This window comes from Candidatus Omnitrophota bacterium (assembly GCA_026387175.1).
Lineage (GTDB): Bacteria > Omnitrophota > Gorgyraeia > 2-01-FULL-45-10 > 2-01-FULL-45-10 > CAIMPC01.
Genome location: JAPLME010000008.1, coordinates 173,015 through 230,685 on the forward strand (window position 1 = coordinate 173,015; position 57,671 = coordinate 230,685).

The following is a 57,671-nucleotide window of genomic DNA, read 5'->3' on the forward strand; positions in this document are numbered from 1 at the left end:
CGTCTATCCGGGCCACGGCGGGCCTTCGACGATAGGTGAAGAGAAGAAGTCCAACCCATTTTTTTCATGAAGACATTAGTGGATGAATTTTTAAATTATCTTACGGTCGAAAGGGGCCTTAGCAAGAATACTATATCCGCTTACGGGACGGATCTCAATCATTTTACGGAGCATCTCGGGGCGCATGGTATCAGCGATCCCGATCATGTGAAGAGGCAGGATATCATGGATTATATGCTGAAGCTCAAAGACAACAAGATATCGAGCAATTCCATATCCAGGGCGCTTGTGGCGATAAAGATGTTCTATAAATTCCTGGTGAGGGAACGATTGGCAAAAGACGATGTCGCCGGAGTCCTGGAATCGCCAAAACTTGTACGGCCCTTACCCAATGTCATGGGAATGCAGGAGGTTGAAAAACTGTTGGCCGCCCCCGACGTGCGGGGATGGATGGGTATAAGGGACAGGGCGGCGCTTGAACTCATGTACGCGACCGGGATGAGAGTTTCGGAGCTTGTCGATCTCACTATGGATGGCCTGAATTTAGACGTGGGATTTATAAAATGCCGGGGGAAAGGTGATAAGGAACGCATTGTGCCTATCGGCAAAAGCGCGAAGGAAGCGATCGAGAGGTATCTCGATAAAGTACGTCCGAAACTCCAGAAGAAGGACGCCCAGGACCAGCACCTCTTTTTGTCAAGGCTCGGCAAGAAGGTCTCGAGGGTATCGTTCTGGAAGATGATAAAAACAAATGTGAAGCTTGCCCGCATAAAGAAAGATGTGACGCCGCATACTCTCAGGCACTCATTTGCTACGCACTTATTGGAGCGCGGGGCGGATCTGCGCGTCGTCCAGGAGATGCTTGGACATGCGGATATATCGACGACTCAGGTATATACGCATATAAATAAAGAGCGGCTGAAGTTAATACACAGGCAATTTCATCCGCGGGCGTAAATTTTTCGGATTCTATAGTTTGTCCCTTGCGTGTGGGTGCTTCGCGGGGACGCGAAATTTCCCCTGCGAGGAAATTTCGCTCGGAAAGATCGCTCGCTCTTTTTGGCAAGTAAGCGTACCAGGGCCAAAAATCCATGCCCGCTCGCGACTTTCGACGCCCCGCTCAACACCCACACGCAAGGGACTGCTGAGTAGTCCGAAAAATTTACTGACAGGGTGAGTAGAGAGTGAGATTGGGATGGTGAGCGGAGGCGAAAATATCGCATGATGGATGGCGCCCCAGGTGATATCCTCAGGCAGCGGAACTTCTGCGGGAAGCCTGGAGCGACTTTCGTAAAATCTTGATACCTATAGGCGATATACCAGGACAATGAAACTGCGCGACAGTTTTTTACGTATAGGCAGGTTCATTGGCCATCAAGATTTTACAACAGCGAATTTACATGCCTAATGTAAATCTGCGACAAGCGGAAGGCTTACCGCAGAAGTTTCGATGCTGTAGGAGAAATGAAGGGGGCGAGCCCCTGAGGATATTTTCGCCGTAGTGAGGATAGACGTAACTTCGGAAAAAGATAACAAGGAGGTGCGTGATGTGGTATTTAATAGGCGTCATAGCGATAGCCCTGGTTGGCTTCTTTTTGTATGCGAACGCGAAGAAGAATAAGCGGGATGCGGAAAAAGCCAAGGCGGGAGATAAGCCGCCTTTCCGTACGGAGGAAAAGCTGAGCTCATACAACAAGCCGATGGATAATCAGCACTCGCATGTAGACTTTGATGACGCGGAGTAGGGACTTCACTATAACCTCACAGCCATAAGCATATGGATCTTATAACCACACACATCAATGCGGACTTTGACGCGCTGGGATCGCTCGTAGCGGCGAAGAAGCTCTATCCGAACTCGCGGTTGTTAATGCCCGGCTCTCAGGAAGAGGCTGTGCGGGAGTTTCTGGCGCTGGCCAAGGAGCAGGTGATCGTAGAGACTGAAAAGGAGTGCAGGACCGATGATATCGACAGGCTCATAATTGTAGACACCAGGCAAAGGTCGAGGATCGGCATGGCGTCAGAGCTTGTAGATAAAGGCGTTGAAGTTCATGCCTATGATCACCACCCAAGAATGAAGGGCGATGTCGCCTGCGATCTGGATGTCTATGAAGAGGTTGGCGCGACGGTCACGATACTTGCCGATATCATACGAAAGAAGAGAATAAAACTGTCGTATTTAGAAGCGACGATAATGCTGCTCGGCATATACGAAGAGACCGGGTCGCTGACATACCGCGCTACAACCAAGCTCGACGTCGATATGGTGAGCTTTCTCCTGTCGCACGGCGCGAGCCTCGCCGTCGTATCGAGTTATCTGAACAGGGAGCTGAGCGAAGGAGAACTTTCGTTCCTTACGCGGCTTATAAATTCCACCGAACGTTTCATTGTAAAGGGGATCAGCATTTCATTCGTTGAAGTGGATAGCGCGACATATGTGGGCGAGCTGGGCGTGCTTCTCCATAAGCTCATCGAGATCGAGAATATACCGGTGCTGTTCGCGTTTATCAGGACGCCTCAAAAGAGAATAGATATCATCGCGCGTTCAAGTATAGCGTTAGTCGATGTGAATAAAGTGCTTTCGCGTCTTGGAGGGGGAGGACACCCCGGAGCCGCTGTAGCAAAGATACATAAGGATGATCTGCCCTGGGTCAAGAAGCGGCTGATGGAAGCATTGAAAGATACTATTAAGATTACAGTTAATGCGGAAGACATAATGGCAAGGGGCCTTAAGACCGTTTCGGCTAATGATACGGTGATGAGGGTTAAGAAGATATTATTGAAAGAAAATCTGGGCGGCATGGCGGTCGTTGATAAAGGCAAACTCGCCGGGATAATTACGCTCGTCGGGCTCAACAAGGCGCTGAAGCACGGATACGGACATTCGCGTATCAAAGGGTATATGTCATACAGGCCCGTTACCGTTAGGCCTGAAACGCCGCTTTACGCTATCCATAAAATAATTTCAGAGAAAGATTCCGGCGTTATCCCTGTGGTCGATAAAGGCGCGATGATAGGCGTGATTAACAGGACGGACGTTTTAAGGAGCGTGCATGACAGCCTCTTCTTGAAGCCCAGGGAACTGAAAAAGCGTGTTGTGTTAAACTTCGCCAAAAAGATGTCATCAGTGCTGCCGAAGGAGATAATCGCCCTGATGAAGAGGATAGGTGAGCTCTCCAACTCGGCTGGCTTCGCGGCATTTGCCGTGGGAGGGCTTGTAAGGGACCTGATGCTGGGCATCAAGAACCTGGATCTGGATATAGTGGTGGAGGGCGCGGCGATAAAGCTTGGGCATCTGCTCGCAACGGAGCTGAAGGCGGCAATAGTGGTGCATAAGAAATTCGGAACATGTTCGATAATAACGAAAGATAAATTTAAGATAGACCTTGCGACGGCCCGTAAGGAAACTTATGAGAAGCCGGCAGCGTTGCCAACGGTAGAATTCAGTCCGCTTAAAGACGATCTCGTCAGACGGGATTTTACGATAAACGCGATGGCTATAAGCATAAACCGTTCGAGTTTCGGGCAGCTTATCGATTTCTTTAACGGTAAGCCCGACCTGGCGCATGGAAGGATAAAGGTCCTGCATGACGGCTCGTTTATAGACGATCCGACCAGGATATTTCGCGCAGTGCGTTTCGAATCGCGGTTCGGGCTCGTCATCGATCATCACACGGAAGAGCTCATAAAGAACGCGATAGAACAGTCTATGTTCGATAAGGTCGAGCCGCAGAGGATACGCGACGAGCTCATCCTGATACTTCAGGAGCCGGAGCCCTTAAAGGCGCTTAAGAGAATGGCCGAACTCGAGGAGCTCAGGTTTATCCACCCCGCCATTAAACTCGATAGCGATATGATAAGACTGTATAATTCGATCGACGGAGTTTGTTCCATATATGAACGTTCTCAATATAAGAAGCGGGCCATCGACAAATGGCTTATGTATCTTATGGCGCTGTTTGAATACTTGACTTATAGCCAGGTTTCGGCTATATGTAGTAAGTTCGTCTTCAGGGGCTCCGACAGCCTCAGATTGCTTTCATATAAGAGTAAAGCTGACGCCGTAACAAAGCTATTGAGTTCCAGAAAAGATCTCGCTCCCAGTAAGATATATAAACTACTTGAGCCCCTCTCGCTTGAGGTTATATTGCTTATCATGGCCAGGACAGCCTTGCTGGGTTCAGGAGTGAAGGCCGCGCGTATAAGTTCGCGGATAAAGGTCTTCCTTGCGAAATATAATGGAACGAGATTGCGTATCCGGGGCGACGATCTTAAAGCTATGGGTCTCAAGAGCGGCCCGGCTTTTAAGGTGATACTTGACAAAGTCCTTTATCATAAGATAGACGGAACACTGAAGACAAAAAGAGACGAATTAGAATACGCGCGCATTTTAACGCTCAAGAAGAACGGATAGGAAGCGGAGATACGGATGAGTTCGCAAAGGATGGGAAGAGTGCAGGAGGCTATACGGCAGGAGGTCAGCAAAATCCTGCATGATGAGATAAGGGACCCGAGGCTTGGGTTCTTGACGATAACTGGAGTCGAGCTCACGAAGGATCTCAGGTATGCGCGTATATATTTCAGCGTCCTGGGTGAGGATAAGGACAAGAAGCTCGCCCTTAAAGGCCTGAATAGCGCTAAGGGGTATATTAAGGGGCTGCTCGGCGACAGGGTGAAGTTGAGATATATGCCTGAAATAGAATTTAAGATAGACGAGACGCTCGAGAGAACGCAGCGCATATATGAACTCTTCGATAAGATAAAGAAGGAGAAAAAAGATGATGCAGGAAGTGATAGAGGCGATAAAGAAACATAAGAAATTTCTCATCAGCGCCCATATAAACCCGGAAGGCGATTCCCTCTGCAGTCAGCTCGCTATGAAGGAGCTCCTGATAGCCATAGGCAAGGAAGCCGCGATAGTTAATAATGATCCTGTGCCGGAGCACTACAAATTTCTGCCGGGAATAGACAAACTTTCGACGGATTTGACTAAAAAGGTGGATTTCGACGCGGTCCTGATCCTGGATTGTCCGACCCTGAAAAGGGTGGGCAGCGTAGCCGGCATTATAGGTAAGGGCAAAACCATAATAAACATAGATCATCATATTTCGAGTGAGAGATTCGGCGATGTAAACTGGGTCGATGCCAATGCCAGCTCCACGGGTGAGATGGTATATAAGCTCTTTAAAGAGATGAGCGTGCCTCTAACTAAAGGTATCGCGCTCTCGATATATATAGCTATTCTGACGGATACAGGTTCATTTAACTACGATAACACATCCGCCATAACACATGAGATAGCGGGCGATCTTTTAGGATATGGCCTTGAGCCCGGGTCAGTTTCTGAAAGCGTCTATGAGCGCAGGACCCTGACCGATATAAAACTCCTCGGCCTTGTTCTGTCGACTCTGAAGGTCAATGAAACCGGTGAGGTAGCGTACCTCGAGATAACGCGAAAGATGGTTTCTGAAACGGGCGCCGATGTAACCAAGAGCGAAGGGTTTATCAACTATGCCCGTTCCATAGAGGGCATTAAAGTGGCGGTGCTATTTAAAGAGGACTTAAAGGATAAGAATAAGATAAATATCAGCTTTCGCTCCAAAGGAAGGGCCGATGTCAACAGGATCGCGTCATCTTTCGGCGGCGGAGGACATGTGAAAGCTTCCGGTTGTATCCTCGAAGGCACCCTCGCCGATATCGAAGCCAAAGTCATCGCTAAGGTCGAAGAATCGCTAAAGCGCAGATAAATTTTTTAATATGGAGAATATAGACGGGATATTGATTGTAGACAAGCCGCAGGGCATGACGAGCCATGACGTTGTCGATGTCGTCCGCAGGCTCTATGGAACGAGGAAGGTGGGGCATGCGGGTACGCTCGACCCTATGGCGACCGGTGTCCTGATAATGCTTATTGGCAAGGCCACCAAAGTCTCGCAGGATCTCAGCGCCGAAGAGAAAGAGTATGATGCGACGCTTGTCTTAGGCGCGCGATCCGCTACGGGAGACGCCTGGGGTAAACTGGACCGTTCCGAAGGGCCGGTCGATTTTACCGATGACGAGATCAGGGCTGTCTTCAAACAATTTGAAGGTGAAATCGAGCAGACCCCTCCGGCCTATTCCGCAAAAAAGATCAACGGCGTAAAGATGTATCATCTCGCGCGGAAAGGCAAAAGTATTGAGGCCAGGCCGCAGAAGATATCGATAAAAAAGATATCCATATCGAAGATCGCTCTCCCCGAAGTCTCATTTGAACTCACCTGTTCAAAGGGTACTTATGTAAGGCAGCTCTGTATTGATATAGGAGAGCTTTTAGGCTGCGGCGGATATCTCTCGGCCCTGGAGCGCAGGCGCTCCGGGCGATTTACGATGAGCCAGGCGAATTCGCTGGAAGAACTGAAGAAGATGAACCCCGCGCAGTTGGCGGAGAGGGTGCTGCCCGTATGAGAGTGATTTACGGTTTACGCGGCTTCAAAAAATTCGCTAAAGCAGCGGTGCTTGCCATAGGCGTCTTCGATGGCCTCCATATAGGCCATATAAAGATAATAAAGAAAGCCGTGCGCGACGCGAAGAGGCTTAAGATAAAAAGCGTGGTCCTGACATTCGATCCGCACCCTATAAAAATCCTGTGCCCGAAAAACTCGGGGGTTCCCAGCCTCATTTCGGTGAATCATAGAATAAAGCTTATAGAAAAACTCGGCGTGGATATTCTGGTGGTCATGAACTTCAACCGCGCGCTGGCAGTCCTCGCGCCTGGAGATTTTGTAAAAAAATTGCTGGTAAGAAAGCTTGGCGTAAGGGAAGTATGCGTCGGGGAAAATTTTTACTTTGGCAAAGGGGGCGCTGCCGGCGTTAAGGACCTGGATAAGCTCGGCAGATCATTCGGTTTCAAGGTCAGCGTTGTAAAGCCGGTAAGAATAGGCCGCGCTATCGTGAGCTCAAGCCTTATAAGAAAGTTGATAACTTCGGGCGAGCTTCGCAAGGCATCAAAATTATTAGGCAGGAGAGTCTCCGCGCTGGGCACGGTCATCAGCGGCGCGCGCCTTGCCAGAGAGCTGGGATATCCTACAGCTAATCTTAATCCGCATCACGAGGTCATTCCGCCTGGAGGCGTTTATGCCGTATTTGTGAGATTTAAAGGGAAGACGTATAAAGGCGTGCTCAATATCGGCCTTAGACCCACATTCTATTCACCAAGAGACCGGGAGAGCGCGGTAGAGGTTCATATATTTGATTTTAAGGAGAAGATCTACGGGCATGACCTGGAGGTGTTCTTTGTCAAAAAATTAAGAGATGAGGTGGCTTTTGCCGGTAAGAATGGGCTGGTGAAACAGATTAAAAAGGATGAAAAGGCGGCAAGAAACGCATTGAAAAGGGCAAGTATAGATTGTTCTTGACATTATTACCATAATATAGTATAAATACTTAAACTTTCGTAAGGGAGAGAGTGGGTTTAATACATAAACCCACTTTTTTTTCATCATACGTTTTGCCGATAAAATGCTTAATAGAGGCTATGATGGACTCGACAAACATAATTGAGCGGACAAAAGAACTGATTGGGCCGTATTTAAAGGAAAACGGCATCGAACCGGTCGATATAACATACAGGCGCGAGTCAGGCGGCATGATCCTGAGGCTTTTGGTGGATACGCCTGAGGGCATACGCATAGATGAATGCGAGGCCGTGAATAACGCCTTGAGCGAACTGCTCGATAAAGAAGATTTTATCGGTGAACATTATGTCATAGAGGTATCCTCACCCGGCCTCGATAGACCTATCAAGACCAATAGGGATTTTGAGCGTTCGATGGGCAAGGAGTTAGAAGTGGCAACATTTTATCCTATAGACGGGCGCAAACTGCATATAGGTTGTCTGGCTGGTATGAATCAGGGAGAGATTGTTTTGGAGGCTAATGGTATCAGCACTATGATACCGCGTGACAAGATAGCTATAGCTAAGCTGCATATAGAATTCTAAATGGGGTGAATGAAATGAATAATGCGGAGTTATTGAGCGTACTGGAGAATATAGAGCGTGAGAAGGGGATATCGAAGGAGTTCCTCTTTAAGGCGATAGAGTCCGCAATGTCAAGCGCGGCAAAGAAGATCATTGGCTCTAAAGAAGCCGAAGTCACGGCGGTTATAGACCGGTCTACCGGCGAGCTGAAGATAATCAGCGAGGGCAAAGAGATAAAAAGCGCCGAATTGGGCAGGATCTCCGCTCAAACAGCGAAACAGGTTATAATGCAGAAGATCCGCGAGGCCGAACGCGATATAATATTCGATGACTACCAGAAGAGGGCTGGCAGTATAACCAATGGCACCGTCCATAGGTTCGAGAAGGGTGATATCATTGTAGATCTTGGAAAGACTGAGGCGGTCCTTCCTAAGTCACAGCAGTCGCCAAAGGACCGCTATAAACAGGGCGACAGGGTCCGCGCCTACATCTTAGAGGTCAATAAAACCTCGCATGGTCCGCAGATAGTCTTATCGAGATCGGACGCGGCCTTCGTAAAAAAATTGTTCGAAATAGAGGTGCCTGAGATAGCTGACGGAATAGTAGAGGTAAAGGCGGTGGCCAGGGAAGCGGGCGAAAGGACTAAGTTTGCGGTCTGGTCGAAGGACGATAAGGTAGACGCTGTGGGCGCCTGTGTGGGAATGAGAGGACAGCGCGTTAAAGACATCGTAAGAGAACTGCAGGGCGAGAGAGTCGATATTATACGCTGGAGCGATGATCTGAAGGAGTATGTGAAAGCCGCAGTCTCCCCCGCTGAGATATCCGAGATAAAGATAGATAAGGAGCACAAGAAGGTAGAGGTTATAGTAGCCGATGACCAGCTTTCTATCGGAATAGGAAAACATGGCCAGAACATAAGGCTTGCCTCAAAGCTTGTGGGATGGGAGATGGATATCAGAGGTAAGGGAGAGAGCGCAAAAGCGATATTCGGCGATAAGAAGTCAAAGGCGGAGGCGGCACTCGAATCCCCCGGCGCCGAAGGCGGCGGAGAAGAGGCGAAACCCCAGACCAAACTTACGGACATAGACGGCATAGGTCCCAGGATCCAGAGGACCTTGATCGCGGCCGGATATGACACGATTGAGAAGATAAAATGCCTTACCATCGAGGATCTTACACAAGTCGAGGGTATAGGCAAAAAAACAGCTGAGAAGATAATAAAGTCAGCGAAAGAGATATAATGGTAAAAAAGAGCGCGGAAAAAGATACTAAGGGGACGAAGGAAAAGGTTAAGAAGCCCGCCACGAAGAAGAAGCTTGCAGCTAAAGCCAAGGCGTCCGCAGCCGCATCCATCGAGAAAAAGAAGCCCGTGGCTAAGACGCCTGCGGTCGTGCCTGCCGCGAAGAAGAGGGTTGTCCATCCAAAAACGGCGATTAAAAACGACAATGTGATAGCGAAAGAGGCCGAAGCCGCAGTAGCGGTAAGCGTGAAACCAAAACCCATTTCGAAGCCGGAGATAAAGAAAGAAGAGAAGGCTTATGTTAAAACGGAAATAAGCGCGGCACCGCCTCAGGCCCAAAAGCCTGAAGCCCTCAAGGTAGCTGAGAAATCGCAGGAGATCAAGGCCGGCCCATCTTCAGTTAAGGAGACGGTTGTTGAAAAAACGGCAGCTGTGGTGCCCGAAGTCCGTGAAGCGAAAGTATTGGAATTCGACCTGCCTATACCGCTAAAAGATTTTGCCGTAAAATTGGGCGTGAAACCTAATGAGATAATACTGGATCTGATGGGCAAAAATATATTTGCTACGATAAATCAGAGTTTAGGCGAAGAGCTTGTTGTAAACCTGTTAAAGGCGAGAGGCATAGAGTTCAGGAAACCCCCTAAGATAGAAGAGCAGGTTTCAAAAGAACATACCGAAATGGAGTCAAAGCAGGACGTGCGCCATATTACCGCAAGGCCTCCGGTCGTTACATTCATGGGGCACGTTGACCATGGAAAGACAAGCCTTCTAGATTTCATCCGGAAGACCCGTGTTGCGGACAAGGAGAAGGGCGGCATTACGCAGCATATAGGCGCATATGAAGTGCGGTTGAAGAACGGCTCGGTCACATTCCTGGACACTCCCGGCCACGAGGCTTTTACGGCGATGAGAGCGCGGGGGGCCAATGCGACTGATATCGTAGTCCTTGTGGTTGCCGCTGACGATGGTGTTATGCCTCAGACCAAAGAGGCCCTGGACCACGCCAGGGCGGCCAGTGTCACGATAGTGGTCGCGCTTAATAAGTGTGATCTTCCTTCGGCAAATATCGATAAAGTCAAAGGTCAGCTAAGCCAGATCGGGCTTAGCCCGGAGGATTGGGGCGGGAAGACTATAGTGCTGCCGGTATCGGCCAAGACCGGGGAGGGAGTGGACGAACTGCTCGAGATGCTGCTCTTAGAAGCGGAGCTTCTGGAATTGAAAGCTAATCCCGAGCTCAGGGCAAGAGGCGTTGTTATAGAAGGGAAACTCTCCAGCGCTCAAGGGCCGGTCGCGACGGTGCTTGTGAAGAACGGAACTCTCCGGCTAGGGGACATGATACTCACAGGTATGCATTACGGCCGCGTTAAGGCGATGATGGACCATACGGGAACCCGTGTAAAAGCGGCTCCGCCGTCAAAGCCCGTTACGATACTTGGATTATCCGGCGTTCCGATGGCCGGAGATGAGTTCTTCGTAGTGAGGGACGAAAAGAAGGCGAGGATCCTTTCGACTCTGAAGCAGGATGAGGCCAGGAGCCATAAACTGAAGATGTCGCATCGTGTTACGCTCGAGGACTTTTATTCGAAGATGAAAGAGGGAGTGGCAAAAGAACTGGATATACTTCTTAAGGGTGATGTGCAGGGGTCCGTCGAGGCGCTGAAGGCTTCGCTCTTAGAGTTAAACACCAAAGATGTTAAAGTCACGATCATCCATGCTGACGTCGGGAATGTCACCGAGTCGGACGTGATGCTTGCTGTGGCGTCAAACGCTATCATCATGGGATTCAACGTGAAGATCGATGAAGGCGCGGCGGATCTGGCGGTGAAAGAAGATATAGAGATAAAGAGCTACAATATAATATACGAAGCGATAGAGGACGTAAGGGCCGCTATGGAAGGGCTGCTTGCGCCTGTAGAGAAAGAGATATTTGTAGGAAGAGCTATTGTTAAACAGCCCTTCAGGGTAACGAAGGTCGGCACCATAGCGGGCAGCCAGGTCGTGAGAGGTAAGATCGTCCGCGCAGGCATTGCCAAGCTCATCCGCGATAAACAGGTTGTGTATGAGGGCAAGATCTCCTCTCTTAAGAGGTTTAAGGATGACGTGCGCGAAGTCAACGAAGGCGTTGAGTGCGGAATAGGGCTGTCCGGACATGACGATATAAGAACCGGCGACCTTATAGAGATCTACCAGATCGAGAAGATCGCCCGCAGACTAGACGCTAGAAGGTAAAATGACAGCTAAGAAGCGGATATTAAGCGGAATGAGGCCTACGGGCAAGCTCCATCTTGGGCATCTGGTGGGCGCGCTCAATAACTGGGTAAAGCTGCAGGAGTCCTACCATTGTTTTTATATGATAGCCGACTGGCATGCGTTAATGAGCGAGTACGAAGACCCGAAGGATATACGCGAAAACTCATATGCGATAGTTAAGGACTTTATCGCTTCGGGCCTCGATCCCGAGAAGAGCGTTATATTCATCCAGTCGCATGTGCCGGAGCACCTGGAATTATATATGGTATTCTCGGACCTTACACCGCTTGGATGGGTCGAGAGGTGCCCTACGTATAAAGAGCAGCTTCGAGAGATAAAAGGGAGAGACCTTACGACCTATGGTTTTCTCGGTTATCCTGTTTTGCAGGCGGCGGATATTGCGCTATATAAGGCCGATGCGGTTCCTGTAGGGGTCGACCAGATGCCGCATCTGGAGTTAACGCGCGAGATCGTGCGCCGTTTTAATACGATTTACGGCAAGAATGTATTCCCCGAGCCGGAAGGATTGTTAACGAAGATACCGAAGCTTCTGGGGCTGGATAACAGGAAGATGTCTAAAAGCTACGATAACTTTATTTCGCTTTCCGATGAGCCCGCCGATATATCGAGGAAGGTGGCTTCCATGATTACGGATCCGTCCAGAATAAAGCTGGAAGACCCCGGGCACCCGGATGTGTGCAATGTATTCAGTTATTATTCGATATTCGCGGATCCGGACTCACTTGCGTCCGTCAAGGATTGGTGCGAGGGCGCTTCGAAAGGCTGCACAGAATGCAAGAAGAGCCTTGCGAAGATATTAATAGAGCGCCTTGAGCCGATGAGGTCGAAGAGAGCGAAGCTGTCGAACGATGATGTTAAGGATATTCTGAAGACCGGAGCGAAGAGGGCCAGGGATGCCGCGGGTCAGACGATGGCCGTGGTCAGATCGCTCATACATTTTGCGCAGGAATAATGACCTATAAGGTAAAGCTCGAAGTCTTTGAAGGGCCGCTCGACCTTCTTTTATACCTGATAAAGAAGGAAGAGGTCGATATATATGATATCCCGATAGCGAAGATCACAGATCAGTATCTGGAATATATGGAGCTGATGCAGCTATTGGACCTTACGATCGCGGGCGAATTCCTGGTAATGGCCGCAACGCTGATGCATATAAAGTCGAAGCTCCTGCTCCCGCCGGACGAAACCGAATCGGAGAGCGAGGAAGAGCAGGATCCGAGGGCGGAGCTCGTAAAGAGGCTCTTGGAATATAAGAAGTTCAAAGAAGCCGCGGCAGAGCTCGCGCAGAAAGAATCGCACCAGAAACATTTTTACGCGCGGGTCGGTTCCGGAATCAATATGGACGAGCTTCCCGCCTCAAAGGACGAATTTCTCGAGGCAAGCTTATTCGATCTTATAACCGCGTTCACGAAAGTGCTGAGAGACATCCCGAAAGAGATGTTTCACCGTATCATAAAAGACGAGTTCACCGTATCGGAAAAGATACATGACATACTGCATATGCTCGTCGATCATAAGAAGGTGATCTTCACAGATCTCTTCAAGGCCGCTAAGAACAAAACCGAGATAATAACGATTTTTTTAGCGATACTGGAGCTTATAAAGATAAGGGAGGTCAGCATAATTCAGCATGCGCCTTTCGGCGAGATAGAGATAGTGAAGAGTATGGAAAACATTAAACCCTCGGGTGGTGGAAATGGATAGAGAAGAGGCAAAAAGGATAGTGGAGGCGCTCTTATTTGTGAGCGACAAACCGGTATCGATAGATACACTGAAAGATGTCCTGAAGGATATAGAACCCGTGCAGATACGGGATGTCCTGACGGAGCTGAATAATGAATATATCGCTTCAGGCAGAAGTTTCAGCATAAAGGAGATAGCGGGCGGCTTCCAGATGCTTACGGACCCGATCTATAGTCGCTGGATCGCGGCGCTTTACAAGAAAGGCTCTGACAGATTGACCGGGCCGTCGCTTGAAACTCTGGCGATAATAGCTTATAAGCAACCGATAACGAGAACCGATATAGAGATAATCAGGGGCGTTAATGTAGATGGAGTCTTAAGGACTCTCGAGGAGCGGAATCTTGTAAAGACAAAAGGCAGGCTCGACGCGCCGGGCAGGCCCATACTGTATGTCACGACGAATGAGTTCCTGCAGCATTTCGGGCTGAGATCGCTTGAAGAGCTTCCGAACTTAAAAGAATTCCAGGAGAGTGATCTGGATTTTGTGAAAGAGGCCCAGAAGTCAGGGGTCATAAACAAAGAGACCGGAAAACTGGAGACGATAAATACTTCAAACGCCGATACGGAGCAAGGCAGAAGCCAGGAGGAGGCGGTAAATGAACCTTAAAAGGTTGCGGAAGAAGATCGACACGATAGATTCCGAGATGCTGAAACTTCTTAACAGGAGGGCGGAGATCATCCTCGATGTAGGCAGGATAAAACGCAAATCAAAATCAGCTGCCTATGTCCCTGAGCGCGAGAAGGACATATATGACAGGCTTCTCGCGAAGAACAGCGGACCGATGTCTAACGATGCCCTGAGGGCCATATTGAGAGAGATCATGTCGAGCTCGCTTTCGCTGGAGCACCCTGTAAGGATAGCTTACCTTGGGCCGGAGTTCACTTTTACGCATCTGGCAAGCATCAAGAAGTTTGGCGCAAGCGTCAGTTACACCGGGTGTGAAACGATAACAGATGTATTCGCGGAGGTTGAAAAGCTCAGAGCCGATTATGGAGTGGTACCGATAGAGAACTCCATCGATGGCGCCGTCACTCATACTCAGGATATGTTCATCGATTCCGAGTTAAAAATTTGCTCAGAAGTCTATCTTGAGGTGTCCCATAATCTTCTCTCGAACGAATCCGACAAGAGAAAGATAAGGAAGGTATACTCAAAATCTCAGGTTTTTGGCCAGTGCAGGCTATGGATCGAGGCTAATCTTCCGGGGGTAGAACTCGTTGAGGTTTCTAGCACCGCGAAAGCCGCTGAGATCGTCTCAAAGGAGCGCTTCTCCGCATGCATAGCCGGAGAGCTTGCGGCAAAAAAATATAAGCTAAAGACACTCTGCGGCTCCATAGAGGATAGCTTTCATAATGTAACCCGATTTCTTGTAATAGGAAAGATCGAGGCCAGGCCGACAAAAAAAGATAAGACCTCTATCATGTTCTCGGTAAAGGACCGCGCGGGCGCTCTTCACGATATCCTGGTTCCTTTCAAGCGGCACGGAATCAGCATGACGAAGATAGAGTCGCGGCCGTCCAAGGTCAGGGCGTGGGAATATTATTTCTTTGTAGATATAAAGGGTCATCATCACGAGCCTAAAGTGGCCAAAGCTTTGCGGGAGCTGGGAAGATCGGCCACATATATGAAGATCCTTGGATCATATCCGATCGGAGATAACGTTTAATAATGAGAAATAAGGTCAGACAGAATATATTGAATGTGAAGCAGTATGTGCCGGGCAAGCCTATAGAGGAAGTCCAGAGAGAGCTTGGGTTAAAAGAGGTTATAAAGCTGGCCTCGAACGAGAATTGCATGGGGCCGTCCCCTAAAGCTATAGCCGCGATCCGCGGCAGCGTCATGGACATAAACCGTTATCCGGACTCTTCCAGTTTTTATCTTCGGAAGAAAGTGGCGAAGCTCCTCGGGGTGGAGGATCGGGGCCTCATATTCGGCAACGGTTCCGATGAGATCATAGGTATGGCGGTGAGGACTTTTGTCGGAGACGGTGACGAAGTGATCATAGCGAAGCCGACATTTCTTATATACGAGATCGTCTCGCAGCTCCAGAACGCGAAGATAAAGTACGTTCCGCTTCGTGAAGATCTCAGGCATGACTTAAAAGCCATGAAGGATGCTATATCGGATAAGACGAAGGTGGTCTTCATAGCAAACCCTGATAACCCGACGGGGACTTATGTTTCAGGAAAAGAACTGGACGAATTCTTTAATGGCCTGCCCGAAAAAGTGATAGTCTTCCTTGATGAGGCTTACTTCGAATTCGCGGATTATACATTTAAGGATTATCCGAATGGCATAGATTATCTAGATAGGCCCGGAGTTATAATAGCGAGGTCATTCTCTAAAGCGTACGGGCTTGCGGGACTAAGAATAGGATACGGCATATCGAGCCCTGAGATTATAAGCTATATGGAGAGGACCAGAGAACCGTTCAATGTAAATTTACTGGCGCAGGCTGCCGCCCGTGCAGCGATAGATGACAAGGTATTCTTGAGAAAGACCCTTTCTCATGTTAAAAAAGAGAAAGAATACTTATACGCCGCGTTTAGCGATATGGGCCTGAGTTACGTCGAGAGCGCTACGAATTTCGTTCTGGTGGATGTCAAAAGAGATTGTAAGGATGTATTTAACACCCTTCTTAAAAAAGGCGTTATCGTTCGGGATATGAAGGCGTGGGGCCTGGATACATATATACGTGTTACAATAGGAACGAAACCTGAAAATAAGAAATTTGTGAATGCGCTTGAAGGCGTGCTTAAATCTAATATCTGGAGATAAGAGATGATAATAGTCCTCCGTCCGGACGCGACAAAAAAGCAGCTTGACCATCTTGTCAGCAAGATAAAAGGCCTGGGACTGCGGCCATGGATCTCGAAAGGGATCGAGAGGACCATAGTCGGCGTGATAGGCGAAGAAGATGTAATGAGGACCCAGCCGCTCGAGGTATTTCCGGGCGTTGAGAAGGTCATGCAGATATTGACGCCTTATAAGCTGGCCTCGCGCGATTTCAAAAAAGATAACAGCGTGATAGATATCGGGTCAGGCGTGAAAGTTGGCGGTAAGAAGCTGGTTGTCATGGCTGGGCCGTGCTCCGTCGAGAACCAGAAGCTTTTGATAAGTATTGCCAAAAAAGTGAAGAGCGCAGGTGCTACGGTACTGCGGGGCGGAGCTTTTAAACCCAGGACGTCTCCGTACGCTTTTCAGGGGCTGGGGGAGAAGGGCCTGAAATTCCTTGCGGAAGCCAGAAAGGAGACCGGACTTAAAATAGTCACGGAACTGATGGATATACGCGATATAGACCTGGTCTCTAAATACACAGATATAATCCAGATAGGCGCCCGCAATATGCAGAATTTCAATCTGCTGAGAGAGGTCGGCAGGACCAAGAAGCCCATCCTTTTAAAACGGGGCATGTCCAATACGATAAAAGAATTTCTGATGTCGGCGGAGTATATACTGGCGGAGGGCAATTTCAAAGTCATCCTGTGCGAAAGGGGAATAAGGACGTTCGAGGACGCGACCAGATTCACTCTCGATATAAACGCGGTGAGCGTAGTGAAGCATCTCAGCCACCTTCCGATAATAATAGATCCGTCCCATGCCGCGGGTAAGTGGAGTTACGTCGGTCCGGCCGCTAAAGCTGGAGTTGCCGCAGGCGCGGACGGTCTCATAATAGAGGTCCACTCGAAGCCTGAAGAGGCGATGTCGGACGGAGAGCAGTCTCTCCATCCTGAGACTTTCGCGAAATTGATGGTCCAGATCAAAAAAGTTGCGCGAGCAGTGGGGAGAGAGGTTTAAGACGAGATGGTGCGATTTAATAAAATAGCGATAATCGGGGTAGGGTTGATCGGTGGATCGATAGGCCTTGCCATAAAGAAGAACAGGCTTGCAAGAGAAGTCATCGGTGTATTCAGGCGCGGATCCACTTTAAAGAAAGCGCTAAAATGTAAGGCGGTAGATAAGGGCGTGATGGATATAGCCTCAGGCGTAAAAGACGCGGACCTTATAGTGCTTGCCGCGCCGGTTCATCTAATACCGGGACTGGCCGCTAAAGTTTTAAAGAGCGCGAAACGCGGCGCTATTATAACCGATGCCGGAAGCACTAAAGGATGGATAGTAAATCAGATAGAGGGTTTATTGGGAAAGTCTTCAAATGCGTATTTCGTAGGTTCCCACCCTATGGCGGGATCGGAACATACTGGCGTGGAATTTGCCACGGGCGATCTTTTCAGATGCTCTCCCTGTATAGTGACTAAGACGCCGTGCACGGACGCCGGGGCGCTTCGAAAAGTTTCATCTTTCTGGAGAGCCATCGGAGGTCGTATTAAAGTGATGAGCCCTTATGAACATGACAGGACGGTATCGCTTATAAGCCACCTGCCGCATGTAGTCGCCTTTGCGCTAGCCGGCGCGGTGCCGGTCAAAGATATGGCGTGCGCGGCGGAAGGGTTCAGAGACACGACGAGGGTGGCCTCGAGCGATCCGGAGCTATGGGCGGATATATTTTTAACAAATAAGAAAGCGTTATCGGATGCCGGAGGGCTTTTTAATAGGCATTATGGAAAGCTGCTTAAAGCCATAGGTCAAGGCGATCGGCGTATGACGGTATCTATTTTAAAGCATTCGAAGTCAAGGCGCGATAGATTAGCATATGCAAAATAAGAACAGCCATTTCATTGTGGCGATAGACGGGCCTGCGGGCAGCGGCAAGAGCACCGTCTCAAAGCTGATCGCTGGAAAGCTCGGCCTTTTATATATCGATACGGGAGCTATGTACAGGGCCCTTACATTAAAGGCGATGAGAGAGGGAGCGGATCTTGAAGACGCCGATGCCCTTACGAATCTTGCCAGGAACACAAAGATAGACCTGAGAAATGTTTCCGGCAGCCTGAAAGTCTTTCTGGACGGTGAGGATGTGAGCGCTCTTATAAGGACGCCCGAGCTTACGAATAACGTGAAGTTCATCGCCCGCGTTCCCGGGGTCAGGCGGGAGATGGTGAATTCGCAGCGTATCATAGGAGGAAGATCAAGCGCTGTTCTCGAAGGCAGGGATATCGGCACCGTGGTCTTTCCGGATGCCAGGTTCAAATTTTATCTGGATGCCGACGTAGAAGAGCGTTCCAAGAGGCGTCACAAGGAGCTGTTAGAGGCGGGCCAGGACGCGGATCTCGGCAAAATAAAGAATGATGTGATAAGGAGAGATGAATCCGACATGAATAGGGATGTCGGCGCGCTTAAAAAAGCTCCGGATGCCGTGCTTATCGATACCACCGACCTTTCGATAGAAGAGGTCACAGAAAAATTATTGAGTTATATAAAATAAGGTAAAATCCAAATTTTGACAGAGCAAAATTTGGATACGAAGTTGACTTCAAAATCCAAAATTTTCTCTGTAAAATTTCGGACCAACAAGTTCAGGGTATGGCTGGTTCTTCGCGTATGCCTGAGCAAGCTGTAAAGAAGCAAAAAATAAAATCCAATGAAAGGGGTTGTTTTACTAATGGCTGAAAAACATGTAGTGGACGACGCAGAAAAAAGTACGGAAGGAGGGATGAGCGATTTCGCGAAGCTCTATCAGGACAGCATCATTGACATTAAAGAAGGGCAGATCCTGAAGGGCAAGATAATCGGCATAAATCCGAAAGATGTGGTAGTCGACGTCGGTTATAAGTCAGAAGGCGCTATACCACTGTCAGAATTTACCGATCCTGAGTCCCTGAAGATCGGAGATGAGATCGACGTATATCTAGAGTCCAAAGAGGACGAAAATGGTATGGTCGTTCTCTCGAAGCAGAAGGCGGAAAGGGCCGTCGGCTGGGAGATGGTCATATCGAAGTACGGTGAGGGCGACATAGTCGATGGAAAGGTTTCAAAGAAGGTCAAGGGCGGCTTCATGGTCAACGTCGGAGTTGAAGCGTTCCTGCCGGCTAGCCTTGCCGGTTCGAAGACCTTTGGAAATCTCAATCAGCTCATCGGACAGGTATTCACATTCAAGATCGTCAAGATAAATAAAGCAAGACGCAACATAGTGGTATCCCGTAAAGACGCTATTAGCCAGCAGAGGGAAGAAGATAAGAAGAAACTCTTTGAGACCCTCCAGAAAGGCGCGGTCGTATCCGGTATCGTGCGCAATATCACGGATTTCGGAGCTTTCGTTGAGCTTGAAGGAGGTATTATAGGGCTATTGCATATAACGGATATGAGCTGGGGAAGAATTTCACATCCCAGCGAGATCCTGGCTATAGGCGATAAGATAGATGTCATGGTCCTGGATTTTGATACTGTCAGCGGGAAGATATCGCTGGGGCTTAAGCAGAGGACACAGAGCCCGTGGGAAGCGGTTGACGCGAAATACGCTGTCGGCAGCAAGCTCAAGGGGACGGTTGTTAACCTGGTCCCTTACGGCGCGTTCATCGAACTCGAGAAAGGCGTTGAAGGGCTGCTCCACATATCCGAACTCTCGTGGACTAAGAAGTATGCCAATCCGAATGAGCTTCTCGCGATCGGCGACAGGATAGAGGTGCAGGTCCTCGATGTCGACAGGCAGAATAAAAAGATATCTCTTGGTTTGAAGCAGCTCGAGGCTAACCCATGGCTTGAGGTCGATAAGAAGTACACAGTCGGCCAGAAAGTCAAGGGCAAGGTGCGCAATCTTACGGACTATGGCGCGTTCATAGAGCTCGAGGATGGGATAGACGGATTGGTGCATGTTTCGGACATATCATGGACGAAGCGTATTGGGCACCCGAAGGATGTTTTCAGTAAGGGAGAGAAGTTAGAGGCTGTGGTCCTCGCGGTAGATTCTGTAAATAGAAGGATATCGTTGGGAATAAAACAGCTCACTCCGGATCCGTGGGATGAGATAGCCGTGAAATATCCCCCGGAAACCGTGATGGACGGTAAAGTCACGAAGGTCGCGAATTTCGGATTATTTGTGGAGATAGCCAGTGACCTGGAAGGCCTGGTCCACATTTCTGAAATAACGCTTGGCGAGGGCGAAAAGCTTGAGACCAAGTTCAATGTAGGTGATGGTGTTAAGGTCAAAGTGCTGAAGGTGGATTCGCTGCAGCATAAGATAGCGCTGAGCCTTAAAGCGGTTGCCGGATAATCGGTAACAGCGGACGAATAATAGATAAGGGGCCGTGATAATTGTCACGGCCCCTTATTTTATTTCCGATCGAAGAACGGATTCTTGCCGGTAACGCTTAAGGGAATACCGAGCGCCTGTTTTACGGCGCCGGAGAATAGCTTCAGGTCGAGCGCAGCCCTGCCGATCGAATACATCAGGCGGTTATCTATATGGAACCGGCTTGCCAGACTTGCGGAGGAGCTTACCGCTATGCCGAGATCTATCGAATTGTAGGCGCAGATGCCTTTGGTTTTTGAGAGTTCGCCGCATGTCGGGTAACCGCAAAATCCGCAATCCAGCCCCGCGGGGTTTGCTCTGACGCCGATGATTACCAGAGCAGGGGAGGCCGCGATAGAATTCGCGTCGCGTTCGAGGCTGGGCCTATTCTCGGTTTTCGATATTTCTTTCATTTTGTTTATCAGTTTCGTCTTCGTCGTGTCGTCATCAATGATCATTATTTCAATATTGTCTATGCCCCTGGTCTTAGGAGAGGTCCTTGCCGCGGCCGTCATAAGGGCCGCAACATGCGACGCGGCTTCTCTCTCCGCCTGATCCGATCTTTTCATTTGGCACCCCTTTCGTAATAAAAAATTTAAATTCCATTACGCGACGCAAGTATCGCGTTTGATATATCGGAGCTCCTTAGAACTCGCAGATCATATTTTTTTATGATCTCCTTGTCAGGCTCGAGCAGATAGTAGAAATCATATATTCCGTCAGGGCCCTGCCGGGTCGTGAAATCGATCCAGTACGTCTTATCCTTTATTATATAGTAGTTCGTTGCGGGTTCAAAAAGCCAGTTGATGCCTATCCTGTATTTATTTCCTCCGGGTATATTATTTTTTGTCAGGTCGTAGATCTTCCGCATGACGTTCTTTGTGTCGGCATCATATTTCCATATGTGAAAATGGGTGATATTCATACATAAAATTCCGTGCAGGACCGCTGCTGAAATAATTACAAAAAAGAACCCGTTCATTATCGCCCTCCAAGCGCTATGGGCGGAGGAAGAGAGAGAGGACCAAAAAGATATCACGAGCACTAAATAGAGCGGGACCAGGTATATGGCCGCTCTATCAATAGCGTATTTTATATGGAAGAATGTAAATTGAATATTCATCGAAACGATTATCAGCAACAGGAGCATCGCGAGCCATAATGTATTCGTGTTATTCTTGTTACCTGGGCGCCCATTGATACCTATCGATATCGCGACGATGAGAGCTATGACATATAGCATAAATATGATGATTTTTATGACATGCAGCGCTTCCGGCCCTGCATAGCTTTTACCGTAGAGGACGCACTCCAGGACTGTGGTCACAGTGTTTGCCCAGAAGCCTGTTGTGCCGCCATAATCTGTGATAAAAAGCTTGATCCTGTCCATGACGGGAGCGCTGTAAATAAAACGCAATACTATCAGGATGCACGCGGCTGGAATCAGGAATCCCATGGCCAGTGTTTTGAAGGCTTTGACCATGGAGTTTTTCGCCGCGCGAATCATTTCATATATTTCGGATATGCCGATTAACGCCATTATCGCGAATAGGACATTCGCAAAAGCCAGGTTTGATAACACGGAAAACCCGAGCATGGACAGGGTTAAGATATTGCAGCGAGGACGCAGGCTATCGCAAGCGTAATTTCTTTTCAAGAAAAAGTATAGGCCGAACATCAGGAAGCCGACCCCCAGAGCGTATCCCCTGGCGCAGGAAAAGAAGTCCAGTAAAAACGGGTTTGTCGTCAGCAGCAAAAATCCGAGCAGGTACTTGGCTTTTTTAAAAAAAAGGTCAAGTATTTTGAGAGACGCGACCAGGTAAAGGATATGTCCGATCAGCGCCGGGATCCTGATAACAAATTCATTGTTCCCGAGCACTTCGCAGAAGAATTTAATGAATAACGTATTGAGCAGATGATTATTCGAACTGATAGCTCCCGCGTGTAAGAATATGTTTCGTATGCTTCCCTGCGCATGAATGAGATAGGTGAGCGCTTCATCGTGGCTTATCGATATGACGCCTGCTCGAAAGCATGTATAGCAGAAAAGCGCGCAGGCAATTATGAATGCCGTGAATTGATACCGGTCGGCGTTGTACCAAGGGCCGGGCCGGATGCCGGACATAGATTCATCTACGGTTTTTTGTACGGCGTGTTTCTTTCTTTTCATCTTTCCCTTCTAATATAGGATGTATGATCTCTCCCGGCGGCGAGACCATCATGAAGTAGATAAAAATAATAGTCGGCCATAGCTGCAGGACCAGGCGGTTTAAGGTGGTGCCTATATGCCACTTGAGATCGTATGGGCTAGTAAGATATATTGCGCAGTAACCGGTAAGCATAATTAATACCGCGAGTATCGATATAAGAACCGCTGTCCGGTCTTCCTTTCTGATCGATATGCCGGCAAGGAATAAATATACTAAAAGGACGGGGACCGCGCCTGTGAAGAGAAACCCGAGCCGGAAAAATTCGTTAGTGAACCCCGATATTATAAAGTAATACCTGGACGGGTCGGCCAGTTTTTCTGCCCAGTGCCCGGATATTTGGGCCGCCAGAATATCTTTGTTGGGCGGCGCCAGGAAGAGCTTGAAATATATGATAATTAAAAGGATAGGACTTGAGCCGGCGAGAAACGCCGCCATTTGCCGTAAGCTCCCGCGGATGCCGATGATCGGAACGGTCACGAAGATACGGGAAATAATGACTGCCGCTAAAAAGAACAGGCCCTCGTTTTTTGTCCAGGCTGCGAATGCCGTTATTAAGCCGGCGAGCACCAGGAATCCATTATTTTTGCCGGGCAGTCTCTCATTGAGGTATAAGATAACGATACTCGCTAAGATAAAAAATGATAGCGGCACATCGGCGTATTGAGACGCTCCATGCAGGATGAATGACGGTGTGCCCAATAAGATGAAAGCGCCTAAGAGGCCCTGTTCTCTCCCCCGCAAGAGGGAGAGCGACGATTTCAATAGCCCGATAGTGGCAAATGTGAAGACCAGCGCGATAGCGGCCGGTGCGAGAGTCTGACATTTACCCATATAGGCCCAGCTCCTGGCTATCATACCTGGCAGCAGAAGAGGGTAATCCGGGTTTGTCCAGCTTATGACATTGGTAAAGGCATCTTTCCAGGCGGCCAGTCCACGGAAAATGAACCGTGCCCTCATGTTCCATATGGCCCATGCGTCCCATCCACCATGCGGCTGGCAAGCCGATTTTGATATGAAGGAAGATATCGCGAATGCGGTTGCGCACAAAAACGCCGCTGTTAGAACATAATAGACCCTATTGGAAAAGATCTGGTTTTCGGCCCTCCGCAGCATCAGGCATTCTTGAGCCTCCTGTTTTAACGCGCCGAATAATACCGCTCCCAGCGCGGCGCACAGCAGCAGTTCCGCGATTACGAACGACGCAAAACCAAACCGGTAAGCGCTCATAACGAGCCATAAAAAGAATAGGGATGAGGATATTCCTATTCCTATGCCTACCGCAAGGGCTAGCTTGAGAGACAGGTTAGTTATCAGCGGTTTTCGGCAGGGCCAGGCGATGAATACCAGCAGAAGCCCCATTGCCAGCGATATTATTAGTGACGCAAAAAGTATCATGAGGGCGCATCCTCATTACGTAACAAAAAGACGCCGTTTCCGGCATTCATGATAACGCTGAATCTGCCATATGCGCTTATATCTGGAAGCGCGGAGGAGTGAAAATTGCCTATCACGATACCTCTGCGGGGATTATTATCAACTACGACCGGAGCGACGGCATACTGTGTCAGATAATATTCCGCCTGAAGATTGCCGTAAGCCATGACGGCTTCCGGGGGAGCTTCCGTAATATACCCTACTGCGCCCCGGGCCGGTAACGCCGCCCTGACCGCGGCAAAGCGTTCTTCGTATTGAGTGATTTGATCGCGAGGGCCTGTATTAATCCGCTCGTTTCCGGTTTTTGTGAACAACTCGGCGCAGGTAATAAGAGAGAGGATGATAATGATAAAAATTCCGGCTTTAAGTGGCGCGAACCTCATTGTATATCCCATGTTTTATTATAATATACACCATAGCCCATTAAAGTGAAAATAAAATCTTTACATTTCTGGAACAGTATGTTAATATAAGCGAAAAGTGAGGTATTGAACAATGGCTTTAGTGAAGGAAAAGAAGACGAGTATAATTAACACTTTCAAGACAAATGAGAAGGATACCGGTTCGCCGAGCGTCCAGATCGCGCTTTTAACCGAAAGGATCAACTCTCTTTCGTCGCATTTTAAGGCGCACAAGCATGATCACCACTCCAGGCATGGGTTGCTTCGCATGGTGAGTGTGAGAAGAAGACTGCTTGATTATCTGAAGAAAAAAGACGATCAGGAATACCACGACCTTATCAAGAAGCTGGATCTAAGAAAGTAGATATTGGCGCCCCCGGGCGCTCACCGTGCGTACGAACCGATAGTAAAAGTGTTCGCGCATTTTTTATTGTATAAAAAAGGAACGTATGACTAAAAAATTTGAGACAAAATTAGGCAGGGAAACTTTAATTATAGAGACCGGCAGGATGGCAAAGCAGGCGGACGGCGCATGCATGGTTCAGCTCGGCGGAACGGTAGTGCTGGCGACGGCTGTATCTTCCATGGAACCCAGAGAAGATGTCGACTTTTTCCCGCTCACGGTAGAATACCAGGAAAAGACCTACGCCGCGGGCAAGATTCCGGGAGGCTTTTTTAAGCGGGAAGGCAGGCCAAGCGAGAAAGCGATATTGACGTGCCGTTTGATAGACAGGCCCATAAGGCCGTTATTCCCTAAAGGCTACGTCAATGAAACTCAAGTCGTTACTATGGTCTTATCCAGCGATGGAGAGAATGATTCCGATATATTGGCAATGATAGGCGCATCGACGGCTCTTACGATATCGGATATACCGTTCAATGAACCGATAGGCGCAGTGCGGGTCGGGAGGATAGATGGTAAATTCATCATCAATCCGACATTCGAAGAGCTTGAGACCAGCGATCTCGATATAATAGTGGCGGGAACGCGCTCCAGCGTAATAATGATAGAAGCCGGAGCCAAGGAGCTGAGCGAAGAGGTCATGGCAGATGCCATAGCTTTTGCGCATAAAGAGCTTCAGCCCATTATAGATCTACAGGAAAAGATGGCGCGCGAACTTAAGACCAAGAAGAGGGAATACACTGTATCCAAAGTCGCGGATGAGCTATTAAAGAAGGTGAAATCCGCTTCGGATGCAAAACTTGACGAGATCAATAAGCTTTCCACTAAGGAACAGAGAGAAGAAGCCATGAGCCTTCTTGCTAAAGAGCTTATAGCTAAATTCGTGACAGAGGATTCGGAATATAGCGGCGCGGATATTAAGAAAGCGCTCTCAGAGGTTGAGGAAGAGAATGTAAGGCGCTATATGGTAGAGAAGAAGAGAAGGGTCGACGGCAGGCGCTTCGACGAGGTACGGCAGATAACTTGCGAGGTAGGCGTATTGCCGAGAACTCACGGTTCCGGCCTCTTTACGCGCGGCCAGACCCAGAGCCTATCAGTGACGACACTTGGAACGAGCGCCGATGAACAGACTATAGACGCGCTCGCGGGAGAGACGCAGAAGAACTTCATGCTGCATTATAATTTTCCGCCGTTTTCGGTAGGAGAGGCAAAGCCCATGAGAGGCCCGGGCCGAAGAGAGATAGGGCACGGCGCTTTGGCTGAAAGAGCGTTAAAAGCCGTAATGCCTTCTAAGGACGCGTTCCCTTACACCGTGAGAGTGGTCTCCGATATTCTGGAGTCGAACGGCTCTTCAAGCATGGCCACTGTGTGCGCGGGCACTTTGTCGCTGATGGATGCCGGAGTTCCGATATCGAAGCCTGTCAGCGGTATTGCGATGGGGCTTATTAAAGAAGGCAGCCATGAAATAGTACTGACCGATATAGGCGGAGTCGAGGATCATTACGGCGATATGGATTTCAAGGTGGCAGGGACCGTCGACGGCATCACCGCGGTCCAGATGGACCTTAAGATACAGGGTATATCGGTAGAGCTCATTAAAAAAGCTTTTGCCGATGCCAAGGTCGCGAGGCTGTTCATAATGGATAAGATGCTTAAATCTATAGCCAAGCCCAAAGAGAAGATATCCGACCTCGCCCCACATATAGTGAGCATAAAACTGCCTCAGGGCAAGATAGGCGAAGTCATCGGTCCGGGTGGTAAGAATATAAAGAAGATAATCCAGGAGACCGGGGTTACGGTCGATATCGATGATGACGGTGTGTGCCAGGTGGCCTCTCAGGACGGCGCCGCTATAGATAAAGCCGTCGCGATCATCAGGGGAATGATAGAGGAGCCCGAAGTGGGCAGAATTTACAAAGGCAAAATAAAGAGGATAATGAACTTTGGAGCGTTCTGCGAGATATTGCCGGGTAAAGAAGGCCTTATACATGTCTCTGAGCTTGCGGGTAAGTTCGTAAAGAACGTAGAAGATGTAGTCAAACTCGGGGATGAAGTCACCGTAAAAGTTATCGAAATAGACCAGCAGGGCCGGGTCAATCTTTCAAAGAAACAGGCTGAGCCCTCAGCTATCGAAACCGAAGATAAAGAAAAGAAGTAAAAAGTTTTACGTGCTGCCGGCACAGGGAAATTTGAAGCTAGTAAAAATCTCTCTCAAAAGAAAGAAGGGTTGCGAGGATCTTCCCGTTCCTGAATACGCGACTCGAGGGTCAAGCGGAATGGACCTCTACGCGGACGTTGAGGGGGAGATTGTATTATTGCCAGGCGAGATCAAACTTATCTCGGCTGGCATTTATTTAAGTATCCCCGAAGGTTACGAAGCCGAGATTCGCCCTAGAAGCGGCCTGGCCCTGAAGCATGGCATAGGCCTTGTAAATGCTCCCGGCACCATAGATTCCGATTACAGGGGCCTGATAGGCCTTATCATGATAAATCACGGTAAGAAACCTTTCGTTATAAAACGCCGCGACCGTATAGCGCAGATGGTGATTAAGGATATAGTAAGGGCTGATATAAAAGTGTGCGGAGAGCTTGACGAGACCGTAAGGTCGCACGGCGGGTTTGGCCACACCGGAAAGTAAAAGTGACTTTGCCTCAGGCTGTTATATTGGGAGTGGTCCAGGGCATAACGGAATTCTTCCCCATATCGAGCTCGGGTCACCTTGTGATAATACAGGGCATCTTCGGCATAAAAGGGCCGCAGCTCGCCTTTGACATATTTCTGCATCTCGGCACGCTCGTTTCCATCCTTCTATATTTCCATAAAGATATATTGAATATAATAGCCAAAGAGAGACGCACGGCCTTCTATATAGTTCTTGCCTCGGTACCTACATTTGTGATAGGTATGATGTTCAAGGATGCCGCGGAAGAATTGTTTACCAGGCCTCATCTCGTCGGATACATGCTCCTGGCGACAGGGCTGTGTCTGATAATCGCGGCTATCTATGATAAGTTCAAGGGAGCCGAAAGCCCTAAGAAGATAGGATTTATTAATTCTATCATAATAGGTGTAAGCCAGGGCATCGCCGTTATCCCCGGCATATCGCGATCGGGCGCGACGATCGGCGCCGGGATCTTATCCGGAATAGACAAAGAGACGGCGGTTAAATTCTCTTTTTTACTTGCTATACCGGCGATACTCGGGGCTAGCCTTTTGAAGTGCGGTAAAATAGAGGCCGGTCTTGTATCGGGAGATTCTTTATATTTTCTGGCAGGCTCTATGACGGCGATGGTCACAGGGCTTGCTTCCATAGGTATCCTGCTTAAGATGGTGAAGACGAATAAACTCTATATTTTCGGGATCTATTGTATCTTAGCCGCGTCTATCGTCATAACGCAACTATAATATATGGGCATAAAAAAGAATAATAACGATAATCCCCGCGAAAATCGCAAATGGAACGAGATTCAGGCGGTACTGCTTTTTGCCGCGGCCATTCTCATATTCATCGCGCTCGCAAGCTCCAATTTCTCTGACCTTAAACAGTTTACCTCAAGACCAAATATGCCTGTAAGGAATTACGCCGGAATACTAGGCGCCTATTTCGGTTCGTCGCTATTTTTTGTTATGGGCTTAAGCTCGTATGTTATGCCGCTCCTGGTCCTCTCATGGGCGGTAGCGAGGCTTTATGGTATCACCCCTCAGAAGGTGCATTTTAAGATATTCGGCACATTCTTTCTGATACTCGCCTCAAGCTCATTATTTTCGATAATAGGAAGCGGCGGCAACTCGTTTCGTTTCGGCCTGGGGGGGATAGTGGGCCTGGTATTTTCGGATTTCCTGATAAAATATTTGGGAAAGCTCGGCGCGATCCTCGTGATAGCGGTGCTCTTTCTGCTCTCGCTTCTCCTGGCTACGGAATTCCTTCTCCTGCCGTTCCTTTCAGGGATGTACAGAAGGTTCAGGGGGTTACCGGCCGATATCAAAGAGAGGGTGTTTGTCAGGCCCGAAGCCTCGGGGCCGATCCTCACCAGAAAGCCGGTGATAAATATCGGTTCACAGAGCTCGAAAGAGAAGAAGGAATTATCTCCGAGGATAATTACGGCCGAGCCCGCGCCGGATAGGGTGCCAGTTAAAACAGCCGCCCCTCAGCCATCGCCAAAACATGCGGTCTCAGTTTCCGGCAAAAGCGACGCGGAAGGCCTGGGCTATAAGCTGCCGGGACTGGATCTTTTGGATGCGCCGCCACCGATCGAGAGTCGTAAAATTAAAGAGGATTTCGAGGCCATTGCCCGCATACTTGAAGAGACATTGCTCGATTTCGGCATAGAGGGTAAAGTAGTCGAAATAAATAAGGGGCCCGTAATAACCAGGTATGAGCTTGAGCCCGCTCCGGGAGTAAAGGTCCACAGGATAACTTCGCTCAGCGACAATATAGCGCTTGCGATGAAGGCCGAGAGCGTCAGGATAGTCGCTCCTATACCAGGCAAGGGCACGATAGGTTTTGAGGTGCCGAATTCTAAAAGCGCGCTTGTATTTTTGAGGGAAGTGCTTGATTCTAAAGAGTACAGGGATAATGACTCAGTGCTTAAGCTGGCGCTTGGGAAGGATATAGCGGGCACTCCCGTCATCGCGGATCTCGCCAAGATGCCGCATCTCCTGATAGCGGGAGCGACGGGGTCGGGCAAGACGGTGTGCGTCAACTCCGCGATCATAAGCCTTTTATTCAATTCGACGCCTGATGATCTCAGATTTATAATGGTCGATCCGAAGAGGGTTGAACTTGCCGTCTTCAATGAACTGCCCCACCTGCTCTCTCCCGTAGTTACCGATGTCAAGAAGGTCGCGAGCACGCTGGCATGGGTGGTAAACGAGATGGATTCGAGATACGAATTATTTGCCAAGTCCGGGGTCCGTAATATAGCCCTTTACAATGAGAAGTTCAAGGGCGCTTCTTCCGGGCCGTCCGATGGCTGTCCGGCGAAACTTCCATATATAGTGGTGGTCATAGACGAGCTTGCCGATCTGATGATGGTGGCGCGCGAGGACGTGGAGAGCACCATTACCAGGTTAGCGCAATTGTCGCGAGCTGTCGGCATACATATGATAATCGCCACGCAGAGGCCGTCCGTGGACGTCATAACAGGTATTATAAAGGCCAATTTCCCGGCAAGAATTTCGTTTAAGGTGGCATCAAAGGTCGACTCCAGGACCGTCCTTGACATTAACGGCGCGGATATGCTTCTCGGGAGAGGGGATATGCTCTTTATCGAGCCCGGAGCCACGAGGCCTGTTAGGGCGCAGTGCAGTTTAATATCCGATAAGGAGATAGAAAATATCACTAAATTCATAAAAGCCCAGAGGACTGTACAATATGCAGATGACATCGTGGAAGTGCAGAAGAAGCCGGGCGGATTCAAGAAGTTTGATAAAGATGAGGTTTATGAGGAGGCAGTGAGGCTTATCCTTGAATCGAAGCAAGCCTCTGTTTCGGTGCTCCAGAGAAGGCTGGGGCTTGGTTATACGCGCGCTGCCCGCTTGATAGATATGATGGAGGATGAGGGCATTGTAGGCCCGTATCAGGGATCTAAGCCTAGGGACCTTCTAACGACCTTAGAGGAGTACCAGACAAAAAATGGCGAATGATATTAAGTTTAACGATATATTGAATATGTCCGCTCTCGGTGATAAGTTAAGAGAGGTCAGGGAGGGAAAGAACATTACTCTCGGCCAGGCCCAGAAACAGACGCGAATCCACCAGGCCGTATTGAAGGCTCTCGAGGACGGTAAATGCGACAGCATTCTTAATCCCACCTACGTAAAGAGCTTCCTGAAGAAATATGCCGATTATCTTGGCGTCGACTCCCGACAGGTGATGAGTGAATACAAGAGGCTGTGCCCTGAGGCCGAATCCGAGACGGTGAATAAACTGCCCGAACCGCGAGATGCGTCAAAAGGTCCGTCGAGCGTCTTTCCTTTTATCAGGCTTATCGTAGTCATAGTTGTGGCGGTCGCGATGATAACGCTTGCGTTAGGCAAGGTAATGCCGTATTTTAGAAAACAGGGAATATCGAGACCTGTCCCTGTATCTAAAGTTAAACAGCCGGCTACCCGATCCAAATCTTCAAAAAAAGTTTCAAAGGAAAATGCAGCTCCAAAGGAAGATGCGGGAATAGTCATTCCAAAGAACGTTCAGCTGAAACTGCTGTTAAAAGTAAACAAGACCGTGATGATAAAAATGAGGACCGATGGGGTGCTCCTCTTCGAGCGCGTGCTCTCAAAAGGCACAGCGGAGATATTCACGGCGGAAAAGAGCATAAATATATATGCTGCCGATGGATCGTCGATAGAGCTCGTCCTGAACGGCAAACAGATGGGCTCTCCCGGTAAAGGCATCCTGAAGAATATAGAGATCACAAGAACCGGCATCAAGATAAAGTAATACCTTCTTAACCCCCGCTTAACCCTATGAAAAAATTCGCTATAATCAGCTTGGGCTGTCCGAGAAATCTCGTAGACTCAGAGGTCATGGCCGGCCATCTTAAAGCGAGCGGTCTTAAAATGAGTCCGCTCGAAGACGGTGTCGACGTGGTTGTGGTAAATACATGCGCTTTCGTAGAGAGCGCGAGAGAAGAGTCGATAGAAGCAATAATCGAAGCCGGAGATCTTAAGAAAAAGGGAAAGGCTAAATACCTGGTGATCTCTGGGTGTCTGGGCCAGATGTATAAGAATAAGTTGGCCGATAAGCTTCCGGAGGCGGACCTTATCATAGGCACGAGCGATTTTCCTAGAATATCCGGACTTCTAATGGAAATAAAGAAGAGAAAGAACCGCTCCGCGATATCTTCACATCTTAGTTATCTTTATAATGAAAATTCCCCGAGATTGCCATTCACGCCCAAACACTACGCCTATATAAAGATATCAGAGGGTTGCAGTAATTGCTGCAGCTACTGTGTGATATCGCGTCTCAGGGGAGATTTTAGATCAAGGCTCCTCGGATCTGTTGTCGCGGAAGTGCGTGACCTTGCCCGCTGGAACACATTGAAAGAAATAGAGTTAATAGGTCAGGACACGACCTTGTTCGGAGCCGACAGGCATGGCAGGAGAGAGCTGCCGCGGCTATTGCGCGAGCTATCGAAACTGGAAAATAGCATAAAATGGATCCGGCTCCTTTACACGCATCCGGCCCATTATACCGACGAGCTAATCGACGTGATTGGGTCCGAAGGGAAGATATGCAAATATCTGGATTTGCCTATACAGCACATAAGTGATAAAGTGCTCCGCCTTATGAACAGAAAGACCACAAAAAAAGAGATCACAAAGCTTATACATATTTTGCGAAAGAAGATCCCCGGGCTTGTGCTGAGGACGTCGATAATAACAGGCTTCCCCGGAGAGACGGATAAAGATTTTAAGGAGCTTTTAAAGTTTCTGGCCGATATAAAATTTGACGCCCTCGGAGCTTTTATTTATTCCAGGGAAGAAGGGACGCGCGCTTCACGTCTTAAGGACCAGGTTAGCGAGGGCCTTAAGCAGGAGAGATATGATCAGGTTATGAAATTGCAGCAGGCCATATCGATCGGTTCCAAGAGGAAATTTCTGGGAAAGATAGTTGATGTTTTAATTGACGAAAAGGCATCCGGGGAGGATAATAAAGTTTCTAATAGCTTCATAGGGCGTACGCAAGGCGACGCGCCGGAGATCGACGGGGTGGTCTATCTCACCGGTAAAGGCGTTAAGGTGGGGGATTTTTGTAAAGTCAGAATAACGGATACGCTCGAGTACGATCTTATCGGAGAAAAAGCATGAACCTTCCTAATAAGTTGACGATGATGAGGATAGTGCTTGCGTTTATATTCATAATATTCTTATTTACGCCGGGGTTGACCGCCAAGATATTAGCGCTCGCGGCGTTTCTTTTGGCTTCCGGCACGGATCTCCTCGACGGGTATCTAGCGAAAAAGAATAACCAGATAACAGATTTTGGCCGACTGATGGATCCGATAGCCGATAAGATACTGATACTATCCGCATTCCTTGCTTTCGTGCAGATGCAGCTCGTACCTGCCTGGATGGTGGTAATCATAATATTCAGAGAGATCGCTGTCAGCGGCTTAAGGGCCCTGGCTATGGCCAAAGGTAAAGTGATAGCAGCAGACCGGGGCGGGAAACACAAGACAGCCTGCCAGGTCTTCGCTATATTCGTCATACTGCTTTTGATAATATTCAGGGAAGCGCCGTCGGCGTCTTTAAGTTTCTGGTCCAAAAGCGCGGAGAACATTTATAAGGACGCGATATTCGCGCTGATGCTTATTACGGTGACATTGACGCTGATAAGCGGCGTATCATATCTTTTGAAAAACAGGGAGGTCTACTCAAATGCGAAAGAAAGTTGAGCTCATAACGAGTTTCTTCTATCTCGGCCATTCACCGTTCATGCCGGGCACGATGGGTTCGCTTGGCGGACTCATAGTATATTTTCTTGTGCGTAATAATGATATCTTATATGCCTTTTCAATCCTATTCTTATTTACGCTCGGAGTCCTATTCGCCGGCGAGGCGGAAAAAGTATATAAGAGGAAGGACCCGTCAATGATAGTTATAGATGAGGCATGCGGAATGCTTCTGGCGTTATTCTTAGTGCCGTTTAATCTATATTCCGTTATTCTTGGATTCTTCATCTTTCGTATATTTGACATATTGAAGCCGCCGCCTGCCAGAAGGATTGAGAAGCTGGCAGGTTCTCTCGGAATAATGTTTGATGATATAATAGCCGCGCTATATACCAACATAATCCTACAGATAGTCTTCAGAAATTTCAGCATGAATTAAGGAATAAAAAAGTAAGATATTTGATATTGCTAATATCATAAGCTATGGTATACTCATTTTACTATGTTTGTTAAAAGAACAAAAATAATATCGGCGTTTCTTGTAGTGGCATTTTTTGTCCAGGATTTATCATGGGCATATCCGGACCATTTTGCCTATGACCGCCCTTCCAATAATAAATTGGCGCCGGCGCCTTTCAGCGAAAGAGTATCTCCTGAAGACATAACGAAATCTCTCATCTTAGTAATAGAGCAAAATCACCATGTTTCAATAAAGAGCCTTGTGCTTGATGGTGTAGAAGCCATACTGAATGAATATCAGGAATTCCTGAAGCAAAATAGCATAAGTTTTTTAAAAAAGCCCAGAGAAATTAGAATAAATATTAATCCAAATATTATTTTGCGCTATACCGATCATGCCATGCCGCTAGATGGTATATCTGGCTTCAAGGTCGGATCTCAAGAAAAGACAGGGGCTCTTGTAAGGCAGATTTTAATAAGAATTGAAAAGAGACCCACGCTACGTTCAAGGCAGCTTCAGCTTGATTTTGGATCGCCCGCAAAAGAAACCGTCGCAGAAGGAGAAAAAACGGCAGAAACTCCTGTAGCCCCTGCAACGCAGGGAGAAATTAAGAATAAACCCCGTGTATCTATTATGCTGTTTCAGGATATCGCAAGACTGGATTCAAAGATAACGAATGCCGTTATATCGTCTATGAATATGCTGGAAGATAGAATGCACCGCTCGCGTGTGGTTATGGGGGCAATAGATGTTTTACGGGATGATATTATCGGATATGGCCATGTCAGGGCCGATGCCTTTGAACGGTTTTCGAAAAAAGTATCAGGTGTTTTGGACAGATGGATAATGAGCGATAAAGGGAAGGAGACAATCCGCGGCAGACTGGCCAAAATAAGCCTCAAGATAAACGAGAGGGACGATTTATTGAAAGGCATAGATATATCCTATTATGGTTTGGCAAGAGAGCTGAAAGGCGAAAAAGGCGCGCAGCAAATTATATTCCTGCTGCTTAGTATAGAGGCGGGGCTTAGGGAAGTGGCGGAAGCGATGGATGAGCACAGCAGGCTGAAATCGAGATTTAATGTAATTGCGGCTGACTTGAAAGCGATTCGTAAGTGGATGAGCATAAGAGGCGAACGCCCAGGAAAGGATTTAACAAGTTGCGAAAAGGCGTTGAAAGCGATGGCGAAACATGCGCCTCTCCAGCTTCATGATCAAATTTTGAATTTAACGGATAAAATAGCAGTTTTAAAGCCATTCGTAGAAAGTGTATGGGAAGTTAAGCCGCCTGCCGGATCGGTACCCGGCGTATTTAAATATTTATGCTCGCCAGATATCCAATCGTTTGAAAGACCTCCTCGCGCCGATGAGGTTGCCGATAACCTCGGTCGGTCGTATGATACGATAAGGCGCGATCTGTGGGACCTCTATTACCATCTTCATCTTCTCGATAAGGTAGACGTTAGGGAATCGGGCAGGGATGCTCGCTATTATGTCCCCGAACGCGTTAAGAATAAGTATGATGACATATACCCGATCCTGAACCAGTTCATCGGTAAAAAACTCCGTCCCACAATAAAAGATCTCGAAAGCGCATATAGGGCTATTATCAATCTTATAGGTGTCCGCGATCCAACCACAGGCAAATTCAATTTGGTCTCTATATCAAAACGCACTGATTACAAAGGCAGATTTAATATTAATATCTTCGGCGATGGAAAAATCCAGTTTAATATCGGTACCGGCTATTCGTTAAAAAATATTGAGCTCATCCCGTTAACCGATAACTGGCGGGAAGGCTTTGAAGTCTACCATCAGAGTAATCTGATAGGTACGTGCGATCCATCCACCGGCGAATTTAGCCCGATTCAAGAGGTCCGGAAACCGGGCGAAGACCGCCGGTTCAATCTGGACAGAGTTCGCTATATTCTCCTCGATGCAGGCTACGCTAGCGGTGGTGCGAATAGGGAAATCAGGATCATTGCCTTTGACGGTTTCGACTGGACTAGCGGTTTTAAGGTCTATCATCTGGACAGAGAAATTGCCTCTTATGATAAAAAGCGCAATGTTATGATCGGCATGTCTGTCGCCGGAAGATTGAGACCACCAGGCGCGCGGGCTAGGGTGCTGCTACAAATGCAAATTCCGAATAAAGACACCAATAAAAACGGAAGGGCGTTTACAGCTGAAATAAGTAATTTTATAATTAAACATCGGTCGATTCTTGGCACGAGAGAAAAAGATATAGAGACTATCCTTGACGAAGTAGGTCTTAATATCATGGAGCATGGCAATGGCGGCGAGATAATGGTAGAAACTGAAAAATCTGCGGATGGCAGATTACGATTAAAGATAATCGGGAAAGATAAAGGGAGCGGTCTTCCGGCCTCGCCGGACGAGCTTGTAAAAACTAGCCTTGCCTCGCGGAAACGCTTTGAACGCGAACCTGATGCAGATGATAAAGACATTATGGTGAGAGGGCGGGGGTTTTCGAGAATAGCACTCGGTCCTGACAGTGTAACTATTGAATATCAGGGGAAGAGGTTTGTCAGGTTTACGGATAATAAGGATGCCGGCTCGTGGTTTCGTGAAGAAAACGTCGCAGGCAGTAGCGCAAAGGGTACAAATTTTGAGCTTAAATTTGAGTTGGGACGCGAACTCACCTCATGGGGGCCTGAAGCGGAGACGCTTGCTGATATACATGATCTGTTTAACATTAAAATTCCATCTCGAACAAATGATAATACAAAAATATTATTATCCGAAAATCTGTTTATAAAAAATAGTAATGAGACAGAGCTGATTCAGGTCAGGATAGCGCTCGCGTCGCTCCTCAATAGCGGAAATATTGCAATTATGAAACCGGATGAGATGAGAAGGGCCGCGATGAATCGGCATGTCTCAAAGGACAAACTTGCGACAGTTTTTACCGAAGAAGATTTCAATAATAAAGGGATATGGAATGGTTGTGACAAAGAAGCATCGCTCAGGTCAAGTGTCCTGATACTTGGTGACAGGCTAATGGGCAATAATTATCTGTATCTGGAAGGCGTTATAGGTCTTGCACGGGCGATGATGGTGAATAACAAGTATGCGGTTAGAAAATACTATGATTTGATATCGGGTACTGTTATAGATAATGAGATGATGAAATTATTAAATGAGGATGATCAAAATAATCTTTCTTTCGCTATCAGGGCCGTACTAAGATTTAAGCCCATAACCAGGACCGATCCGGAAGACTTGAATGAGCTAAAGATCAGGATGGAGAAGTTCTTAATCGCCGCTTAAACACAGGTTACCGATCTGCTGGTATTTTCATATCGAAATGGTATAATATTCAGCATGAGAGCTGAAATTATTTCCATTGGCACCGAGTTACTGCTCGGGCATATCCTCAATACTAATGCCGCATACCTTTCCAGAAAGCTCGCCGAGCTGGGCATTGATCTCTATTATCAGACGACTGTAGGTGATAATCCTGAGCGGCTTATCCAGACCATTAGAAAAGCTATCGCAAGAAGCGATATCGTAATACTCACCGGCGGGCTCGGTCCGACCATAGACGATGTTACGATGGAGTCTGTCGCACGATTGACAGATAGGCCTCTTGTTCTAAATAAGATCGTATTAAAAGATATCGAGAGGTATTTTAAGGCGCGAGGTTTTAAACCACCTTCTGGTAATGATAGGCAAGCGAGAGTTCCGCAAGGAGCAAAGTGCCTGCATAACAAGTTCGGAACGGCTCCAGCGCTTATAGTAGAACATTTGGGTAAGGTTATAGTATGCCTGCCCGGGCCCCCGAGAGAGATGGAACCACTCTTTGAAGATGGGGTGACGCAGTATTTTAGAAAGAAGTTCAGATCCGAAGAGATAATCAGGACCAGGACCATAAAGACCATCGGCCTTCCGGAGTCGCGGGTCAATGCAATCGTTAAGGATTTGTTGAAGTTGCCTCCGCCTACAACGGTGGGAATTTACGCGAAGCTTCGGGAGGTGCATTTAGTGGTTATGGCGAAGGCCGAAAGCGATGCGCGCGCTCGGAAAGCTATTGCTGCGGTGGAAAAGAAGATCTTGTCCCGCCTGAAGAATTGTATATTCGGATACGATGATGATACGCTAGAAAGCATCGTGATTAAGAGCCTTATAGAGAAGAAGCTCACGATTTCCGTAGCGGAGTCCTGCACCGGCGGGCTTCTCTCGAAGCGCTTTACCGATATAAGCGGCAGTTCCGGTTGTTTCGTGGCCGGCATCGTTTCGTATTCAAATGAGTCAAAGGAAAAATTACTGGGATTGCCTAAAGAATTGATAAATAAATACGGAGCTGTATCAGGACAGGTTTGCGGGCGAATGGCTTTCGGAGTAAGGCATATTGTCCGTACGGACATAGGAGTCGGTATTACAGGTATAGCGGGTCCAACGGGCGGATCCTTGCGCAAACCGGTCGGACTGGTGTATATCTCTTTGGCGACAAATGAGAAGCTTATCGTTAAAGAGTTCAGATTCAATGGCTCGCGCCAGGATATCAGATGGCAGGCTTCGCAGGCTGCCCTGGACATGATAAGGCTCAACATTTAGCATGCGCGCTTTTATAGCGATCGAAATATCGGATGAGATTAAAGATGCGCTTGCCCGGATAGAATCCCACCTTAAATATGCCGGCGCAGACGTCAAATGGGTCAATCCGAAGATCATCCATCTCACTTTAAAATTCATGGGCGAGATTAACGATAATAAATGTGAGGTCGTAAAGTCCGCGTTGGATGCTATTGCAAAAAGCGCGAAGTCCTTTGAGGTGACAGTAAAAGATGTCGGAACTTTTCCGAATAGCGCTCGTCCGCGGGTTATCTGGTTAGGCCTCGACAAGGGGGCTTCCGAATCGGTTGAGCTCGCAAAGCGTATAGAGGAGTCGCTATCTAAAATAGGATTTCCCGCAGAGAATAGGCCCTTCAGCCCTCATCTGACAATAGGCCGTGTCCGCTCATCGCTCAATATCGAAAAGCTTAAAGAGAAGATATCCTCAGCATCATTAGAGATCCAGCCCGGCGGTACCATTTCACAAAAAGTCACTTCCATAATCCTCTTCCAGAGCACCCTCACTCCTCAGGGCCCCATCTACACCAAGCTCCACGAAGCTCCGCTCGAAGCGTAGGTGAAAATATTCCTGGTGGATATATCTGATGGCGGAACTTTCGGCTCGATGCTGGAATAATTGCAGTCATTTTACGGGTGACGCAAGATCCAGCCTTGAGGGGCGCAGCGTAGGATGGGTTCAATATAGCTACCCGCCTGGATGGACTGATATTGTAAACCCTACGCAAGCACCGAAAGGCGATCTTGCGGCAGGACCCGTAAAATGATGCTGTTCAGCGGAAGCATTGACCGAAAGTAAACGCCGGACTGAAGATTCCGATATAATATTTTCGCCGTAGTGAGGAACTATTTTAAAATAATGTGCAACAATTTTGGCCATTTCAGCGTCTTATATAGGGAGGGAAAATTAACTTTACAGAAAGGAGGTAGTGACTGTATAATAAATCCCTGCGTATAGTATAGTTATATCTATATAATATATAGAAAACCTAAGGAGAATAAGATGGTTAAAGCAAAAATTAAGGAAAAGGAAGAGCCGCGCGAGCAAAGTAAAGAGTATAAGGATATTACTCAGGTGCAGAAGACAAAGGCCCTTGATCTTGCGCTGGAGCATATCGAAAAGCAGTTCGGCAAAGGCTCTATAATGAAGCTCGGCCAGGACTTTAAGCTGGATGTGCCGGCTATCCCCACAGGGTCGGTGGCGCTTGATATAGCGCTGGGTGTGGGCGGCGTGCCTAGGGGAAGGGTTATTGAGATATTTGGCCCCGAGTCCAGCGGAAAGACCACGCTTACCCTGAGCATCATAGGTAACGCCCAGGCTAAAGGTGGTACCGCCGCATTCATCGACGCGGAACATGCGTTCGATCCGGCTTACGCGAAGACGCTCGGTGTGAACCTTGATAACCTGCTGATGTCTCAGCCTGACACAGGCGAACAGGCGCTCGATATAGCGGAGACGCTGGTTAAGTCCAATGCTCTCGATGTTATCGTGATAGACTCGGTAGCGGCGCTCGTTCCCAGGGCTGAGATCGACGGAGAGATGGGGCAATCCCATATGGGCTTACAGGCCCGTCTTATGAGCCATGCCCTGAGAAAACTCTCAGGATCAATAGCCAAGTCTAAGACCTGTGTGATATTCATTAACCAGATACGCGAGAAGATCGGTGTGATGTTCGGGAACCCCGAAACGACTCCGGGAGGCAGAGCGCTGAAGTTTTACGCTTCCGTGAGGATCGATCTGCGCCGCATAGCATCGCTTAAAAAAGACGAAGTGGCTGTAGGTAACCGCGTAAGGGCATCGGTCGTTAAGAATAAGGTGGCGCCGCCATTCAGGAAAGCGGAATTCGATATAATGTTCGACGAAGGGATCTCGAAGTCAGGCAGTGTCCTCGACATCGGCGAGGCGCTTGGTGTGCTGAAGAAGAGCGGTGCATGGCTTATCTACGGCGAGGAGAAGCTCGGCCAGGGCAAGGAGAACGCCAGGGTTTATCTTAAAGAAAACCCTGCGGTGCTCGCGAAGATAGAAAAAGAGATCGTAGCGAAGTCGATCAAATAACATTGGAACAGGATAAGAAGTTACAATCGGCTAGAAATAACGCTTATTGCCTGCTGCGCTCAAGGCCAAGGTCCGAGTCTGAGATGCGCGGCAGGCTCAAGCTTAAGCGGTATGATGAGTCGACCATAGATGCCGTTATCGAGAGCCTGAAGAAGGCCGCCGAGATAGATGATGTAAGGTTCGCCGATTTCTGGGTAGAGTCCAGGATGCATGTCAACCCCGTCGGTGATGTGGTTTTGAGGCGTGAACTTAAAGAGAAGGGCGTGCCTGGGCCGATAATCGAAGCCGCACTGGAGAAGAAGTCGCAGAATTATGACGATTATGCCGTGGCCCTTAATATGGCCGGCGAACGTTTTAAGCGTCTCGTAAAGCTGGATAGAAGAAAAGCCCTGAAACGCCTGTATGATTATCTCTTAAGGCGGGGATTCAATTACGATATCGTGAAGAGAGTGATAGACGCGGTGATGAATGAAAACGGATGATATAAGACGATCGTATCTTGAGTTTTTCAAGGTAAAAGGCCATCAGGTCGTGGCCAGCGATTCACTCGTCCCTAAAGACGACCCGACACTTCTTTTTACGGGCGCGGGGATGAACCAGTTCAAGGAGAAGTTTCTGGGGCGCAACGTCACTTACAGACGCGCGGTCTCATCCCAGAAGTGCCTGAGGACAGGGGACCTCTATAATGTTGGTAGGACGAGCGGCCATCATACGTTCTTTGAGATGCTCGGCAACTTCTCATTTGGTGATTATTTTAAGAAGGAGGCGATCGCCTGGGCCTGGGAGTTTTTTACTGTCGCATTGAAGATACCGAAGGATGCATTGTGGGTATCGGTCTACAAGGACGATGAAGAGGCATATAATATCTGGAAAGAGGATATAAAGGTTCCGCCTGCTAGGATAATAAAGCTCGGTGAGAAAGATAATTTCTGGCCCTCGGAAGCGCCGTCGAAGGGGCCGAACGGCCCATGTGGACCATGCTCGGAGATATTTTACGATTATAGCGCCGATATCGGATGCGGGAAAAAGAGCTGCACTCCGGCCTGTGACTGCGGACGGTTTGTCGAGGTCTGGAATCTGGTCTTTACCCAGTTCGATAGGCAACCGGACGGCAGCCTAAAGGCCCTTCCCAACAAGAATATCGATACCGGCATGGGCCTTGAGAGAATAGCTTCGGTAATGCAGGGGGTCAAGACAAATTTTGAGATAGATATATTTAAGCCTATAACCGGCGAGATCAGAAACCATGCAGGCAAAGAGCAGAAGGAAGGAATCGGAAACCAGAAAGTCAACGCGATAGCCGATCACATTCGCGCTGTTACATTCTGCATCGCTGACGGCGTCATGCCGTCTAATGAGGAACGCGGCTATGTTGTGCGCAAGCTGATAAGGCGCGCCATGTCGCACTGTCAGGACATAGGCGTGAAGACGCCGTTTCTTTATAAACTGGTCATGACTGTAGCAGATGTGATGTATGACGCCTATCCTGAAGTGAAGGCGCGCCGCGACGATATAGCCCAGGTGGTGAAGAAAGAGGAAGAAGCGTTTCTCTACGTCATATCGAACCAGCTTCCAAGAGTAGACGAAGCATTTGCAGGTATGAAGAATTCGAAAGACGCGCTTAAGCTTGCGCAAGCGGCCTTTGACTTTTATGACACATACGGCATGCCCTATGAGATGCTCGAAGAGACGGCGAAAAAACATGGTCTCGATATAGATAAGGGCATATTCGAAAAACTGCTGGATAAGCAGAGAGAATTATCGCGTTCCAGGACTAAGCTGAAGGGCGAGATATTCACCGAGACATTTGCAAAGAAGGTGGAGGCTCTGGGGCTGAAGACAGAGTTCCTGGGTTACGAAGAGGCCATTTCGAATGCAAAGGTTCTAAAAGTGCTGGATGGCGGAGAAGTGATACTGGATAGGACCCCATTCTATGGTGAGTCGGGCGGACAGGCTGGTGATTGGGGCAAGATCGAGACGCCGTCAGGAACCATGGAGGTCGAGGACGCGAAGAAGATAGGTCTGGCGATAGTCCATATAGGCAAGATGCTTAAAGGCGTGATAAAGCCCGGCGAAACCGCGAGAGCGGCGATCGATGAAACCGTAAGGCGTAAAGTGATGGCGAATCACACGGCCACGCATCTTCTGCAGGCGGCTTTACGAAAGGCGCTGGGGGAGCATGTACACCAGACGGGTTCTCTCGTCGACAGCGACCACCTCAGATTTGATTTCGCGCACATGAAGAAGATGGATGAGAGGGAGCTCACCCGGGTCGAGGAGTTGGTCAATGATAATATAAATAATGCTATCTCGGTCAAAAAAGATATTAAGGATATCGAGGAGGCCAGGCGCGAAGGCGCTACTGCGCTATTCGGAGAAAAATACGATAAGACGGTGCGTGTCATTACGATCGGCAACGTGTCTAAAGAGCTTTGCGGCGGCACACATGTTGACAATACAAAAGATATAGGTAAATTCAAAATAACCAGCGAAAGCTCTATCGCTTCCGGCGTGCGCCGCATAGAAGCGCTTACCGGCGAGGCGGCTTCGAAATGGCTGGAGAAAAGAGAGAAGGCAAGAGCCGATAAACTAAAGTTGGAAGCCGGAAAAGAGGAGCTGAAAAAACTTGCCCTAAAGAAACTGGAGGAAGAGATACGTAAGATAGATCTCTTTATCTCCCGCGCGAGAATGGCCGGAGATTCCAAAGTCATAACGGAGAATATCGACGGCATGTCCATAGAAGGCTTGAGGGCATTGGCCGATAATATAAGATCGAGAGCTCTCTCGGCGGCAGTCGTATTGTCCGCCAGAGGCGAAGAGAAGGTTTCGTTCGTGATATCCGTTACGGATGACCTTGTGAAACGGGGAGTTAGCGCGAGCGCTTTTGCCAAAGAGATCGCAAAATCGATAGAAGGATCGGGCGGAGGCAAGGATGGTTTCGCGCAAGGAGGAGGAAAAGTATCCGGAAAGCTGGATGAGGCTATCGATAAGGCCTTTAACAGAATCAAGGAGATTCTAAAATGAAAGTTGTGAGAGTGGGCAGCAAGCAATTCCAAAAACTGTGCGACAGGGGACTGGGACGGAATAAGCGCATCGCGGAAAGCGTAAGAAATATAATAGAGAACGTAAGGCTGTCCGGCGATGATGCCGTTCTGAAATATACCAGGAAGTTCGACCATGTGAAACTTAACATCAAGGACCTTAAAGTCTCAGAGTGCGAAATGTCCGGGGCCTACCAGGACATAAAGCCGGAATTTGTATCCACGCTCAAAGTCGTGATGGAAAACATCAATAAGTTCTATAAGAAACAGCTGAAGAGATCATGGAAGATAAAAGACGCGGACGGGGTATTATTAGGTGAAAATATTACGCCGCTTGAGACCGTAGGAGTTTATGTGCCGAGCGGCACGGTGCCGCTCGTATCCAGCGTCTATATGACAGTGATACCGGCAAAGATGGCGGGCGTAAAGAAGATAATCCTCGTCACTCCTCCGAACGAGCATAGATCTGTCGATCCGCATATACTTGTTGTGGCCGACCTCTTGAAAGTCGACGCTATCTACAAAGTCGGAGGCGCCCAGGCGATTGCGTCCCTTGCCTTTGGGACGAAGACGATACCAAGGGTCGATAAGATAGTCGGGCCCGGGAACGCGTATGTCACGGAAGCCAAACGCCAAGTATTCGGTTACTGCGGCATAGATATGTTAGCCGGCCCGACAGAGGTCGCGATAATAGCGAACCAGATGTCGAGCGTGAATTTCATAAAGGCGGACCTCGATGCCCAGGCCGAGCATTTCATGGGAATGTCGATATTGATAACGAGCTCAAAGAGGCTGGTGAAGATATTCAAGAAAGAGGATATAAACGGTTACATTATTATGGTAAAGAATATGGATGAGGCGGCGGATGTAGCCAATAAGCTGGCGGCCGAACATCTGCAAATACTGACGAATGATCCCAAAAGGATAGCTAAAAAGATAATGCATGCGGGGGCGATATTCCTCGGTCCCTATACTCCGGTAGCTGTGGGAGACTATGTGGCCGGCCCCAGCCACGTCCTGCCTACGGGCGGAAGCGCGAGGTTCTTCTCGGGCCTTGGCGTTTCGGACTTCTGCAAAAGTTCACATATACTCTCATTCACCAAGAAAGCGCTTGAAAAGATCCGCGACCCTCTGGAGAAAGTGGCGGGGATCGAAAAGCTTGATAAACATCTGGACTCGATCAAAGTAAGATTCGAATAGAAAGGGCGGTGTATGGCGAAGAAGATACGCGAGAGCCTGATAAAGCGCAAGACCACGGAAACCGATATAAGCGGAAAGCTGACGATAGACGGAGCAGGCAAGGCCGATATAAAGACCGGCATAGGTTTCCTCGACCATATGCTTACTTTATTTACTTTTCATGGGCTATTTGATCTCACGCTAAAGGTGAAGGGCGATCTAAAGGTGGATATACATCATACGAATGAAGACGCGGCGATATGTCTCGGCAAAGCCTTCAAGCAGGCGCTCGGTGACTGCAAGGGCATAAAGAGATACGGCTCAAAAGAGATCCCTATGGATATGGCGGCGGCCAAGGTAACAGTCGATATAGGCGGACGCTATGCGTTTGCGTGGAGGATGCCGAGTTATAGCGGCACGCTGCCGGCTCCTGAAAATTACTCGATCGAAGACGGCAAAGATTTTCTCGATACATTTGCTAAGAACGCGGCGATCAATATGCACGTTGACGTTTACGCCGGCGAGGATGTGCACCATGTGCTTGAGGCGATATTCAAGGCGCTCGGCATCGCGCTGGATGAGGCCGCACAGATCGATGTTCGCAGAAAAGGCGTTCCTTCAACAAAGGGAACGATAGACTAAAGGGTGTAACATGATAGCGGTTATTGATTACGGGATGGGCAATCTTCGAAGCGTTGAGAAGGCCCTTGAGCTGGTGGGGGCGAAGGTTAAGGTCACCTCTAATCCGGCCGATCTTGCCAGATGCGATAAGCTGGTATTTCCGGGTGTAGGAGCATTCGGCGACGCCATGAGAGAGCTGAAAAGCTTGCGCCTTGTGGATCCGATAAAGGATGCCATAAAGAGCGGCAAGCTGTTTCTCGGATTGTGCCTCGGGATGCAATTATTATTCGATGATAGCGATGAAGCCCCCGGAGTTAAGGGACTATCTGTATTAAAGGGCGGAGTCAAGAGGTTCAGATTCGTGAAATCCGGACTTAAGGTCCCGCATATGGGATGGAACAGTATTCAGGGGACAGGGTTCAGGGTACGGGGTACAGGGCAAAGGGGACAGGGCGCAGAGATACTGCGAGGAGTGCCCGAGGGATCCTATATGTACTTTGTTCACTCATATTACGTGAAGCCGAAAGATAGGGATGTGGTTTTAACCACTACCGATTATGGAATAGACTTTGTATCGGGTGTGTGTAAGGATAATATTTATGGGTTCCAATTTCACCCCGAGAAGAGCCAGGATGTCGGTATAAAGATCCTGGAGAATTTTGTTAAATTAAAATGATAGTTATACCGGCTATAGATATAAAAGGCGGCAAGGTCGTGAGGCTCAGCCAGGGTGAGTTTTCCCGGCAGACGACTTATTCCGATTCTCCTCTTGAGATGGCCAGAAAATGGGAATCGTTCGGCGTCGAGATGATACATATAGTTGACCTTGACGGCGCGCTGGAAGGCAAAGCCGTAAATCTCGACATAGTGGGAAGAATAGCCAAAAGCGTCAGGCCGAAGATAGAGCTGGGCGGCGGAATAAGAGATGAAGGGACTATAAAAAGAGCTATTGATGCGGGCGTCGCAAAAGTTGTTATAGGCACAAAGGCGCTCGACCAGAAATTTCTCAATTCAGTTGCTAAGGTTTTCGGAAAAAATATAGTGGCCGGCATAGATGCCCGCGACGGGCTGGTCTACACAAAGGGCTGGGTGTTTAAAACTGAGGTAACGGCGGTGGAGCTTGCCAAAAGAATAGGTTCTGCCGGTATCGATACGATAAATTATACCGATATTTCGAAGGATGGAATGCTCGAAGGGCCGAACATCGACAGCCTGAGAGAGCTTATCAGTGCGACCGGGCTGAATATAGTGGCGGCGGGCGGCGTATCGAGTATCGGGGATATAATAAAATTAAAGGCCCTTGAAAGCGAAGGATTAAAGGGTGTCATAGTCGGTAAGGCTCTCTACGAAGGAAAGCTGGATCTGGCTGAGGCGATAAAAATATGCTTACGAAAAGAATAATACCGTGCCTCGATATTAAGGATGGCAGGGTCGTAAAAGGCGTGAACTTCATAAATCTGAAGGATGCGGGCGATCCCGTAGAGAACGCTAAATTTTATGACAGCGAAGGGGCCGACGAACTGGTATTCCTCGATATAACGGCAAGCCACGAGAGACGCAACACTACCGTGGAACTCGTGAAGGCCGTAGCGGATACGATATTTCTGCCGTTCACGGTCGGCGGTGGCATACGTACTATAGATGATATACGAAATCTGCTCATCGCCGGCTGCGATAAGGTTTCGATAAATACGGCGGCGGTCAAGGATCCGGGTTTTGTCAAAAAAGCTTCATCCAGGTTCGGAAGCCAATGTATAGTCGTAGCCATAGACGCCAAATGCGAAGTGAAGACCAGATCGAAAGAACGATGGGAAGTCTTTATAAACGGAGGCCGTACCGCGACCGGCATCAACGCCATTGAGTGGGCGAAGAAGATGGAAGATCTGGGCGCCGGCGAAATACTGCTTACCAGTATGGATTACGATGGCACTCAGGAAGGTTATGATACTGCTCTAACTAGAAAGATCAGTGAAGCCGTGCGGATTCCGGTTATCGCTTCGGGCGGGGCGGGTTCGCTCGAGCACCTGTATGGCGCTTTAACAGAGGGGAAGGCCGACGCTGTGCTGGCCGCTTCGATATTTCATTTCAGGAGATACAGCGTCCGCCAGGCAAAAGAATATTTAAAGAAAAAGAAAGTGGCGGTAAGGATATGAAACTGTTTGAACGTTTAAAATTTAATGATAAGGGATTGATCCCGGCTGTAATCCAGGATGAGAAGACTAAGGAAGTCCTGACGCTCTGTTACCTCAATAAAGAGGCTCTGGAGAGGACGATTGATGAGGGATATGTATATGTCTTCAGGCGGAGCAAAAATGAGCTGATGAAGAAGGGCCAGACGAGCGGCTGCACTCAGGCCGTAAAGAGCCTCTACATCGACTGCGAAGGCAACTCTATTCTTATTAAAGTCGACCAGAAGCTCGCGGGTTGTCATGAGGGTTACTTCACCTGTTATTTCCGAAAAGTGGACAAAGACGGTAATGAGACGATAACGCTCGGCAGGTTGTTCGATCCGAAGAAAGTATATAAAAAATAAATGTATTATCCTGATAAGAAGGAATTTCTAAAGCTGGCGAAGTCGGGCAACCTGATCCCTGTCTATCGGGAGATCCTTGCCGATTTTGAAACGCCACTCTCGGCATACTCTAAAATAGACCCGGGAGAATATTCGTTCCTGCTGGAGTCTGTTGAAGGAGGGGAGAGATTGGCCAGATATTCTTTTCTGGGCTCTTCGCCGTCCGTGGTATTTTCCAGTAAAGGCAAAAGGATAGAGATTCGGGAGGGTAAGTCCGCCAGGGTTTTCGATTCGGATGATCCTATAAACGAGCTTAAAAAGCTATTCGCGCGATATAAGATCGTCAAAGTGAAAGGGCTTCCCAGGTTCACCGGAGGGCTTGTCGGCTTCTTCGGATATGATATGGTGCGTTTCATAGAAGACATCCCGGATAAAAATCGCGATATTTTGAAATCGCCCGATTCGGTATTCATGCTCACCGACACGATACTCATATTCGACCATGTAGACCATAAGATCAAGGTTGTCTCGAACGCTTATGTTAAAGGTTCGGCGTCAGTCGCTTATGATGAAGCGGTGCGGAAGATAGATTCAATAGTTAAGACGCTTAGCAGCCTCCGGAATAAAAAAGAGGCCCGGCCCATTTCGGTAAAGCCCGGTCCCGGCATAAAACTGAAGTCCAATTTCACTAAAACAGAATTTGAGACGGCAGTGAAGAGAGCGAAGTCTTATATCAGGAAAGGGGATATAATACAGGTTGTTCTCTCTCAGAGACTCGAGACGCCTGTGAGGTCCCATCCGTTCGAAATTTATAGAGCGCTGCGTTCAATAAACCCGTCTCCTTATATGTATTATTTGAAGCTGAAAGATTTCTATCTTGTCGGCTCTTCGCCGGAGATAATGGTCAGATGCGAGGATGGCACCGTGGAGGTCAGGCCCATAGCAGGCACCCGTCCAAGGGGCGCGTCCGAGAAGGAAGATGTCAGGCTGATAAAGAGCCTTCTGGCCGATCCAAAAGAGAGGGCGGAGCATATAATGCTGGTCGATCTCGGCCGAAATGATATAGGGCGGGTATGCGACTATAAGAGCGTTAAGGTGTCGGATCTGATGACTGTGGAAAAATATTCGCACGTTATGCATATCGTTACGGACGTTTCGGGGCGCCTGAAGAATGGCAAGACGGCCTTCGATGTCATAAGGGCGACATTTCCCGCAGGCACGGTTAGCGGCGCTCCTAAGGTCAGGGCGATGGAGATAATAGACGAACTTGAAAATGTGAGGCGTGGTACTTATGCGGGATGCGTCGGATATTTTAGTTTTTCCGGCAACCTCGATTGCTGTATCACGATAAGGACGATAATGATAAAGGATAAGACCGCGTACATTCAGGCCGGCGCAGGTATCGTTGCCGATTCCAGGCCCGCGAAGGAGTATCAGGAGACATTGAATAAGGCCAGGGCATTGGTGAAGGCTATTGAAATGGCGGAGCGGGGGCTCAAATAATGATACTGGTCATAGATAACTATGATTCGTTCACATACAATCTGGTCCAGTACCTGGGAGAGTTGGGCGCGGACCTTAGGGTATACAGGAACGATAAGATAACCATAAATGATGTGAAGAGGCTTAAACCCTCCAAGATAGTTATCTCTCCCGGACCCGGCGTGCCTTCAGCCGCGGGTGTATCCGAAGAGGTGATCAGGGTATTCGGCAAGACTACGCCGATATTGGGCGTCTGCCTCGGCCATCAGGCTATCGGTGAAGTCTTCGGTGGACGGATAGTCGGTGCGAAGTCCCTGATGCATGGCAAGACATCGGCGATATATCATGACGGTAAGGATCTATTTAAAGGTATCCCAAACCCTTTCGCGGCTACTAGATATCATTCGCTCCTGGTGGAGCGGAAGAGCTTTCCGAAGGTTTTGAAGATAACGGCTGAGACTAAAGACAAAGAGATAATGGGCCTTCGGCATAAGACCTATCCGATTTACGGCGTGCAGTTTCATCCGGAGTCGATATTGACATCGGAGGGTAAGAAGATATTGAGTAATTTCCTGGAGATGCGAAAATGATGATACGGGAAGCGATAGAGAAAGTCGTAAAGCGTATAGACTTGAGCGAAGCTGAAATGCGCGGGATCTTCAATGAGATAATGTCAGGGAAAGCGACCGATGCGCAGATAGGCGCGCTTGCGACCGCGCTTCGCATGAAGGGCGAGACCGTGGAAGAGATCACGGGCGCCTGCAAGGCAATGAGGGAGAAGACGGTGCGCATATCGGCAGGCAGGGCATCTGCCGGTATGAGCAAAGAGGCCATAGTGGATACCTGCGGCACGGGCGGCAGCGGCATAAATACATTTAATATATCGACGACGGTTGCTTTTGTAGTTGCAGGGTGCGGACTGAAAGTGGCTAAACACGGGAATCGCGCTATGTCGGGCCGGTGCGGGTCGGCGGATGTGCTGGAGGCGCTCGGTGTAAAGCTGGACATAAGCCCTGACATGGCCCAGAGGTGTTTACTTGAGATAGGAATAGGATTTTTATACGCTCCGGCTTTTCACGGCGCGATGAAGTGTGCTGCGAGCCCCAGGAAAGAGATAGGCATAAGGACCATATTTAACCTGTTGGGGCCGCTCTCAAACCCTGCGAACGCGACCAGCCAGATCCTCGGCGTCTACGACGCCGGCCTTACCGATATAGCCGCCAGAGTGCTTAAGAATCTCGGGTCAAAACGCGCTTTTGTGGTATACGGCATGGATAAACTTGATGAGATAACGATTACCGGCAAGACCAGGGTTTCGGAATTAAAAGGCGGAAGGGTACGGACTTATTTCATATCGCCCGAGAAGTTCGGTATGCGGAGGGCCAGCCTTGATGATATAGAAGGCGGTGATCCGAAGGAGAATGCCGATATATTGCTTTCAGTGCTAAAAGGCGAACGCTCGGCAAGGCGCGACATAGTGCTCCTGAATGCCTCCGCGGCGCTCGTTGCCGGTTTCAAGGCTAAAAATTTTAAAGCGGGGATAAAGATGGCGGCCGAATCCATAGATTCAGGGAGGGCTCTCGATAAACTGATGAGACTGATAGAGATGACAAACAGATGATGATCTCCCGGATAATAGAAGAGAAGAGACGCGTGGTCGAGGAGGCCAAGCGGCTTAAGCCGAAAGAAGAGCTTATTAAGGAGATAAACTCTATCTCGGTCAATAGCTCTTTCAAAAAGAACGTATCGAGGCCGCATCATATAAATCTTATCGCTGAGATAAAGAAGGCCTCTCCCTCGAAAGGTATAATAAGGGGCGATTTCAACCCCATTAAAATCGCGATGACATATCAGGCGCACGGTGCCTCGGCCATCTCGGTGCTTACCGACGAGAGGTTTTTCGAGGGTAAATTAGAGCATATAAAGATGGTGAAGGAGAGCGTATCGCTTCCGGTACTTCGTAAAGACTTCATCATCGATGAATACCAGATATATGAATCTGTCGCCTGCGGAGCCGACGCCATCCTGCTTATAGCGGATCTTCTGTCCGACAGTGAAATGACCGGTTTTTACCGCCTTGCTGATTCTCTCGGGCTCGATGTGCTGCTGGAGGTCCACAATGAAGAAGACCTGGAGAAAGCGATTGCCGCCGGCGGAGATATAATAGGCATAAATAACAGGGACCTGCATACATTTAAAGTCGATCTGGCGGTGACCCAGAAGCTTATCAGGCTTATTCCCGCTCATAAGATCAAAGTATCGGAGAGCGGCATAAAGAGTTACGAGGATGTAATGTTCCTGAAGTCTCTCGGCATCAATGCCATATTGATAGGGGAAGCGTTCATGGAGTCCCCGGATATAGCGGCCAAAATACATGAGATAATGAGGTACTGATGGCTCTGATAAAGATCTGCGGTATCACAAATAAGATAGACGCGGTAAATGCGGCGAATCTCGGCGTAGATATGCTCGGTTTCGTCTTTTATAAAAAATCGAAAAGATATGTCGACCGAAAGACGGCGAGGGAAATTATCAACGAACTTCCAGAATCGGTCCAAAAGGTAGGCGTATTTGTCGATGAAGACGCGGATAAAGTGCGCGCGATAGCGGAGGACATTGCTCTGGACACGCTGCAGTTTCACGGGAATGAGTCGCCGGAGTATTGCGCCGCGTTTAAGAATGACTATAAAGTGATAAAGGCCTTCAGGTTAAAGGACAGGGAAGACCTTAAATCGGTGAGCCTTTACGATGTGGATTATTATCTTGTCGATACGCATAAAAGCGGTTTGGCAGGCGGCACAGGAGAGACGTTCGATTGGAAGATATTAAAAGATTTCGAGTTTTTAAAGCCGGTCATACTTTCAGGCGGCCTGAACCCCGATAATGTCGCGCGGGCGATTTCGGAAGTGGTGCCTTACGGCGTGGATGTATCGAGCGGCGTGGAAGAATCGCCCGGCAAGAAGAGCTTACAGCTATTAAAGAAGTTTGTGGAAGAAGTCAGAAAGGCTTAAATTATGTTACCGGACAGAAAAGGATATTTTGGATCTTTTGGCGGGAAGTTCGCGCCTGAGACGTTAATGGCGGCCATCTGTGAACTTGAGAGCGCTTATAAGGCCGCTAAGACAAACGCGTTATTTAAACGGGAACTTGAATATTACCTGAGAGAATATGCCGGAAGACCAACGGGATTGTATTTCGCTAAAAGGCTAACAGCGAAATTAGGCGGCGCTAAAATATACCTGAAGAGAGAAGACCTTTTGCATACTGGCGCGCATAAGATTAATAATACGATAGGGCAGGCGCTCCTTGCGATCAGGATGGGCAAGAAGAAAGTGATCGCCGAGACCGGCGCCGGCCAACACGGTGTCGCTACGGCTACGGTGGCGGCATTGTTCGGCCTCGAGTGCGAGATATTCATGGGTGATGAGGATATAAAGCGTCAGGCCATCAATGTATTTAAGATGAAAATACTCGGCGCCAAGGTGACGCCTGTGCATAGCGGTTCGAAAACGCTAAAAGACGCGATGAATGAGGCCATGAGGAATTGGGTGACGTATGTCCGCAGCACCTATTACGTGATCGGCTCCGTGGCGGGTCCGCATCCATACCCGATGATGGTGCGTGATTTTCAATCGATAATAGGCAAAGAGGCGCGCCGTCAGTCTATTGTCAAGACCGGGCGCCTGCCGGATTACATTGTCGCATGCGTTGGCGGCGGATCGAACGCGATCGGGATATTCCACGCTTTTCTGAAAGATAGAGTTAAACTGATAGGAGTGGAGGCCGCGGGACTTGGCATCAATACTACCAAGCATGCGGCAACTTTATGTAAAGGTTCGGTCGGAGTATTACATGGCTCAAAAAGCTACGTGCTACAGGACGATGACGGGCAGATAAAGATAGCTCATTCTATATCGGCGGGCCTCGATTATCCGGGTGTCGGGCCTGAACACTCTTATCTTAAGGAATCGGGCAGGGTAAAATATTTCGCGGTTAAAGACAAGGAGGCACTCGAGGGCTTCAACATACTGACTGAGACAGAAGGCATAATACCCGCGCTCGAGTCGTCTCATGCTATTTACTACGCCGCGAAACTGGCGAGGAAATTGCCGAAGGACAAGATAGTGGTGATATGTCTGTCGGGAAGAGGCGATAAAGATATTGATATAGTTAGAGGGATAAAAAAGGGCGAAAGGTTAATATGAATATCAGGCCCAATCTGCAGTTTTCGGTGCTGTGCGACGATGTGAGGCGTGAAGATAACGGCAAGTTTATGTTGATAGGACTATTCGAGGCCATAACGGCTAAGGTATTTCCGGCCACGCACCCGACTCTCTTTGTGGTGAACAGGTGGTGTAAGGGTCAGGGCAGTTTTTTGCAGAAGATCAAGATCGTGAACTCGAAGAATAAGGCTATAGTATTCCAGACAAATGAGCAGGCGTTTGAGCTTAACGACATAGACGGCCACCATACGCTAATATCGAGGATAAATAATCTGGTCTTTACCGGAGCGGGCAAATACTGGGTGGAAGTATTGCTTGACGGAGAGCTTATAATAAATTATCCTCTGATATTAAAAGAGATCAAAACGGAGGCTGGCACGGGTGAACAGGATAGATAATAAATTCAATGAATTGAGAGCGGCGCGCCGGAAGGCGTTCATCGCTTATGTAACGGCGGGGGACCCTGATCTTGCCGTGACGAGAAAGGTTGTGCTTAAATTTGAAGAGGCCGGTGTTGATATAGTGGAGCTGGGCATACCTTTCTCCGACCCCATAGCGGATGGGCCGACTATACAGGCGGCATCGTATAGAGCGCTTAAAGGGAAGGCGACCTTGAAGAAGATATTTGCTATGGTCAGGAGCTTGAGGGCCGCCACCGATATGCCGTTAGTCTTTATGACATATTACAACCCTGTTTTGCGGTATGGGCTAAAAAAGTTTTTTGCAAGCTGCCGTAAGTGCGGTGTCGACGGTGTTATAGTGCCCGATCTGCCATGTGAAGAGGCCTCCGATCTTATAAAGTTCGCAAGGTTTGAAAAAGTGGCGACGATATTCCTCTCTTCGCCGACATCTACGCCTGAAAGGATAAGGGATATAGCGAAGAATTCAAAAGGTTTTATATATTATGTCTCTTTGACAGGCGTTACCGGCGCCAGGAGAGAGCTTCCCAAGGACATATCTTCTAAGATAAGGGCAATAAGGTCATTTACAGATAAACCGGTCGCGGTTGGTTTCGGCGTGTCGAGCCCTAATCAGGCCGCTCGGATTGCGAGAGTAGCTGACGGCGTGATAGTGGGAAGCGCCATCGTGAAGATCATGGGTGAGAATAAGAATATAACGCCGAGAGTCTACAATTTCGCTAAATCCATAGCGAAGGCAGTTCATGTCGCGTAAAAAAGCCGTATGCCGGACATATGCTGTTATACTGGTAGGGGGAAAGGGTAAGAGGCTCCGCCCGCTCTCAAAGGCTTCGCGGCCGAAAGCGTTCCTTTCCGTTACCGGGGACAGAAAGACGATGTTTCGAAATACGCTCGGCAGGATCGGGAAATTGATTCCGCCCGAACGTATCATAGTTGTGGCAAACAGGGCGCATTCCGCTCTTGTCAGGAAGGATCTGCCGAAGGCCGCTCGGCGCGGGAACATAATACTTGAGCCGGTATCGCGGAATACCGCTCCGGCAATAGCGCTGGCGGCCGCGTATCTTCTCGCGCGTAAAGATAAAGATGCGGTGATGCTGGTGCTTCCGGCGGATCATTACGTTCCGGACAGAGCCGGCGAGCTCAAGGCCCTTAAAAGCGGCATAGATTTTGTAGCGAATAATAATGACGATGTTATCGCGATAGTCGGGCTTAGGCCCCGCTCGGCTTCGACCGAATATGGATATGTAGAAGTCGCAGGATCCGGAAGAATAGCGAAGGTAATGCGTTTTACGGAAAAGCCGGATCGCGGACTGGCCGTTAAGTATATTGCCGACGGCAGACATTTATGGAATGCGGGTATATTTATCTTTAAAACTAAGACGCTCATGGGTGCGCTTAAAAAATACGCGCCGAAGATATTCCAGATATTGCAAAGCAAGGATATTAATAAGTCATATCGACAGATGCCCGATATATCCATAGATTACGCGGTCATGGAAAAGGCCGATAATGTCTATTGCGTGAAGAGCTCGTACGAATGGAGCGACCTCGGGAGTTTTGACTCGCTCGAGAAGGCACTGAAGGCAGAGTCGAGGCGTTTCATTAAAAAAGGCGAGAAGATAATAAAAATACTATGAAGATAATGGGACTTGATTTCGGAGAGAAGAGGATGGGCGTTGCGCTGAGCGACGAATTATTCCTTACGGCGCAGGGAGCGGATACGATACAGCGTAAAGACTTGAAGGCGGACCTGGGCACGATATCCAATATTATAAAAGAGAACAATGTTATTGAGATTGTGGTCGGGCTTCCTGTAAGCATGGACGGCACGCACAGCCGGAAGACCAAAGAGGTGCTGGAATTTGTGGACATCCTGACGAAAGCTGTTACGGTTCCTGTGAAGACATGGGATGAGCGCCTCACGACAGTTCAGGCGGACAGGGCTATGATGGAAGCCGGTATGAACGGTTTCAAGAGAAGGCGCCTGGCGGACAAGGTCGCGGCAGGACTGATTTTGCAGGGCTATCTCGATTTTCGAAAGAGAGGATAATGCAATGCAGAGGATAGATAGACTGAAGAACGGCCTCAGGACAATGGCATGTCCGATGGCCGGTATGGAGTCCGTCGCTATAGGAGTATGGGTCCGCGCCGGCGGCAGATACGAGTCGGCGAAGATAAGCGGTATAAGCCATCTCCTGGAACATCTTCTTTTTAAAGGCACTGCCACGCGCGATATGATGACTATAAAGCAGGAGATCGAAGGCAGGGGCGGCAGTTTCAACGGTTTCACTTCCGAAGAACATACATGTTATCTGGTCAAATTGCTCGGTAAGGACGCGGAGCTCGGTATCGACATATTGAGCGATATGGTCCTGAATCCGAAGCTGGACGAGTCGGAGATAGCTAAAGAGAAAGAAGTTATCATAGAAGAGATAAAGATGTATAAGGATATGCCGGCCCAGTATGTGCATGAAATTCTGACTGAGGAGATGTGGCCGGGACAGCCTCTGGGCATGCCGCTTGCGGGAACCGTGGAATCTGTAAAGGCTATCTCCAGATCTGAAGTTATGGAATACAAAGAAGCTTTTTACAATCCCAGCAATATATTTGTGATCGGCGCCGGCAACATAGATGAGGACATCCTGGCGGCGATGTCAAAGAAATATCTTTCCGCGCCCGCAAGCGGACAAGCTTCGAAATTTGAGAAGGTAAAGATATCTCAAGACCGGCCGTGCCTTAATCTAAACACGAAGAAGACGGAACAGACGCATCTGGCATTCGGATTTCGCGCGGTAGACAGGTTCCATCCGGATAAGCATGCGTTGAGCATCGCGAACATAATACTCGGCGCGAATATGTCATCCAGATTATTTCATATAGTGAGAGATGAGATGGCGCTCTGTTATGAGATATCTTCCAGCATAAGGAGGTATGAGGATTGCGGCGAGCTTGACGTGAGCGCCGGCGTCGATGACAGGAAGCTCATTAAGGCTATAGAGGTGATACTGAAAGAGCTCGCGCGCCTGGCTAAAGAACCCATACTCGAAGGCGAGCTTAGAAGGGCTAAAGAATATTACAGGGGCCAGCTTCTATTCGCTCTCGAGGATACTATGAGTCATATGCTGTGGCTCGGTGAAAAAGTTGTCGCTGGTGAAAAAGACCTCGTCGCCCGGTCTATATTGGAAAAGGTTGAGGCGGTGTCGATCGAGGATATAATGAGAGTATCGAAGGACCTGTTCAAGGATAATAATTTAAACCTTGCTATCATAGGCCCTTGCGGAGATGAAAAGCAGATTAAAGAGGTGCTGCATTTTTAGCGGCGCCTCTAAAAGGATAAACATATGCCTAAGGTTTTGATCGCGCCGAGCATTCTCTCGGCGGACTTCTCGAAGCTGGGAGAAGAGGTAGAGTCCATAGAAAAGGCCGGAGCGGACTGGATACATATCGATGTGATGGACGGCCACTTCGTCCCCAATATCACGATAGGCCCTGTCGTTGTGAAATCGGTCAGACCGGTCACTAAACTGCCGTTCGATGTTCACCTGATGATAAAGAATCCGCTAAGTTATGTCGAACCATTCGTGAAAGCGGGAAGCGATATAATCACATTTCATATAGAAGCTGATGACGATCCTATGGAAGTAATAAAACTTATAAGATATTTTAAGAAGAGAGTGGGTATTTCGATACGGCCGAAGACCGGCGTAAAGGCAATCGAGAAGATATTGCCGATGGTCGATATGGTGCTGGTGATGACGGTTGAGCCGGGATTCGCCGGTCAGGGATTTATGAACGATTGCTTGCCAAAGATAGAGGAAGCGCGTAAAATTTTTAAAAAAGATATTCAGGTCGATGGGGGTATTAATGAGCTTACCGCGCCTGAAGTCATAAAAGCGGGC

General features: G+C 48.5%; 57 protein-coding genes (2 of these 57 running past the window's edge). 53 read left to right on the forward strand and 4 right to left on the reverse strand.

All coding sequences use genetic code 11. From position 1 onward, the window contains the following. From NTY76_05155 to rpsA, 20 genes are all read left to right on the forward strand, one after another. Positions 1-70: the 3' portion of an MBL fold metallo-hydrolase gene (locus NTY76_05155; protein MCX5678479.1), read on the forward strand. It extends 551 nt beyond the left edge of the window; the window shows 70 of its 621 coding nt (coding positions 552-621); its start codon lies off the left edge, out of view; its stop codon occupies positions 68-70. Further along, positions 67-957: a site-specific tyrosine recombinase XerD gene (gene xerD / locus NTY76_05160; protein MCX5678480.1), complete on the forward strand. Its 891-nt coding sequence runs from the start codon at positions 67-69 to the stop codon at positions 955-957. Before NTY76_05155 ends, xerD begins: the two co-directional genes overlap by 4 nt. Positions 958-1,547: 590 nt before the next feature. Continuing rightward, positions 1,548-1,745 carry a hypothetical protein gene (locus NTY76_05165; protein ID MCX5678481.1) on the forward strand — a complete coding sequence of 66 codons (198 nt, stop codon included), beginning with the start codon at positions 1,548-1,550 and terminating at the stop codon, positions 1,743-1,745. 32 nt (positions 1,746-1,777) lie between these two features. Beyond that, the gene (locus NTY76_05170; protein MCX5678482.1) at positions 1,778-4,414 is read left to right on the forward strand and encodes a CBS domain-containing protein; all 2,637 of its coding nucleotides are present in this window, start codon (positions 1,778-1,780) and stop codon (positions 4,412-4,414) included. A 15-nt stretch (positions 4,415-4,429) separates the two neighbouring features. Then, complete coding sequence (rbfA, locus tag NTY76_05175) at positions 4,430-4,816, forward strand: 30S ribosome-binding factor RbfA (GenBank protein ID MCX5678483.1); 387 nt, start codon at positions 4,430-4,432, stop codon at positions 4,814-4,816. Continuing rightward, positions 4,779-5,747, forward strand: coding sequence for a bifunctional oligoribonuclease/PAP phosphatase NrnA (locus NTY76_05180; GenBank protein MCX5678484.1), 969 nt, complete (start codon positions 4,779-4,781; stop codon positions 5,745-5,747). The genes rbfA and NTY76_05180 overlap by 38 nt, the downstream gene beginning before the upstream one ends. A gap of 10 nt (positions 5,748-5,757) precedes the next feature. Further along, the gene (gene truB / locus NTY76_05185) at positions 5,758-6,444 is read left to right on the forward strand and encodes a tRNA pseudouridine(55) synthase TruB (GenBank protein ID MCX5678485.1); all 687 of its coding nucleotides are present in this window, start codon (positions 5,758-5,760) and stop codon (positions 6,442-6,444) included. Continuing rightward, positions 6,441-7,394 carry a bifunctional riboflavin kinase/FAD synthetase gene (locus NTY76_05190; GenBank protein MCX5678486.1) on the forward strand — a complete coding sequence of 318 codons (954 nt, stop codon included), beginning with the start codon at positions 6,441-6,443 and terminating at the stop codon, positions 7,392-7,394. The genes truB and NTY76_05190 overlap by 4 nt, the downstream gene beginning before the upstream one ends. A gap of 119 nt (positions 7,395-7,513) precedes the next feature. Then, positions 7,514-7,978 carry a ribosome maturation factor RimP gene (locus tag NTY76_05195; GenBank protein ID MCX5678487.1) on the forward strand — a complete coding sequence of 155 codons (465 nt, stop codon included), beginning with the start codon at positions 7,514-7,516 and terminating at the stop codon, positions 7,976-7,978. A gap of 14 nt (positions 7,979-7,992) precedes the next feature. Further along, entirely contained in the window at positions 7,993-9,198 is a 1,206-nt protein-coding gene (nusA, locus tag NTY76_05200) for a transcription termination factor NusA (GenBank protein MCX5678488.1), read from the forward strand. Continuing rightward, the gene (gene infB, locus NTY76_05205) at positions 9,198-11,426 is read left to right on the forward strand and encodes a translation initiation factor IF-2 (protein ID MCX5678489.1); all 2,229 of its coding nucleotides are present in this window, start codon (positions 9,198-9,200) and stop codon (positions 11,424-11,426) included. Before nusA ends, infB begins: the two co-directional genes overlap by 1 nt. Position 11,427: 1 nt before the next feature. Beyond that, on the forward strand, positions 11,428-12,420 hold the full coding sequence (gene trpS / locus NTY76_05210; protein MCX5678490.1) for a tryptophan--tRNA ligase: 993 nt from the start codon (positions 11,428-11,430) through the stop codon (positions 12,418-12,420). Continuing rightward, a complete protein-coding gene (locus NTY76_05215; GenBank protein MCX5678491.1) occupies positions 12,420-13,172 on the forward strand; it encodes a segregation/condensation protein A in 753 nt (250 codons plus the stop codon). Before trpS ends, NTY76_05215 begins: the two co-directional genes overlap by 1 nt. Continuing rightward, entirely contained in the window at positions 13,165-13,818 is a 654-nt protein-coding gene (scpB, locus tag NTY76_05220) for an SMC-Scp complex subunit ScpB (protein ID MCX5678492.1), read from the forward strand. Before NTY76_05215 ends, scpB begins: the two co-directional genes overlap by 8 nt. Further along, positions 13,808-14,878 carry a prephenate dehydratase gene (gene pheA / locus NTY76_05225; protein ID MCX5678493.1) on the forward strand — a complete coding sequence of 357 codons (1,071 nt, stop codon included), beginning with the start codon at positions 13,808-13,810 and terminating at the stop codon, positions 14,876-14,878. Before scpB ends, pheA begins: the two co-directional genes overlap by 11 nt. A 2-nt stretch (positions 14,879-14,880) precedes the next feature. Further along, positions 14,881-15,990 (forward strand): histidinol-phosphate transaminase, encoded by a 1,110-nt coding sequence (hisC, locus tag NTY76_05230; protein MCX5678494.1) that lies wholly within the window; start codon positions 14,881-14,883, stop codon positions 15,988-15,990. Positions 15,991-15,993: 3 nt separating this feature from the next. Further along, a complete protein-coding gene (gene aroF / locus NTY76_05235; protein MCX5678495.1) occupies positions 15,994-17,010 on the forward strand; it encodes a 3-deoxy-7-phosphoheptulonate synthase in 1,017 nt (338 codons plus the stop codon). Between the two features lie 6 nt (positions 17,011-17,016). Continuing rightward, the gene (locus NTY76_05240; GenBank protein ID MCX5678496.1) at positions 17,017-17,874 is read left to right on the forward strand and encodes a prephenate dehydrogenase/arogenate dehydrogenase family protein; all 858 of its coding nucleotides are present in this window, start codon (positions 17,017-17,019) and stop codon (positions 17,872-17,874) included. Further along, positions 17,864-18,535, forward strand: coding sequence for a (d)CMP kinase (cmk, locus tag NTY76_05245; protein ID MCX5678497.1), 672 nt, complete (start codon positions 17,864-17,866; stop codon positions 18,533-18,535). The genes NTY76_05240 and cmk overlap by 11 nt, the downstream gene beginning before the upstream one ends. Positions 18,536-18,712: 177 nt before the next feature. Further along, positions 18,713-20,320, forward strand: a complete 1,608-nt coding sequence (gene rpsA, locus NTY76_05250; protein ID MCX5678498.1) for a 30S ribosomal protein S1 — start codon at positions 18,713-18,715, stop codon at positions 20,318-20,320. 59 nt (positions 20,321-20,379) lie between these two features. On the opposite strand, the gene NTY76_05255 is transcribed toward rpsA, so the two are convergent. Genes NTY76_05255 through NTY76_05270 form a run of 4 tightly spaced genes read right to left on the reverse strand, consistent with a single transcriptional unit; the run spans position 20,380 to position 24,365 of the window. After that, complete coding sequence (locus tag NTY76_05255) at positions 20,380-20,907, reverse strand: DUF2148 domain-containing protein (GenBank protein MCX5678499.1); 528 nt, start codon at positions 20,905-20,907, stop codon at positions 20,380-20,382. 26 nt (positions 20,908-20,933) lie between these two features. Then, on the reverse strand, positions 20,934-22,508 hold the full coding sequence (locus NTY76_05260; GenBank protein MCX5678500.1) for a hypothetical protein: 1,575 nt from the start codon (positions 22,506-22,508) through the stop codon (positions 20,934-20,936). Further along, positions 22,468-23,943, reverse strand: coding sequence for a hypothetical protein (locus NTY76_05265; GenBank protein MCX5678501.1), 1,476 nt, complete (start codon positions 23,941-23,943; stop codon positions 22,468-22,470). The genes NTY76_05260 and NTY76_05265 overlap by 41 nt, the downstream gene beginning before the upstream one ends. Continuing rightward, positions 23,940-24,365, reverse strand: coding sequence for a hypothetical protein (locus tag NTY76_05270; protein MCX5678502.1), 426 nt, complete (start codon positions 24,363-24,365; stop codon positions 23,940-23,942). Before NTY76_05270 ends, NTY76_05265 begins: the two co-directional genes overlap by 4 nt. 112 nt (positions 24,366-24,477) lie before the next feature. Here NTY76_05270 and rpsO point away from each other — a divergent pair, with 112 nt between their 5' ends. The 33 genes from rpsO to rpe all read left to right on the forward strand — a co-directional run. Further along, complete coding sequence (rpsO, locus tag NTY76_05275; protein ID MCX5678503.1) at positions 24,478-24,747, forward strand: 30S ribosomal protein S15; 270 nt, start codon at positions 24,478-24,480, stop codon at positions 24,745-24,747. A gap of 85 nt (positions 24,748-24,832) precedes the next feature. Continuing rightward, positions 24,833-26,944, forward strand: coding sequence for a polyribonucleotide nucleotidyltransferase (gene pnp, locus NTY76_05280; protein ID MCX5678504.1), 2,112 nt, complete (start codon positions 24,833-24,835; stop codon positions 26,942-26,944). Between the two features lie 31 nt (positions 26,945-26,975). Further along, positions 26,976-27,425, forward strand: coding sequence for a dUTP diphosphatase (gene dut / locus NTY76_05285; GenBank protein ID MCX5678505.1), 450 nt, complete (start codon positions 26,976-26,978; stop codon positions 27,423-27,425). Between the two features lie 2 nt (positions 27,426-27,427). Continuing rightward, positions 27,428-28,192, forward strand: a complete 765-nt coding sequence (locus NTY76_05290; GenBank protein ID MCX5678506.1) for an undecaprenyl-diphosphate phosphatase — start codon at positions 27,428-27,430, stop codon at positions 28,190-28,192. Positions 28,193-28,195: 3 nt separating this feature from the next. After that, the gene (locus NTY76_05295) at positions 28,196-30,433 is read left to right on the forward strand and encodes a DNA translocase FtsK 4TM domain-containing protein (GenBank protein ID MCX5678507.1); all 2,238 of its coding nucleotides are present in this window, start codon (positions 28,196-28,198) and stop codon (positions 30,431-30,433) included. After that, positions 30,423-31,229, forward strand: a complete 807-nt coding sequence (locus tag NTY76_05300; GenBank protein ID MCX5678508.1) for a helix-turn-helix domain-containing protein — start codon at positions 30,423-30,425, stop codon at positions 31,227-31,229. The genes NTY76_05295 and NTY76_05300 overlap by 11 nt, the downstream gene beginning before the upstream one ends. Positions 31,230-31,255: 26 nt before the next feature. Continuing rightward, positions 31,256-32,602 (forward strand): 30S ribosomal protein S12 methylthiotransferase RimO, encoded by a 1,347-nt coding sequence (rimO, locus tag NTY76_05305; protein MCX5678509.1) that lies wholly within the window; start codon positions 31,256-31,258, stop codon positions 32,600-32,602. Continuing rightward, on the forward strand, positions 32,599-33,189 hold the full coding sequence (pgsA, locus tag NTY76_05310; protein ID MCX5678510.1) for a CDP-diacylglycerol--glycerol-3-phosphate 3-phosphatidyltransferase: 591 nt from the start codon (positions 32,599-32,601) through the stop codon (positions 33,187-33,189). The genes rimO and pgsA overlap by 4 nt, the downstream gene beginning before the upstream one ends. After that, positions 33,173-33,625 carry a phosphatidylglycerophosphatase A gene (locus NTY76_05315; protein ID MCX5678511.1) on the forward strand — a complete coding sequence of 151 codons (453 nt, stop codon included), beginning with the start codon at positions 33,173-33,175 and terminating at the stop codon, positions 33,623-33,625. The genes pgsA and NTY76_05315 overlap by 17 nt, the downstream gene beginning before the upstream one ends. Before the next feature lie 63 nt (positions 33,626-33,688). Beyond that, positions 33,689-36,937, forward strand: a complete 3,249-nt coding sequence (locus NTY76_05320; protein MCX5678512.1) for a hypothetical protein — start codon at positions 33,689-33,691, stop codon at positions 36,935-36,937. Between the two features lie 54 nt (positions 36,938-36,991). Next, complete coding sequence (locus NTY76_05325) at positions 36,992-38,224, forward strand: competence/damage-inducible protein A (GenBank protein MCX5678513.1); 1,233 nt, start codon at positions 36,992-36,994, stop codon at positions 38,222-38,224. Position 38,225: 1 nt separating this feature from the next. After that, the gene (thpR, locus tag NTY76_05330) at positions 38,226-38,798 is read left to right on the forward strand and encodes an RNA 2',3'-cyclic phosphodiesterase (protein MCX5678514.1); all 573 of its coding nucleotides are present in this window, start codon (positions 38,226-38,228) and stop codon (positions 38,796-38,798) included. Between the two features lie 507 nt (positions 38,799-39,305). Then, a complete protein-coding gene (recA, locus tag NTY76_05335) occupies positions 39,306-40,295 on the forward strand; it encodes a recombinase RecA (GenBank protein MCX5678515.1) in 990 nt (329 codons plus the stop codon). Positions 40,296-40,297: 2 nt separating this feature from the next. Continuing rightward, a complete protein-coding gene (locus NTY76_05340) occupies positions 40,298-40,777 on the forward strand; it encodes a regulatory protein RecX (protein ID MCX5678516.1) in 480 nt (159 codons plus the stop codon). Further along, on the forward strand, positions 40,764-43,319 hold the full coding sequence (gene alaS, locus NTY76_05345) for an alanine--tRNA ligase (protein ID MCX5678517.1): 2,556 nt from the start codon (positions 40,764-40,766) through the stop codon (positions 43,317-43,319). The genes NTY76_05340 and alaS overlap by 14 nt, the downstream gene beginning before the upstream one ends. Next, positions 43,316-44,536, forward strand: a complete 1,221-nt coding sequence (gene hisD / locus NTY76_05350; protein MCX5678518.1) for a histidinol dehydrogenase — start codon at positions 43,316-43,318, stop codon at positions 44,534-44,536. Before alaS ends, hisD begins: the two co-directional genes overlap by 4 nt. A 12-nt stretch (positions 44,537-44,548) precedes the next feature. Further along, positions 44,549-45,157, forward strand: a complete 609-nt coding sequence (gene hisB / locus NTY76_05355; GenBank protein ID MCX5678519.1) for an imidazoleglycerol-phosphate dehydratase HisB — start codon at positions 44,549-44,551, stop codon at positions 45,155-45,157. 10 nt (positions 45,158-45,167) lie between these two features. Beyond that, positions 45,168-45,812 carry an imidazole glycerol phosphate synthase subunit HisH gene (gene hisH / locus NTY76_05360; GenBank protein ID MCX5678520.1) on the forward strand — a complete coding sequence of 215 codons (645 nt, stop codon included), beginning with the start codon at positions 45,168-45,170 and terminating at the stop codon, positions 45,810-45,812. After that, a complete protein-coding gene (gene hisA / locus NTY76_05365) occupies positions 45,809-46,537 on the forward strand; it encodes a 1-(5-phosphoribosyl)-5-[(5-phosphoribosylamino)methylideneamino]imidazole-4-carboxamide isomerase (protein MCX5678521.1) in 729 nt (242 codons plus the stop codon). The genes hisH and hisA overlap by 4 nt, the downstream gene beginning before the upstream one ends. Next, complete coding sequence (hisF, locus tag NTY76_05370; protein ID MCX5678522.1) at positions 46,519-47,289, forward strand: imidazole glycerol phosphate synthase subunit HisF; 771 nt, start codon at positions 46,519-46,521, stop codon at positions 47,287-47,289. Before hisA ends, hisF begins: the two co-directional genes overlap by 19 nt. Next, on the forward strand, positions 47,286-47,669 hold the full coding sequence (gene hisI, locus NTY76_05375; protein ID MCX5678523.1) for a phosphoribosyl-AMP cyclohydrolase: 384 nt from the start codon (positions 47,286-47,288) through the stop codon (positions 47,667-47,669). Before hisF ends, hisI begins: the two co-directional genes overlap by 4 nt. After that, entirely contained in the window at positions 47,670-49,151 is a 1,482-nt protein-coding gene (trpE, locus tag NTY76_05380) for an anthranilate synthase component I (GenBank protein ID MCX5678524.1), read from the forward strand. It abuts the gene before it with no gap. Further along, on the forward strand, positions 49,151-49,720 hold the full coding sequence (locus NTY76_05385) for an aminodeoxychorismate/anthranilate synthase component II (protein ID MCX5678525.1): 570 nt from the start codon (positions 49,151-49,153) through the stop codon (positions 49,718-49,720). Before trpE ends, NTY76_05385 begins: the two co-directional genes overlap by 1 nt. Further along, entirely contained in the window at positions 49,720-50,751 is a 1,032-nt protein-coding gene (trpD, locus tag NTY76_05390; GenBank protein ID MCX5678526.1) for an anthranilate phosphoribosyltransferase, read from the forward strand. Before NTY76_05385 ends, trpD begins: the two co-directional genes overlap by 1 nt. Then, complete coding sequence (gene trpC / locus NTY76_05395; GenBank protein MCX5678527.1) at positions 50,748-51,524, forward strand: indole-3-glycerol phosphate synthase TrpC; 777 nt, start codon at positions 50,748-50,750, stop codon at positions 51,522-51,524. The genes trpD and trpC overlap by 4 nt, the downstream gene beginning before the upstream one ends. Next, positions 51,524-52,141 carry a phosphoribosylanthranilate isomerase gene (locus tag NTY76_05400; protein ID MCX5678528.1) on the forward strand — a complete coding sequence of 206 codons (618 nt, stop codon included), beginning with the start codon at positions 51,524-51,526 and terminating at the stop codon, positions 52,139-52,141. Before trpC ends, NTY76_05400 begins: the two co-directional genes overlap by 1 nt. Beyond that, positions 52,142-53,335: a tryptophan synthase subunit beta gene (gene trpB, locus NTY76_05405; protein MCX5678529.1), complete on the forward strand. Its 1,194-nt coding sequence runs from the start codon at positions 52,142-52,144 to the stop codon at positions 53,333-53,335. Continuing rightward, positions 53,332-53,751: a hypothetical protein gene (locus NTY76_05410; GenBank protein MCX5678530.1), complete on the forward strand. Its 420-nt coding sequence runs from the start codon at positions 53,332-53,334 to the stop codon at positions 53,749-53,751. The genes trpB and NTY76_05410 overlap by 4 nt, the downstream gene beginning before the upstream one ends. Further along, positions 53,735-54,526 carry a tryptophan synthase subunit alpha gene (trpA, locus tag NTY76_05415; protein MCX5678531.1) on the forward strand — a complete coding sequence of 264 codons (792 nt, stop codon included), beginning with the start codon at positions 53,735-53,737 and terminating at the stop codon, positions 54,524-54,526. Before NTY76_05410 ends, trpA begins: the two co-directional genes overlap by 17 nt. Then, positions 54,516-55,409: a mannose-1-phosphate guanylyltransferase gene (locus tag NTY76_05420; GenBank protein MCX5678532.1), complete on the forward strand. Its 894-nt coding sequence runs from the start codon at positions 54,516-54,518 to the stop codon at positions 55,407-55,409. Before trpA ends, NTY76_05420 begins: the two co-directional genes overlap by 11 nt. Then, positions 55,406-55,822 (forward strand): Holliday junction resolvase RuvX, encoded by a 417-nt coding sequence (gene ruvX / locus NTY76_05425; GenBank protein ID MCX5678533.1) that lies wholly within the window; start codon positions 55,406-55,408, stop codon positions 55,820-55,822. The genes NTY76_05420 and ruvX overlap by 4 nt, the downstream gene beginning before the upstream one ends. A gap of 4 nt (positions 55,823-55,826) precedes the next feature. After that, entirely contained in the window at positions 55,827-57,089 is a 1,263-nt protein-coding gene (locus tag NTY76_05430; GenBank protein MCX5678534.1) for a pitrilysin family protein, read from the forward strand. Positions 57,090-57,113: 24 nt separating this feature from the next. Further along, positions 57,114-57,671, forward strand: partial view of a ribulose-phosphate 3-epimerase gene (gene rpe, locus NTY76_05435; protein MCX5678535.1) — the 5' portion only. The gene runs 84 nt beyond the window's last position; the window shows 558 of its 642 coding nt (coding positions 1-558); it begins with the start codon at positions 57,114-57,116; its stop codon lies off the right edge, out of view.

What these genes read in the sequence shown, in the direction of transcription:
- xerD (MCX5678480.1), top strand. Translation starts at nt 67, where the DNA reads ATGAAGACATTAGTGGATGAATTTTTAAATTATCTTACGGTCGAAAGG.
- NTY76_05165 (MCX5678481.1), top strand. Translation starts at nt 1,548, where the DNA reads ATGTGGTATTTAATAGGCGTCATAGCGATAGCCCTGGTTGGCTTCTTT.
- NTY76_05170 (MCX5678482.1), top strand. Translation starts at nt 1,778, where the DNA reads ATGGATCTTATAACCACACACATCAATGCGGACTTTGACGCGCTGGGA.
- rbfA (MCX5678483.1), top strand. Translation starts at nt 4,430, where the DNA reads ATGAGTTCGCAAAGGATGGGAAGAGTGCAGGAGGCTATACGGCAGGAG.
- NTY76_05180 (MCX5678484.1), top strand. Translation starts at nt 4,779, where the DNA reads ATGATGCAGGAAGTGATAGAGGCGATAAAGAAACATAAGAAATTTCTC.
- truB (MCX5678485.1), top strand. Translation starts at nt 5,758, where the DNA reads ATGGAGAATATAGACGGGATATTGATTGTAGACAAGCCGCAGGGCATG.
- NTY76_05190 (MCX5678486.1), top strand. Translation starts at nt 6,441, where the DNA reads ATGAGAGTGATTTACGGTTTACGCGGCTTCAAAAAATTCGCTAAAGCA.
- NTY76_05195 (MCX5678487.1), top strand. Translation starts at nt 7,514, where the DNA reads ATGATGGACTCGACAAACATAATTGAGCGGACAAAAGAACTGATTGGG.
- nusA (MCX5678488.1), top strand. Translation starts at nt 7,993, where the DNA reads ATGAATAATGCGGAGTTATTGAGCGTACTGGAGAATATAGAGCGTGAG.
- infB (MCX5678489.1), top strand. Translation starts at nt 9,198, where the DNA reads ATGGTAAAAAAGAGCGCGGAAAAAGATACTAAGGGGACGAAGGAAAAG.
- trpS (MCX5678490.1), top strand. Translation starts at nt 11,428, where the DNA reads ATGACAGCTAAGAAGCGGATATTAAGCGGAATGAGGCCTACGGGCAAG.
- NTY76_05215 (MCX5678491.1), top strand. Translation starts at nt 12,420, where the DNA reads ATGACCTATAAGGTAAAGCTCGAAGTCTTTGAAGGGCCGCTCGACCTT.
- scpB (MCX5678492.1), top strand. Translation starts at nt 13,165, where the DNA reads ATGGATAGAGAAGAGGCAAAAAGGATAGTGGAGGCGCTCTTATTTGTG.
- pheA (MCX5678493.1), top strand. Translation starts at nt 13,808, where the DNA reads ATGAACCTTAAAAGGTTGCGGAAGAAGATCGACACGATAGATTCCGAG.
- hisC (MCX5678494.1), top strand. Translation starts at nt 14,881, where the DNA reads ATGAGAAATAAGGTCAGACAGAATATATTGAATGTGAAGCAGTATGTG.
- aroF (MCX5678495.1), top strand. Translation starts at nt 15,994, where the DNA reads ATGATAATAGTCCTCCGTCCGGACGCGACAAAAAAGCAGCTTGACCAT.
- NTY76_05240 (MCX5678496.1), top strand. Translation starts at nt 17,017, where the DNA reads ATGGTGCGATTTAATAAAATAGCGATAATCGGGGTAGGGTTGATCGGT.
- cmk (MCX5678497.1), top strand. Translation starts at nt 17,864, where the DNA reads ATGCAAAATAAGAACAGCCATTTCATTGTGGCGATAGACGGGCCTGCG.
- rpsA (MCX5678498.1), top strand. Translation starts at nt 18,713, where the DNA reads ATGGCTGAAAAACATGTAGTGGACGACGCAGAAAAAAGTACGGAAGGA.
- NTY76_05255 (MCX5678499.1), bottom strand. Translation starts at nt 20,907, where the DNA reads ATGAAAAGATCGGATCAGGCGGAGAGAGAAGCCGCGTCGCATGTTGCG.
- NTY76_05260 (MCX5678500.1), bottom strand. Translation starts at nt 22,508, where the DNA reads ATGAAAAGAAAGAAACACGCCGTACAAAAAACCGTAGATGAATCTATG.
- NTY76_05265 (MCX5678501.1), bottom strand. Translation starts at nt 23,943, where the DNA reads ATGATACTTTTTGCGTCACTAATAATATCGCTGGCAATGGGGCTTCTG.
- NTY76_05270 (MCX5678502.1), bottom strand. Translation starts at nt 24,365, where the DNA reads ATGAGGTTCGCGCCACTTAAAGCCGGAATTTTTATCATTATCATCCTC.
- rpsO (MCX5678503.1), top strand. Translation starts at nt 24,478, where the DNA reads ATGGCTTTAGTGAAGGAAAAGAAGACGAGTATAATTAACACTTTCAAG.
- pnp (MCX5678504.1), top strand. Translation starts at nt 24,833, where the DNA reads ATGACTAAAAAATTTGAGACAAAATTAGGCAGGGAAACTTTAATTATA.
- NTY76_05295 (MCX5678507.1), top strand. Translation starts at nt 28,196, where the DNA reads ATGGGCATAAAAAAGAATAATAACGATAATCCCCGCGAAAATCGCAAA.
- NTY76_05300 (MCX5678508.1), top strand. Translation starts at nt 30,423, where the DNA reads ATGGCGAATGATATTAAGTTTAACGATATATTGAATATGTCCGCTCTC.
- rimO (MCX5678509.1), top strand. Translation starts at nt 31,256, where the DNA reads ATGAAAAAATTCGCTATAATCAGCTTGGGCTGTCCGAGAAATCTCGTA.
- pgsA (MCX5678510.1), top strand. Translation starts at nt 32,599, where the DNA reads ATGAACCTTCCTAATAAGTTGACGATGATGAGGATAGTGCTTGCGTTT.
- NTY76_05315 (MCX5678511.1), top strand. Translation starts at nt 33,173, where the DNA reads ATGCGAAAGAAAGTTGAGCTCATAACGAGTTTCTTCTATCTCGGCCAT.
- NTY76_05320 (MCX5678512.1), top strand. Translation starts at nt 33,689, where the DNA reads ATGTTTGTTAAAAGAACAAAAATAATATCGGCGTTTCTTGTAGTGGCA.
- NTY76_05325 (MCX5678513.1), top strand. Translation starts at nt 36,992, where the DNA reads ATGAGAGCTGAAATTATTTCCATTGGCACCGAGTTACTGCTCGGGCAT.
- thpR (MCX5678514.1), top strand. Translation starts at nt 38,226, where the DNA reads ATGCGCGCTTTTATAGCGATCGAAATATCGGATGAGATTAAAGATGCG.
- alaS (MCX5678517.1), top strand. Translation starts at nt 40,764, where the DNA reads ATGAAAACGGATGATATAAGACGATCGTATCTTGAGTTTTTCAAGGTA.
- hisD (MCX5678518.1), top strand. Translation starts at nt 43,316, where the DNA reads ATGAAAGTTGTGAGAGTGGGCAGCAAGCAATTCCAAAAACTGTGCGAC.
- hisB (MCX5678519.1), top strand. Translation starts at nt 44,549, where the DNA reads ATGGCGAAGAAGATACGCGAGAGCCTGATAAAGCGCAAGACCACGGAA.
- hisH (MCX5678520.1), top strand. Translation starts at nt 45,168, where the DNA reads ATGATAGCGGTTATTGATTACGGGATGGGCAATCTTCGAAGCGTTGAG.
- hisA (MCX5678521.1), top strand. Translation starts at nt 45,809, where the DNA reads ATGATAGTTATACCGGCTATAGATATAAAAGGCGGCAAGGTCGTGAGG.
- hisF (MCX5678522.1), top strand. Translation starts at nt 46,519, where the DNA reads ATGCTTACGAAAAGAATAATACCGTGCCTCGATATTAAGGATGGCAGG.
- hisI (MCX5678523.1), top strand. Translation starts at nt 47,286, where the DNA reads ATGAAACTGTTTGAACGTTTAAAATTTAATGATAAGGGATTGATCCCG.
- trpE (MCX5678524.1), top strand. Translation starts at nt 47,670, where the DNA reads ATGTATTATCCTGATAAGAAGGAATTTCTAAAGCTGGCGAAGTCGGGC.
- NTY76_05385 (MCX5678525.1), top strand. Translation starts at nt 49,151, where the DNA reads ATGATACTGGTCATAGATAACTATGATTCGTTCACATACAATCTGGTC.
- trpD (MCX5678526.1), top strand. Translation starts at nt 49,720, where the DNA reads ATGATACGGGAAGCGATAGAGAAAGTCGTAAAGCGTATAGACTTGAGC.
- trpC (MCX5678527.1), top strand. Translation starts at nt 50,748, where the DNA reads ATGATGATCTCCCGGATAATAGAAGAGAAGAGACGCGTGGTCGAGGAG.
- NTY76_05400 (MCX5678528.1), top strand. Translation starts at nt 51,524, where the DNA reads ATGGCTCTGATAAAGATCTGCGGTATCACAAATAAGATAGACGCGGTA.
- NTY76_05410 (MCX5678530.1), top strand. Translation starts at nt 53,332, where the DNA reads ATGAATATCAGGCCCAATCTGCAGTTTTCGGTGCTGTGCGACGATGTG.
- NTY76_05420 (MCX5678532.1), top strand. Translation starts at nt 54,516, where the DNA reads ATGTCGCGTAAAAAAGCCGTATGCCGGACATATGCTGTTATACTGGTA.
- ruvX (MCX5678533.1), top strand. Translation starts at nt 55,406, where the DNA reads ATGAAGATAATGGGACTTGATTTCGGAGAGAAGAGGATGGGCGTTGCG.
- NTY76_05430 (MCX5678534.1), top strand. Translation starts at nt 55,827, where the DNA reads ATGCAGAGGATAGATAGACTGAAGAACGGCCTCAGGACAATGGCATGT.